General features: G+C 68.3%; 46 protein-coding genes (2 of these 46 running past the window's edge). 11 read left to right on the top strand and 35 right to left on the bottom strand.

The genetic code is table 11. From position 1 onward, the window contains the following. Positions 1 to 457, top strand: partial view of a potassium channel family protein gene (locus DMB37_RS25680; RefSeq protein WP_135234857.1) — the 3' portion only. The gene continues 344 nt to the left of window position 1, outside the view; only the last 457 of its 801 coding nucleotides appear in the window; the start codon falls outside the window, past its left edge; its stop codon occupies positions 455 to 457. Between the two features lie 4 nt (positions 458 to 461). Here DMB37_RS25680 and eccB (DMB37_RS25675) read toward each other — a convergent pair whose 3' ends face one another. Next, positions 462 to 1,949, bottom strand: coding sequence for a type VII secretion protein EccB (gene eccB, locus DMB37_RS25675; protein ID WP_135234856.1), 1,488 nt, complete (start codon positions 1,947 to 1,949; stop codon positions 462 to 464). 111 nt (positions 1,950 to 2,060) lie between these two features. Here eccB (DMB37_RS25675) and eccE (DMB37_RS25670) point away from each other — a divergent pair, with 111 nt between their 5' ends. Beyond that, complete coding sequence (eccE, locus tag DMB37_RS25670) at positions 2,061 to 3,713, top strand: type VII secretion protein EccE (protein WP_135234855.1); 1,653 nt, start codon at positions 2,061 to 2,063, stop codon at positions 3,711 to 3,713. 177 nt (positions 3,714 to 3,890) lie between these two features. On the opposite strand, the gene DMB37_RS25665 is transcribed toward eccE (DMB37_RS25670), so the two are convergent. Next, entirely contained in the window at positions 3,891 to 4,451 is a 561-nt protein-coding gene (locus tag DMB37_RS25665; protein ID WP_135234854.1) for an NADPH-dependent FMN reductase, read from the bottom strand. Positions 4,452 to 4,496: 45 nt separating this feature from the next. Here DMB37_RS25665 and DMB37_RS25660 point away from each other — a divergent pair, with 45 nt between their 5' ends. Next, complete coding sequence (locus DMB37_RS25660) at positions 4,497 to 5,330, top strand: NAD(P)H-binding protein (protein WP_135234853.1); 834 nt, start codon at positions 4,497 to 4,499, stop codon at positions 5,328 to 5,330. Positions 5,331 to 5,455: 125 nt separating this feature from the next. Beyond that, the gene (locus DMB37_RS25655) at positions 5,456 to 6,469 is read left to right on the top strand and encodes a GAF domain-containing protein (RefSeq protein WP_240771654.1); all 1,014 of its coding nucleotides are present in this window, start codon (positions 5,456 to 5,458) and stop codon (positions 6,467 to 6,469) included. 127 nt (positions 6,470 to 6,596) lie between these two features. Here the strand turns inward: DMB37_RS25655 and DMB37_RS25650 are convergent, their stop codons facing one another. Both DMB37_RS25650 and DMB37_RS25645 read right to left on the bottom strand, forming a co-directional pair. Further along, positions 6,597 to 7,610, bottom strand: a complete 1,014-nt coding sequence (locus tag DMB37_RS25650; RefSeq protein WP_135234851.1) for an NAD(P)-dependent oxidoreductase — start codon at positions 7,608 to 7,610, stop codon at positions 6,597 to 6,599. A 33-nt stretch (positions 7,611 to 7,643) separates the two neighbouring features. Next, positions 7,644 to 8,453: an S-methyl-5'-thioadenosine phosphorylase gene (locus DMB37_RS25645; protein WP_135234850.1), complete on the bottom strand. Its 810-nt coding sequence runs from the start codon at positions 8,451 to 8,453 to the stop codon at positions 7,644 to 7,646. 280 nt (positions 8,454 to 8,733) lie between these two features. Here DMB37_RS25645 and DMB37_RS25640 point away from each other — a divergent pair, with 280 nt between their 5' ends. Then, positions 8,734 to 9,060, top strand: coding sequence for a metal-sensitive transcriptional regulator (locus DMB37_RS25640; protein WP_135234849.1), 327 nt, complete (start codon positions 8,734 to 8,736; stop codon positions 9,058 to 9,060). A gap of 174 nt (positions 9,061 to 9,234) precedes the next feature. Here DMB37_RS25640 and DMB37_RS25635 read toward each other — a convergent pair whose 3' ends face one another. From DMB37_RS25635 to DMB37_RS25615, 5 genes are all read right to left on the bottom strand, one after another. Further along, positions 9,235 to 10,152 (bottom strand): TAXI family TRAP transporter solute-binding subunit, encoded by a 918-nt coding sequence (locus tag DMB37_RS25635; RefSeq protein WP_135234848.1) that lies wholly within the window; start codon positions 10,150 to 10,152, stop codon positions 9,235 to 9,237. Positions 10,153 to 10,312: 160 nt separating this feature from the next. Continuing rightward, complete coding sequence (locus tag DMB37_RS25630) at positions 10,313 to 11,740, bottom strand: HAMP domain-containing sensor histidine kinase (protein WP_135234847.1); 1,428 nt, start codon at positions 11,738 to 11,740, stop codon at positions 10,313 to 10,315. Positions 11,741 to 11,753: 13 nt separating this feature from the next. Further along, on the bottom strand, positions 11,754 to 12,413 hold the full coding sequence (locus DMB37_RS25625) for a response regulator transcription factor (RefSeq protein ID WP_135234846.1): 660 nt from the start codon (positions 12,411 to 12,413) through the stop codon (positions 11,754 to 11,756). A 50-nt stretch (positions 12,414 to 12,463) separates the two neighbouring features. Continuing rightward, positions 12,464 to 13,873 carry an MFS transporter gene (locus DMB37_RS25620; protein WP_135234845.1) on the bottom strand — a complete coding sequence of 470 codons (1,410 nt, stop codon included), beginning with the start codon at positions 13,871 to 13,873 and terminating at the stop codon, positions 12,464 to 12,466. Between the two features lie 217 nt (positions 13,874 to 14,090). Continuing rightward, positions 14,091 to 14,921, bottom strand: coding sequence for an LLM class F420-dependent oxidoreductase (locus tag DMB37_RS25615; RefSeq protein WP_135234844.1), 831 nt, complete (start codon positions 14,919 to 14,921; stop codon positions 14,091 to 14,093). Positions 14,922 to 15,091: 170 nt separating this feature from the next. On the opposite strand from DMB37_RS25615, the gene DMB37_RS25610 reads away from it, so the two are divergent. Next, positions 15,092 to 15,538 (top strand): Hsp20/alpha crystallin family protein, encoded by a 447-nt coding sequence (locus tag DMB37_RS25610; RefSeq protein ID WP_135234843.1) that lies wholly within the window; start codon positions 15,092 to 15,094, stop codon positions 15,536 to 15,538. Positions 15,539 to 15,605: 67 nt separating this feature from the next. On the opposite strand, the gene truA is transcribed toward DMB37_RS25610, so the two are convergent. From truA to infA, 8 genes are all read right to left on the bottom strand, one after another. Beyond that, positions 15,606 to 16,472 carry a tRNA pseudouridine(38-40) synthase TruA gene (gene truA / locus DMB37_RS25605; protein WP_135237827.1) on the bottom strand — a complete coding sequence of 289 codons (867 nt, stop codon included), beginning with the start codon at positions 16,470 to 16,472 and terminating at the stop codon, positions 15,606 to 15,608. A 110-nt stretch (positions 16,473 to 16,582) separates the two neighbouring features. Next, the gene (gene rplQ, locus DMB37_RS25600; protein WP_107654204.1) at positions 16,583 to 17,107 is read right to left on the bottom strand and encodes a 50S ribosomal protein L17; all 525 of its coding nucleotides are present in this window, start codon (positions 17,105 to 17,107) and stop codon (positions 16,583 to 16,585) included. A 52-nt stretch (positions 17,108 to 17,159) separates the two neighbouring features. Further along, positions 17,160 to 18,218 (bottom strand): DNA-directed RNA polymerase subunit alpha, encoded by a 1,059-nt coding sequence (locus DMB37_RS25595; protein WP_014981770.1) that lies wholly within the window; start codon positions 18,216 to 18,218, stop codon positions 17,160 to 17,162. Positions 18,219 to 18,320: 102 nt separating this feature from the next. Further along, positions 18,321 to 18,926: a 30S ribosomal protein S4 gene (rpsD, locus tag DMB37_RS25590; protein ID WP_107654203.1), complete on the bottom strand. Its 606-nt coding sequence runs from the start codon at positions 18,924 to 18,926 to the stop codon at positions 18,321 to 18,323. 22 nt (positions 18,927 to 18,948) lie between these two features. Beyond that, the gene (gene rpsK, locus DMB37_RS25585; protein ID WP_040731638.1) at positions 18,949 to 19,362 is read right to left on the bottom strand and encodes a 30S ribosomal protein S11; all 414 of its coding nucleotides are present in this window, start codon (positions 19,360 to 19,362) and stop codon (positions 18,949 to 18,951) included. 10 nt (positions 19,363 to 19,372) lie between these two features. After that, the gene (gene rpsM, locus DMB37_RS25580) at positions 19,373 to 19,747 is read right to left on the bottom strand and encodes a 30S ribosomal protein S13 (protein WP_014981767.1); all 375 of its coding nucleotides are present in this window, start codon (positions 19,745 to 19,747) and stop codon (positions 19,373 to 19,375) included. Positions 19,748 to 19,964: 217 nt separating this feature from the next. Next, complete coding sequence (rpmJ, locus tag DMB37_RS25575; RefSeq protein WP_011207363.1) at positions 19,965 to 20,078, bottom strand: 50S ribosomal protein L36; 114 nt, start codon at positions 20,076 to 20,078, stop codon at positions 19,965 to 19,967. Positions 20,079 to 20,343: 265 nt separating this feature from the next. Beyond that, the gene (gene infA / locus DMB37_RS25570; protein ID WP_003418601.1) at positions 20,344 to 20,565 is read right to left on the bottom strand and encodes a translation initiation factor IF-1; all 222 of its coding nucleotides are present in this window, start codon (positions 20,563 to 20,565) and stop codon (positions 20,344 to 20,346) included. A gap of 318 nt (positions 20,566 to 20,883) precedes the next feature. On the opposite strand from infA, the gene DMB37_RS41425 reads away from it, so the two are divergent. After that, entirely contained in the window at positions 20,884 to 24,075 is a 3,192-nt protein-coding gene (locus DMB37_RS41425; RefSeq protein WP_240771653.1) for a MinD/ParA family protein, read from the top strand. Between the two features lie 242 nt (positions 24,076 to 24,317). Here DMB37_RS41425 and DMB37_RS25560 read toward each other — a convergent pair whose 3' ends face one another. Then, a complete protein-coding gene (locus DMB37_RS25560) occupies positions 24,318 to 24,710 on the bottom strand; it encodes a DUF4254 domain-containing protein (RefSeq protein WP_107654202.1) in 393 nt (130 codons plus the stop codon). A gap of 278 nt (positions 24,711 to 24,988) precedes the next feature. Between DMB37_RS25560 and DMB37_RS25555 the strand changes: the two genes are divergently transcribed. Beyond that, entirely contained in the window at positions 24,989 to 25,798 is an 810-nt protein-coding gene (locus DMB37_RS25555) for a GntR family transcriptional regulator (RefSeq protein ID WP_107654201.1), read from the top strand. Then, positions 25,795 to 26,433 carry a GNAT family N-acetyltransferase gene (locus tag DMB37_RS25550; RefSeq protein WP_135234842.1) on the top strand — a complete coding sequence of 213 codons (639 nt, stop codon included), beginning with the start codon at positions 25,795 to 25,797 and terminating at the stop codon, positions 26,431 to 26,433. The genes DMB37_RS25555 and DMB37_RS25550 overlap by 4 nt, the downstream gene beginning before the upstream one ends. Before the next feature lie 83 nt (positions 26,434 to 26,516). On the opposite strand, the gene eccCa is transcribed toward DMB37_RS25550, so the two are convergent. The 3 genes from eccCa to eccD are packed head-to-tail and all read right to left on the bottom strand — an operon-like array spanning position 26,517 to position 33,565. Continuing rightward, entirely contained in the window at positions 26,517 to 30,593 is a 4,077-nt protein-coding gene (eccCa, locus tag DMB37_RS25545; RefSeq protein WP_135234841.1) for a type VII secretion protein EccCa, read from the bottom strand. 48 nt (positions 30,594 to 30,641) lie between these two features. Further along, positions 30,642 to 32,051, bottom strand: coding sequence for a type VII secretion-associated serine protease mycosin (mycP, locus tag DMB37_RS25540; RefSeq protein ID WP_305036209.1), 1,410 nt, complete (start codon positions 32,049 to 32,051; stop codon positions 30,642 to 30,644). A gap of 38 nt (positions 32,052 to 32,089) precedes the next feature. Further along, positions 32,090 to 33,565: a type VII secretion integral membrane protein EccD gene (eccD, locus tag DMB37_RS25535; RefSeq protein WP_135234840.1), complete on the bottom strand. Its 1,476-nt coding sequence runs from the start codon at positions 33,563 to 33,565 to the stop codon at positions 32,090 to 32,092. A gap of 241 nt (positions 33,566 to 33,806) precedes the next feature. Here eccD and eccA point away from each other — a divergent pair, with 241 nt between their 5' ends. Further along, a complete protein-coding gene (gene eccA, locus DMB37_RS25530) occupies positions 33,807 to 35,639 on the top strand; it encodes a type VII secretion AAA-ATPase EccA (protein ID WP_135234839.1) in 1,833 nt (610 codons plus the stop codon). Between the two features lie 229 nt (positions 35,640 to 35,868). On the opposite strand, the gene eccB (DMB37_RS25525) is transcribed toward eccA, so the two are convergent. Next, complete coding sequence (eccB, locus tag DMB37_RS25525) at positions 35,869 to 37,383, bottom strand: type VII secretion protein EccB (protein WP_135234838.1); 1,515 nt, start codon at positions 37,381 to 37,383, stop codon at positions 35,869 to 35,871. 128 nt (positions 37,384 to 37,511) lie between these two features. Here eccB (DMB37_RS25525) and eccE (DMB37_RS25520) point away from each other — a divergent pair, with 128 nt between their 5' ends. Further along, positions 37,512 to 39,311: a type VII secretion protein EccE gene (gene eccE, locus DMB37_RS25520; RefSeq protein ID WP_240771652.1), complete on the top strand. Its 1,800-nt coding sequence runs from the start codon at positions 37,512 to 37,514 to the stop codon at positions 39,309 to 39,311. Positions 39,312 to 39,374: 63 nt separating this feature from the next. Here the strand turns inward: eccE (DMB37_RS25520) and DMB37_RS25515 are convergent, their stop codons facing one another. From DMB37_RS25515 to DMB37_RS25455, 13 genes are all read right to left on the bottom strand, one after another. Beyond that, positions 39,375 to 39,668: a type VII secretion protein EsxR gene (locus DMB37_RS25515; protein ID WP_135234836.1), complete on the bottom strand. Its 294-nt coding sequence runs from the start codon at positions 39,666 to 39,668 to the stop codon at positions 39,375 to 39,377. Positions 39,669 to 39,718: 50 nt separating this feature from the next. Continuing rightward, entirely contained in the window at positions 39,719 to 40,015 is a 297-nt protein-coding gene (locus DMB37_RS25510) for a WXG100 family type VII secretion target (protein WP_135234835.1), read from the bottom strand. Positions 40,016 to 40,102: 87 nt separating this feature from the next. Then, positions 40,103 to 40,894 carry an ESX secretion-associated protein EspG gene (locus DMB37_RS25505; protein ID WP_135234834.1) on the bottom strand — a complete coding sequence of 264 codons (792 nt, stop codon included), beginning with the start codon at positions 40,892 to 40,894 and terminating at the stop codon, positions 40,103 to 40,105. Further along, positions 40,891 to 41,877, bottom strand: a complete 987-nt coding sequence (locus DMB37_RS25500; protein ID WP_135234833.1) for a PPE domain-containing protein — start codon at positions 41,875 to 41,877, stop codon at positions 40,891 to 40,893. The genes DMB37_RS25505 and DMB37_RS25500 overlap by 4 nt, the downstream gene beginning before the upstream one ends. A 47-nt stretch (positions 41,878 to 41,924) precedes the next feature. Next, positions 41,925 to 42,269 carry a PE domain-containing protein gene (locus tag DMB37_RS25495; RefSeq protein ID WP_135234832.1) on the bottom strand — a complete coding sequence of 115 codons (345 nt, stop codon included), beginning with the start codon at positions 42,267 to 42,269 and terminating at the stop codon, positions 41,925 to 41,927. A gap of 17 nt (positions 42,270 to 42,286) precedes the next feature. Then, on the bottom strand, positions 42,287 to 43,681 hold the full coding sequence (locus DMB37_RS25490) for a hypothetical protein (protein ID WP_135234831.1): 1,395 nt from the start codon (positions 43,679 to 43,681) through the stop codon (positions 42,287 to 42,289). Then, positions 43,678 to 43,995: a type VII secretion target gene (locus DMB37_RS25485; protein ID WP_107654187.1), complete on the bottom strand. Its 318-nt coding sequence runs from the start codon at positions 43,993 to 43,995 to the stop codon at positions 43,678 to 43,680. The genes DMB37_RS25490 and DMB37_RS25485 overlap by 4 nt, the downstream gene beginning before the upstream one ends. Before the next feature lie 93 nt (positions 43,996 to 44,088). Next, positions 44,089 to 44,391: a YbaB/EbfC family nucleoid-associated protein gene (locus DMB37_RS25480; protein WP_135234830.1), complete on the bottom strand. Its 303-nt coding sequence runs from the start codon at positions 44,389 to 44,391 to the stop codon at positions 44,089 to 44,091. Between the two features lie 26 nt (positions 44,392 to 44,417). After that, entirely contained in the window at positions 44,418 to 44,774 is a 357-nt protein-coding gene (locus tag DMB37_RS25475; protein ID WP_135234829.1) for a hypothetical protein, read from the bottom strand. Between the two features lie 56 nt (positions 44,775 to 44,830). Next, positions 44,831 to 45,613 carry an ESX secretion-associated protein EspG gene (locus DMB37_RS25470; RefSeq protein ID WP_135234828.1) on the bottom strand — a complete coding sequence of 261 codons (783 nt, stop codon included), beginning with the start codon at positions 45,611 to 45,613 and terminating at the stop codon, positions 44,831 to 44,833. Then, complete coding sequence (locus tag DMB37_RS25465; protein ID WP_135234827.1) at positions 45,610 to 47,445, bottom strand: hypothetical protein; 1,836 nt, start codon at positions 47,443 to 47,445, stop codon at positions 45,610 to 45,612. Before DMB37_RS25465 ends, DMB37_RS25470 begins: the two co-directional genes overlap by 4 nt. Positions 47,446 to 47,681: 236 nt before the next feature. After that, positions 47,682 to 47,948, bottom strand: coding sequence for a hypothetical protein (locus DMB37_RS25460; RefSeq protein WP_135234826.1), 267 nt, complete (start codon positions 47,946 to 47,948; stop codon positions 47,682 to 47,684). A 15-nt stretch (positions 47,949 to 47,963) separates the two neighbouring features. Beyond that, positions 47,964 to 57,671, bottom strand: partial view of a hypothetical protein gene (locus DMB37_RS25455; RefSeq protein ID WP_135234825.1) — the 3' portion only. It continues 8,715 nt past the right edge of the window; only the last 9,708 of its 18,423 coding nucleotides appear in the window; its start codon lies beyond the right edge, outside the window; its stop codon occupies positions 47,964 to 47,966.

Here is a 57,671-nt window from a genome sequence, read left to right as displayed (position 1 = left end):
GCTCGGCACCCTGAACCGGCAATCGCTGACCCAGCGGTCTCGCCTGTCGGTATTCGTCGGAACCAGTTCGATACTGGTGCTCTTCCTGTGCAGCCTGGCCTTCTTCGACGCCGAATACGGCGCAGAAGGCAGCAAGGTGCTCAGCTTCGGTGACGCGCTGTGGTGGTCGGCGGTCTCGGTGACCACGGTCGGTTACGGCGACGTCTACCCGGTCACCGTGGAAGGCCGGCTGATCTCTCTTGTGCTGATGACCTTCGGCATCGGCCTGATCTCCTTCGCCATCGGCACCACGACCAGCTGGGTGATCGATCAGCTGAAGACGGTCGAGGAGACCGCCGACCGCACGGATCGGGAGATCGGCGTGCTGGTCGAGGAGCTCCGTTCGTTGCGCGCGGAAGTCGCCGCGTTGCAGGACAACTCCGCCGGCTCGAATACCGTTGTCGCGGACGGCCGTTAGCCGACTACTTGGCGGCGACGGGTTGCTTGGCCGGGTTCGGATCAGGGGCGACGCCGTCGTGGGCGACCATCGCTTCCTCGCGACCCATCGTCGGTCCACCGGCGAGTAGACCCACGATCGGCCATGGCGCAGGTTCCGGCGTTACACCCGATTCCGGGTCCATACCAAGCGCTTTCGCCGCATCGTTGTTCTTGATGCCGTAGCGGACGCCGGTGTCGGACACGTAGAACATGCTGTCCCTGCGGCGGCTGTCCGGTTCGATGCCGGTGGTTTGCACGAAGGCGCCCGAGCCGGGCTTGAAGTACACCGAATCGACGTTGTCACCCTTGCCGTCGGCCTGGGCGAGCGACACCAGCTTGGCGCTGCTCGACATCGGCAGGTCGCTGGCGTCGATCACCGACAGGGTCGCGCGTACGGCGACGTCGGCGTTGCCCGCCGCACCAGGGATCGGCTTCCACGACAGGCAACTGACCGGACGTGAATTGGCCTGGACGATCGTCGGCGCGGCAGCCGGGTACGTGTCCACCTTCAGCGCCTTGGAGGTGCGTGCGTGGTTGGCCTCGAAATCACCGATTGTCGTGTTGTGATCGGGGTTGGGCTGTGAACTGCGGACAATTTCGGCGGTCAGCGGATTGATCTGCTGCAGTCCGTCGCGCAGGATCACGTAATTCTGATCAGCTTTACCTGCCAGTTGAACTACGGTGCCGATCTTCAGATTGTTGATCGAGTACCCGTCGGGCTGCCCACCCGGATCATCGATCTTCGGCGGCACGATCGGATTCACTTCGGGAATGGAATTCAGCAGCCCTTCACTGATGGGTCGCGGCGTTGCGCCGCGGATCTTCAGTGGGCCGGTGACGGACGGGTCGTTCATGTCGACCCGGGCACGCGTCTTGTTCCACACGAGGTAGGTCGCGCTCTTGCCCTTGACCAGCAGCGCCTTGTCGTTCCCCATTTCCGCTGCTTTGTCGCCGAGCTCGAGGTCACCGATCAACACCGATGTGCTGCGGTCGTCGCTGCCGTCCGCTTTCAACGAATCACAGACGGTCCAGGCCCGCCCCTTGCCTGCTTTGTCGAAGATCAGCGAACCAGGCGCGCCGGGGATGCCGATGAGCTGGCCGCGCGGCTTCTTGCCCAGCTCGGAATCCTTGACGACCGCAGGCTTGGACGCGTCACCGGCGGCAAGCCGGGCCGAGGCCAGGTTGAGGGTCGGGTGCACGACATCGCCGATCACCACGTAGACGCCGCCGGACTCCTTGGCGATCAGGATCTTGCTGTTGTCGATCTTGGCTTGCGGTCGCAGCAGCGCGAGGACACCGCAACCTGCCAATACCACGATCGCCAAGACGAGCCCTGCCGCATAAGCCCGCGACTGCGAGCGCATCGGGTCGTGCAGCATCCGCACGTCCCGGCGGACCAGCGCATGCTCCATCCGGCGAACCAGAAAGCGGTAGCCGCTCACCTGCCACCGAGTGGTGGGTTTTGAAGGCATTATTCCTCCCCCGAACAGTGCTCACATTCGCGCAACACAGTACAGTTCCCGAGGACTCTTGTTCAGCTCGCCCACTATTATGGGCCGACACCGGGTACTTGGGGGACGACGATGGCGGAACCTGCCGGGGCGGGACCACGGCCGCTCCTTGGCCGAATCTCGCTGCAGAATCTGTTGATTGCGCAGGTGATCGGCTTCATCGCGGGGGCGGTTGCGTTGATTGCCGGCCTGCAACCGCTGATTGCCCTCGGGGTGGGCATCGTCGTCGCACTGATTCCACTGATTCCGATCGCCAAGCGCACCGTGCTCGATTGGATCGCCACCTGGTGGCGCTACCTCACCAAGCGGGATTACACGATCGGCCAGACCGTCGACTTCCGCGGCGCCGACGGACGTTCGCTCGGGCTGTACTGGGACGGCAGCCGAGTTGTGACGGTCGTCGAGGTGCTCGCCCCGCCCGGTGGGCTGACCCGGATCGCCCGCAACACTGTGCACGCCTCGCACCTGCTGCCGCTGCCGGAACTGGCGAAATGCCTGAATCAGCATGACATCCTGCTCAGCGGCATCGACATTGTCAGCCACGGGCACCGCAGCCGATCCGGCACCCCCGCAGGGAAGATCTACGAATCACTGCTCGGTCCGCTGCCCGCCACCGCACATCGCACCGTCTGGCTGGCGATCAGCTTCGACGCGGTCGCGTGCCCGGAGGCTGCGGCCCGGCGCGGCGGCGGCGCGGAGGGCGCGTCGCGCGCGGTCACCATCGCGACCCAGCGCATCATGCGCACGCTCGAAGACGCCGACTGCAACGCCCGCATCCTGACCGCACCGGAAATCCGCAAGGCGGTCCTGCAGATCACCAGCGGTTTCGATCCGCGCACCCTCGAACATCGGTGGCGCTACGCCGAAATCGGCAACAGCGTGAACATCGGCATGGCCGTCGACCCGAAGCGACTCGGCTCGGATCTGCTCGCCCAGCTATGGGTGGCGCCCTCGCGCGGCACCACGGTGGCGGTGCGGCTGCGGCCGGGTAGCTCGGCGGAGTCGGTGAGCATCGGCGCCGCGTGGCGGCTGACCGCGCGCGAACTGCCGGAGCGCCACAAACTCGCGGGCATGGTGTCGATGAACGGTCGGCATCGCGACGGGCTGCTCGCGCACCTGCCGCTCGCCGTGCCCGGCGTGGACGCCACCGTCCCGATGAGCGAATACCCGATCGACGTGATCGATGCGCTGCACCTGCCGTCCTCGGGTTGCGGTCAGCTGATCGGCTCCGACGACGAAGGCAACGGCGTCGCGGTCCGCATTGTCGGCGCGGGTATCTCGACCGTCTATGTGGCCGGGGAGCTTTATCTCGCACAACAATTGGTGTTCCGCGCGCTCGCGGTCGGCGAACGTATTTTGATCCGCACCGACCGGGCGCACGCCTGGGAGAACCTGGTCACCACCATCGGCAACCCGGAACGCCTGACCCTCGCGGTCGAAACCCACCAGTCCGACGCGGGTTTCACCGCGACCGTGGTGGACGGTGTCCTCGCGCCCGCCCCGCACGCGGGTGTCACGACCATCTACGTGACCGGCGACCCGATGGGCTGGCCCGCCACCCGTCCCGACCTGTCCATCCACCAGCCTGCGGCGATAGGCAACCACGTCATCCTGCGCACCGGCACCGCGCAGGTCGACCTCACGCTGGTCTCCATCCCCCGCGAAGCCACCTACATCGGGCACCCGCGCGGCCGTCGCGGCGCACCGGTCGGCGCCACCGGCTGACGCCACTGGTCGGGATTCTCGATCTGCTGCTCGGATCGCGCGTCGTACGACCGCCGCATCTTCGGTTCCGCCCCATACGAAATTGCCAGCGGCCCGCTGATGAATGCCTGGCCGACAACCGCTTACAGCACCGGCGCGCATGTGACAGCCGAACCGATCGGGTGCGGGATGTGGTGGTCAGCCCGGGTAGGGGTCGACGTTCCGCGCTACCCGCAAAGTTCTTGCCCACCAGGACAACTGGCGGAGCATGCGGGCGGCGGCGTCGATGGCGGCGCCGTCCCGTGTTTCTCCGGCGGAATCGAACTGCTTCTTGGCCTGGTGGAAGCTGACGGTTTCGCGGATCGAGACCATGTGGATCTCGGCCACCACCTGACGTAATTGCTCCACCGCGCGCAGGCCGCCGGAGAGCCCGCCGTAGGAGACGAAACCGATCGGCTTGGCGCGCCATTCGTGTTTCGCCGTGTCGAACGCGGTCTTCAGCGAGGCCGGGTACCCGTGGTTGTACTCGGAGGTGATCGCGACGAAGGCGTCCGCGGCAGCCAGCCGGGCCCGGTAGTCGGCGACCTCGGGGGTCTCGGTGAGGTCGGCAGGCAGCGGGGTGTCCGCGAGATCTATGACGCCCGTGTCGAACTCGTCATGCGCGCGTAGTGTGCGCAGGAACCAGTCGGCGACCACCGGAGCGAACCGCTCCGGACGCACGCTGGCCACGATGACCTCGAGCCGCAACGGAGTGTCCATCGCGTGAGCTTAACGCGCGCGGGGCGGGCCGAAAGGAAGAAGAAAATGATCTTGGTAACCGGCGCCACCGGAAACATCGGTGGCGAGGTGGTGACGGCGCTGCGCGAGTCCGGCACGCCGGTGCGCGCGCTGGTGCGCGATCCGGCGACGGCCACACTGCCTGCGGGTGTCGAGGCGGTGACCGGCGATCTGAACCGGCCGGAGACCATGGTCGATGCCCTCGACGAGGTGCGCGCGCTGTTCCTGCTGCCCGGCTACGACAACCAGGCCGACCTGCTGGACCGCGCGAAAAAGGCCGGGGTGCAACGGATCGTGCTGCTGTCGAGCGCCTCGGCGGCACTGCAGGATCTGGACAACGCCGTCTCCCGCTACATGACGCTGTCCGAGCGGGCGGTGCGCGAATCCGAACTGGCGTGGACGTTCCTGCGACCGCGCTCGTTCATGTCGAACGCACTGCGCTGGCTGCCGCAACTCGCGGCCGGTGACGTGGTGCGGGTGCAGTTCCCCGATGTCCGGTTCGGCGCGATCGACCCCGCCGACATCGCCGCCGTCGCCGCCGTGGCGCTCACCGGCGACGACCTCGACGGCCGGGCGCTCGAACTGACCGGCCCGCAGGCCCTGCTGCCCGCCGACCAGATCGCCATCCTCGCCGCGACTTTGGGCCGGCCGCTGGTCGCGCAGGGGCTGAGCACCGAGGAGACCAGGGCGGAACTCAGCGCGGCCATGCCGCAGCACTACGTCGAGGCCTTCCTGAGCTTCTTCGCCGACGGCACCCTGGACGAGGCGACGCTGCACCCCACCGTGCAGGAGGTCACCGGCCGCGCGCCACGCACCTTCGAACAATGGGCGCGGGCGCACGCCGCCGCCTTCACCGGCTGAGGCGGGTAAGCGGACCCTGTGCACGGTCGGCCTCGGCGAGTCAGGCACGATATGCACTGGCTATCAGCCTGACCGTGGCATAGGGTTCGACTCGGGAGGGGGGATTTGTGATACTCGGGCGCTGGTTGCTCATCGAAACGCTCGGACACGTCGACACCTGGTCGCTGCTCGCGGTCGGCACGGCGCCCCGGGAATGGAAGTCGTTCCAGCGCGCCGTTTCCACCCGATTACAGCCCCTCATCGCCACCGCCTACACCACCGGCACGGTCGTCGACCAGCAACTGCCACAGTCCCGGCACGACTGGTCGGGCCAGCGCATCGTGGTGGTGCCCCTGCACGGGCCCGACGACCGGGTACATGCCGTCCGGCTGTGGGTGGGCACCGGCGATCCGCCACCGCCGGTCGGCGTCGCCGCGTTCGGGGTCGACGCGCGAGCCCGGCGGATCGAAGCCCTCCCCTACGACCTCGGACCGCATTTCGAGGACGGCCGCATCGTCTGGATCGGCGCCGAATCCTTCGAGCTGATCGAACGTTTCGACGGCGCACTCGATCTCGTCGCCACCCTGGCCAGATCGACCCCCGGCGATCGGTGGCTCGACACGGCGACCGTACGTGCGCGGACCGGTCCGCGCACGCTGCTGCTCGCCGCGCGCAACCCCGACGAGAACCGGTACCGCTGGCTGGGGCTTGCCGTCGATGTCACCGATAGTGTTGCGCCCCAGCGTAAATCATTCGAGGCAGCGACCTTGGACCTGCTGCGCGGTGCCCAGCCGAACCTTTATCTCGCCATCGTCGACCTGGCCCAGGTACGGCTGATCCGCTGGGTCACCGAGCCGGTACCCGGGTTGCGCTGGGGTCGCGGTACCGACGAGCGCACCGTGCCACACCCCGCCGATCGGGAACGAATAGTCTGCGCCCGCAACGACATCCGCTCCGGTGCCGAGCGAGTCACGCTGGCGGCGGTACGGATGGCCACCGACACCGGGGACTGGCTCGTCGCCGACCTGGAGGCCTCACCGCTGCCCGGCGGAACGACGGGTGCGCCGGCCCCCGAATTCGCCTTGGTTCAGCTGGAAATCATCGAAGACCCGCAACCGGAGGAACCGCCGGCCGCTGATCAACCGCCCGCACCCGAGTGAACCACCGACCATCACCCGCAAACCGGTGAACGGTCGGTCGCCCATTAACCACCCGCCAACCCGAGGGACCGTCGGTCACACACCTGGCGAGCAGTCGGCCGTCGACCGGCTGCAAACCTTGCGGTCGTCAGCCTGCCGCAGCCTTCGCCGGTACAGCCACGAACTCGGCCAAGCCCTGCTGCGGTGCAACTACTGCGGTGAAACCCAATGTGCGCCTGGCCCGTTCGGGATCGGCGACGAAATGGCGGACATCGCCGATCCGGTATTGCCCGGTCACCACCGGCGCGGGACCACCACACGCCTTCGCCATGATCGAGGCGACCTCCCACAACGTGATCGCCCGCCCGGACGCGATATTCAGCGGAACGAACCCGGGCAGCGCCCGCTCGACCGCCGCGAGCACAGCCACCGCGGCGTCGCGCACGTGCACGAAATCGCGGACCTGCCCGCCATCCTCGAACACATGCGGTGCCCGCCCCTCATCCAGCGCGGCCCGCACCTGACCCACCATCCCGGCCCGCGCGCCTACACCGTAGACCTGGTGCATCCGCAGCGCGGTCACCGCGCCGCCGACCTGCAAACCCCAAGCGAAGGCATAGTTTTCCTGCGCCACCTTGCTCGCGCCGTAGCTCCCGCGCGGGCGCAGCGGCGCGTCCTCACCCACCGGCTCCCAGGTCAGCACGTCGCCGGTGCGCGGAGCGCGATGGTCGAACATGCCCCGATCCAGATCCGCGCGTCGGCGCAGCCCGGGGAAGAACGGCCCGCCACGCACGCTGCGGTAGCGGCCCTCGCCGTAGACGCTGACCGATGACGCGAGCACCAGGCGGTGCACCTTCGTCCGCTCCATGGCGCCGAGTAGCGCGGCGGTGCCCAGATCGTTGTGTGTCGCGAAGTCGGCCGGACCGGCGCCCGCGGTGACCGCGGCGAGATGGCAGACGACGTCGATGCCCGCGAGCAGCGGCGCGAGCGCGTCGGCGTCGCGCACATCGACCCGCGAAACACCGTCCGGCGGCTGCGCGTCCGGCCCGTGCACGGTGTCGAGCATCAGATCGATGCCGACTACTTCATGACCCGCGGAAGACACGACCTTGCACACGTGTGTTCCGAGGAACCCGGCCGCGCCGGTGACCAGCACTCTCATTCACCGCACCCTTGTTCGGCACCCCCGCATGGGTCAGGGTAACTCGAACGGGAGCGACACTCCGGTATGAACGCGGCACCGATCGCAGGTGTCGGTCTCGGTGACCGCGGCCACCGAGCGGCGGATCAGGTCCTTGAACGGCACCAGGTTGCGCTTGAACTCGGCGAAGACATCGACCGCGTGCACGCCGGTACCCTCCTCCAGACCCGCATCCAGATCGGTCACCAAAGCGACTGCGGCGTAGCACATCTCGAGTTCCCGGGCGAGCACGGCCTCGGGGTGTCCGGTCATGTTCACCAGGTCCCAGCCCTGCCCGGCGAACCAACGGCTCTCCGCCCTGGTGGAAAACCGGGGGCCTTGGACGACGACCATCGTGCCCGCGCCCTTCATCGGCAGCACATCGTCGGCGGATTTGATCGTCGCGGTACGAAGGTCATCGCAGTACGGGTCGGCGAAGGAAACGTGCACGCCACCGCCGTCGAAATAAGTCTGCGGACGGCCGGAGCTCCGGTCCACCAGCTGGTCCGGGACCGCCACCGTGCCGGGACCCCAGTCCCCGCGCAGGCTGCCGACCGCGCAGGGCGCGAACACCCGCCGCACCCCAAGTGAACGCAACGCCCACATGTTCGCCTGGTACGGCAAAGTGTGCGGAGCGAACTCGTGACTCTTGCCGTGCCGCGGCAGGAAAGCGACCGGGCGCCCCTGCACCTCGCCGACCGCGATCGGCGCACTCGGCGCCCCATACGGGGTCTCTACCTCGACGTGCGTCGCCTCGTTGTCGAAGAAATCGTAGAAGCCGCTGCCGCCGATGACGGCGAGCGCGGGCCTGGCATGCGAACTCATGCCCCGATTCTCCCGTCCCCGGGGCGTCCGCTGATCAACGGGTACCGCAACTCTGAGCGCACGCCAGGTAGAGCCTTGTCGGTGCACTCGGCCATGATGGCGGGCGGGGTGCTCGTGGTCGGCGGCCTCGCGCCGGTTCGCGGCGGTGCCGAACATCGGGCCGCTGCTCGGCCGCCTGGCCCCGTGGAACAGGCGCTAACCTGACAAGTCGGGCGGAAAACTGTACCCTAGGGGGGTATGAATTCCGGTTCGACCGTAGACCGGCAGCCAGCGAGGAGACATGGTGACATCCAGCCCCCAGGACCACGCCGCGCACGATCACGCCGCGCACGGCTACATCACCGCGAAGGACGACTACCTCAAGCGGCTGCGCCGGATCGAAGGGCAGTCGCGCGGACTGCAGCGCATGGTCGAGGAGGAGAAGTACTGCATCGACATCCTCACCCAAGTTTCCGCGATGACCAAGGCGCTGCAGGCGGTGGCGATGGGGTTGCTCGAGGATCACATCAGTCACTGCGTGGTCGACGCGGCGGTGGCGGGCGGGCCGGAGGCGGAAGCCAAGATCAAAGAAGCCACCGACGCCATCGCTCGGCTGGTCCGGTCCTGACCGTCACGCGCTGAGCCGTTGAAACACAGGCCAGCCCTGCACAGCGGCTGCGACCGCGGCATCCCCGCACACAGCCGCACACTCTTCGACAAAACGCACGCGTGTTGGTGCGGCAAGTCGGTGTGCGGGAAAGCAGAAGGTGTGCGGCTGGGTGCTGCAGCAAGCCGCCGGAGGCTAACCGTGCCAGCGGCGATAGACCTCGGCGGCGCCGGGATGCAGTGGCACAGGGGCGGTGCCGATGAGGGAACGACCGTCCAGGAATTGGGTGCCCGCCGCTTCGGTGGGCACCAGCGAATCAGCCTGGTACACCAGGAGTTCGACGATCGCCGCGGCGACGTCCTCGGGCATGGACGCGGCGGCTAGCAGCAGGTTCGCCACGCCGATGGTGTGTACGGCGGCACCACCGGGGTAGGCGTCGGCGGGGATCTCCACTCGGTCGTACACCGGTCCGAAGCGTTCGCGCATCGGCACAGCGAGGTCCCCCATGTCGACAAGTCGCATGCGTGCGGGGATTTCGAGCACGCTCGTCGGCACGCCACCGGCCCACAGCAACGCGTCCACTTCCCCCGCTGCCAGCTCCGCCATCGCTGCCCGTAATGGCCGATGCGAAACCTGCACGTCCACTTCGGGATTCAGCCTGGCCACGCGCAGGATCCGGTCACCGGTCAACGCCGCACCGGACCCGTCGGCACCGAGATTCACCCGGGTGCCGCGCAACTGCGCGACGCTGCCGATCGCACTGTCCGACCGCACCACCAGCTGCAGGTAGTTCTCGTACACCCGACCGAGCGCCAGCACCCGATCGGTGGTATCTCCCACCGAATCCGACAGTGCCAGCGCGGCATCCACCTGCCCGCCCGCCAGCATCGCCAAGTTCTCCTGCGACCCCGACGTGGTGACCCGCTCGATCCGCACCTCACCCTCCTGCGCCGCAGCGGCGGCGAGCAATCCCGTGAACGCGTAATAGAACCCGCCCACCTCGCCCGAAGCCAGCCGTACGACCGGCCCGCCCCCACTCGGCCCACACCCGGCGATGCTCGCCGCAGCCACGCCGGTCAGCGCGAGAAATCCCCGCCGCCCCATCGTCACCATGGCGCCACCGATGTTCGGTACTCGCCCACCGTGCCGAGCATCGGTCGCCGGTTCCGGCGTTCGGTTAGGCGCGCCTCGCCGAAAGCCGCCGAATACGGACTGCGGCACCGAGCCGACAGCGCACTGAATACCGCCCGCATCAACAAGTTCCACTGCACCGTCATGGCCGCTCCGCCGGCAGCCTGATGTGGACGGCCAGGCCGTGTGGGTAGACCGCTTCGACGGTTAGGGTCCCGCCACGGGCTTGCGCGAGGGCGGCGGCGATCGGCAGGCCGAGGCCGGAGCCGCCGCTGACGGCGGTCGAGCCGCGGAAGAAGCGGGTGGTGAGCCGGTCGATCTCGTCGGCGGGCACACCGGCACCGTCGTCGTGGACGGTGAGGGTGACCCAGCCGGGTTCGCCCGCGACGGTGAGCATCGTCCGTGCACCGGATCCCGCGTAGCGGCACGAATTGCTCAGTGGCACATCGAGAATCTGGGCGAGCGCGTCGGCGGAGACCGCAACGTCGGCGTGTTCGAGCGACGGGCCGATCCGCAGTTCCTGCCCCGCCGCGTCGTACGCCGAGCACCACGCGTCGAATCGGTCGGCGACCACCTGGACCGCGTCGCAATGGTTCTCGTCCGCAGCGAGCCTGGCCGCGTCGAAGGCGGCGGGCGTTTCGGCGACGGCGAGGGTGAGCAGGCCGTCGAGCAGCGCGGTCAGCCGCTCGACCTCGGCCGCGGCGCTGCGAAAGGTGTTCGCCGCCTTGTCTGGTATCGCGGGCTCCAGCGAGTCGAGTCGAATCGTCAACGCGGCCAGCGGGTTCCGCATGGCGTGCGCGGTGTCGGCGACCAGCTGGCGTTGCGCGTCCACCGAGTCGGCGACAGCCAGTGCCATAGCGTCGAAAGACTCGGCGACAGCACGCATTTCGGGTGGCCCGCCGTGATGAGTGGCGATCGACGCCGGGCTTTTCGCCGCGACCGTCTCGGCCCGCGGCTTGGGCAGTGTCGCGGTGAGATCGGCGACGGCGTGCGAGAGCGCACCGAGCGGCCGCAGCACCCAGCGGCTCAAAGTCAGTGCGAGCAAGGTGAACAGCGCCATCGCGATCACCCCGCCGAGCACGATCAACGCCCAGGTGCGGGCGATGTCGGCGCGGGCCCGCGCGGTGGACGCCTGGATCACCACGGCGCCGCTCACCTGTACCCCGGTGCCGACGGGGCGCGCGACCAGCATGGTCGGCGCACCCCACGGGGTCAGTTGAGCCACCGCATGCGGGCGTTGATTGCGCCGCGCCGCCGCCACCGCGGCAGCGATCTCCGGGTCGTCGATGCTCGCGCCACCGTTGGCGGTTGTCGCCCCTTTCGCGTCGACCACCAGCACGTTTTCGCCGTACAGCTCGTGATAGCGGCCGACCTCGTCGGACAGCGCCCGGCTATCTCCCGAGGTCGAGGCGGCCGCGGCGAGATTCGCGAACCGGTCGGCGTCGCCGGAGCGGGCGAGCACCAACTGCTGGGTCCGGCTCGTCGCCACCGTCAACGACAGCGGCACGGCGAACGCCAGCACCGCGATCGCGGCGAACACGGTCAGCGCGATGAGTAGGCGGCGCCGCATGGCCTGCCCCCGGTCATTGCCCCCACCGATACCCGTAGCCGCGAATGGTGGTGATCAGTCCCGGCCGATTCAGCTTGGCGCGCAACCCGGTCATGTGCACGTCCAGCGACCGGGACACCGCGACGAACGCGTCGCCCCAGATCCGGTCCATCAGCTGCTGGCGGCTCACCGCGGCGCCCGGCCGCTCCACCAGCGCCTGCACCAGCTCGAATTCCTTCTGCGTCAACGTGATCGGCGCACCGGCCACCTCGACCAGGCGCGCCTGCAGATCCACCCGCACGTCGCCGGTGACCACCACCGCCTGCGCCGGTTGCGCCGCGGCGGCCGCACGCCTGGTGACCGTTTCCAGTCGCGCCATCAATTCCGCGATCCGTGGCGGCTTCACCAGATAGTCGTCGGCGCCGCCACGCAACCCGCGCACGATCGAACGCTCGTCGCTGCGCGCGGTAAGGATGAGCACCGGCACCTGACTCACTTCGCGCAACTGCCGCAGCACCTGCAGCCCGTCCCCGTCGGGCAGCCCGAGATCGAGAATGATCGCGTCGTAACCGCGGTGCGCCATCAGAATGTCCGCGCCGCGCCGTTTGCGCTCCGCCCGGTAACCACGGGCGTTCAGCGCCTCGACCAGCGCGTCACCGACGCCGTCGTCATCTTCGACCACCGCAAGCCGCACGCGCCGATCCTCCCACGATGGGCGAATCGACGCGTGCGCCGGGCCGTCGGTCACGCAGTGGTGAGCCGACGTTCCGGCTCGGCCGTCCCGACACCGGTCCCAGTTCCGGCGTCGGCGGCGGTCTGTTCGGCTTCGATGGTCGAGGAGGCCGAGGTCTCCCGCATGAACAGGTAGGTGAGCAGCGAGATGGCGATGCACCCCGCGACGTACCAGAAGTAGACCGACTCGTGGCCCGCCTTCTTCAGCGTCAAGGCGATCGTTTCGGCGGTGCCGCCGAAGATCGCGACGGTCAGCGCGTACGGCAGGCCGACGCCGAGCGCGCGGATCTTGGTCGGGAACAGCTCTGCCTTCACGATGGCGTTGATGGAGGTGTAGCCGGTGACGATCACCAGCGCGCCCATCATCAGTGCCCACGCGCCGATCGGATTCTTGGTCTGCCCGAGGATCGTCATGATCGGCACGGTGAGCAGCGTGCCCGCGACACCGAAGAAGATGAGCAGCTTGCGCCGCCCGATCCGGTCGGACAACGCGCCCGCCAACGGCTGCAACACCACGAACGCCAGCAGGGCGAAGAAGTTGATCCAGGAGACGGTCTCCTCGGGGATGCCGACGGTCAGCTTCATGTACTTCTGCATGTACGTCGTGTACGTGTAGAAAGCCACGGTGCCGCCGAGCGTCAAGCCGACCACCAGCAGACATTCGCGGGGGTACTGCATCAGCATCCGCAGCGAGCCGCGCGGCGCGGTGCTCGACGCGGTGACCGCGTCGCCCACGCTGTTCACCAGCGGAACCGACTCGGCCGCCGCCGCTTCGAACTGCGCCGACTCGTCCATGCTGCGCCGCAGCCACATCACGATGAGCGCGGCGGCCGCGCCGATGACGAACGGGATGCGCCAGCCCCAGTCGTACATCTGGGCCTTGTCGAGGAATTGCTGCAGGATGATCTGCACGCCCAAGGCGACGAGCTGGCCGGCGACCAGCGTCACGTACTGGAAGCTCGAGTAGAACCCGCGCTTGCCCGCCGAGGCCACCTCGGACAGATACGTTGCGCTGGTGGCGTATTCGCCGCCGACCGACAGGCCCTGCAGCAGTCGCGCCAGCAGCAGCAGGACCGGCGCCGCGATGCCGATCGTCTGGTAGCCGGGGGTCACCGCGATCAGCAGCGAGCCACTCGCCATGACCGTCACCGACAGGGTCAACGCGGAACGCCGCCCATACTTGTCGGCGTAACGGCCGAGCAGCCAGCCACCGAGCGGGCGCATCAGGAAGCCGACGGCGAACACCGCGGCGGTGGACAGCAGTTGCGCGGTCGGATCACCGGACGGGAAGAACGTTTTCGCGAAATAGATGCTGAACGCGGCGTAGACGTACCAGTCGTACCACTCGACGAGGTTGCCGATGGATCCGCGCAGCACGTTCGCGACGACCCGCCGCTCGCCCACGGGCTTTGTCGTAGTCACAAGATCTCCTTCTTCGACGCATCAGCGCGTCAGCCGAGACCGAGTGTGTCTGCTGTCACAGCGGCAAGGGAATGCCCAGAGCCCCTTCCTAACAGTCCCTTAGGAGTGTCACGGCTCTCCCCCGATCCAGGCGCGGTGGAGACCTTTTACCCAAAGCACCTCGCACAAGGTTGCGGCCTTGTGCGAGGTGCGATTCAGCAGTTTGCGGCTGTGCTGCTCAGCCGCGGCCGTTCAACAGCGGCGCCAGCGTGCGCAGGCCGTCGAGGTAGTCCTCGTTCAGCACCTGCAACGCAACGTGGTTGCCACCGGCGTCCAGGTGCGCGGTGAGTTCGGCGGCGACGTGCTCCGGGCTGCCGTGCGCGATGACGGCGTCGAAGACGCGGCTGCCGGGGTCGGCGAGTTCCTCGTCGGTGAAGCCGAGCCTGCGCAGGTTCGAGGCGTAGTTCGTCAGGCCCAGGTAGAACCCGACGGTCCCCTCTGCGACGGCATGGGCCTGCTGCGGGTCGTCGGTCAGTACGACCTTGTGCTCGGTCGCGAGCAACGCGTCCGGGCCGATCTCCGCCCGGGCCTGTGCGGTGTGCGTGGACGGCACGAAGTAGGGCAGCGCGCCCAAGGACCGCTGCGCGGCCAGCTTCAGCACCCGCGGGCCGAGGGCGGCCACGGCGCGGCGCTCGGCAGGCACGTCCAAAGCGTCCAGCGCGTCGAGGTATTCGACCAGCGCGTCGTAGGGCTTGCGGTACTCACCGGTGTGCTCCGGATGCCCCGCACCGATGCCGAGCAGGAAGCGTCCGGGGAAGCGCGCGTCGATCCGGTGGAACGACTCCGCGACCTCCTTGGCGGGTACGGCCCAGATGTTCACGATGCTGGTGGCCACCTTGATCGTCTCCGTCGCCGCCAGCAACGGCTCGACGGTCGACAGGTCGGCGGGCGGCGATGCGCCGAGCCAGAGCGTCCCATAGCCGGATTTCTCCAGCTCCTGCGCGTCTTCCGGGCTGAAGAGGTTATACGCCCGCCATACACCGAATCGTCCGAGGCCCTCGATTGTCATGCTTTGCGGAACCACCGTGCCGCCCTTCCTATTCCGGCCGGAGATCGACAAAAATTCCTGCCCCGAATCGTTAGCACTCTCTGGTCGAGAGTGCTAACTTTGGTGGTGCACAGCTACCGGCGCCTACCGCGGTGGCAGGCGTCGCCACAGGTGAAATGGAGGTGATTGCTGTGCTGAGGTTCGATCCATTCCATGACATGGACACCGTCGCGCGCCAGCTGCTCGGTGAGACCGCGGGTTCCTCCCGCGCCCCGCGCTTCATGCCGATGGATCTGTTCAAAGCGGGTGACCACTACGTCCTGCACGCCGACCTGCCCGGGGTCGATCCCGGCTCGGTGGATGTGAGCGTGGACAACGGCACCCTGACCCTGCGTGCGCAGCGCAGCGCACCCAGCGAGGAAGGCGTCCAGTGGATCGCCTCCGAGCGCTTCGCGGGCAATTTCATGCGCCAGATCAGCCTCGGAGACAACGTCGACGCCGACAAGATCAGCGCCACATACAACAACGGCGTGCTGTCGGTGACCATTCCGATCGCCGAACGGGCCAAGCCGCGCCGCATCGAGGTCGCCAGCGGATCGTCGCAGCAGAAGACGATCGAAGCCGGATCGTCCAACTGAACGACTCGGCGCCCGCGCCGCAGCCGGCTGCCGGTTATGCGGCGCGGGCGCAGTGTCGGCTGGGAATTCAGCCCCCGCAACAACTTTCGCCCGACGGCACGGTACGCACTTCCCTGGTCTGCGCGTTGCGCGCGGCCAGATCCGCGTCGGCAGGATAGTCGACGGCGATCAGGCTCAGACCGTGCGCGGGAGCCACGGTGACCGAGCTGGAGCGCTCGGTCTCGTTCAGCAGCCCGCCGACCCAGTCCGGCGTGCGGCGTCCCTCACCCACCGCAAGCACGGCACCGACCAGGCTGCGAACCATGGACCAGCAGAAGGCATCCGCGCTGACATACGCGGTGAGCAAATCGCCGTCGCGTTCCCAGTCGAAGCGCTGGAGTTCCCGCACGGTCGTCGCACCCTCGCGGCGGCGACAGAAGGCCGCGAAATTATGCAGGCCCAACAGCTTTCGAGAGGCCGCGCGCATCGCCTCGATATCGACGTCGTGGCGGCAGCCCACGATGCTGCGCGCCTGCAGCGGTTCGGCGCCGTAGGGGGCGGTGGTCAGCCGGTACGCGTAGTGCCTGCGGATCGCCGAGAAGCGGGCGTCGAATTCGGCCGGGACGAGGCGAACATCCTTGATCCGCACATCCTTCGGCAGGAAGCGCGCCAGCCGGTGCACCAGCTTGGCCGGGTCGAGCTCGGCGGTCGTATCGAAGTGTGCGACTTGACCTTCGGCGTGCACGCCGGCGTCGGTGCGACCCGCGACGGTCAGCTGCACCGTTTCACGGAACACCTTGCTCAGCGACTCCTCCAGCACGCCCTGCACGGTGCGCAGGCCGGGCTGGCGCGCCCAGCCGGTGAAATCCGTTCCGTCGTAACTGATGTCGAGGCGGAACCGGGCCGAAACCTGCGCCGGCTCAGCCGAGTCCGACGACGAGCTAGCCGACAGCATCGAGTCCTCCGCGCTCACTTCGATCTCCTGGTCAACGAACGAACCCGCCGACCCGCGGAAAGCGGGCGGCGGGCTCGATCAGAAAACTCCGACGCGAACGTCGGGCATCCTCAGGCCTTGTCTTCGGTGGCCTTTTCGTCGGCAGCCGGGGCCTCGACCTCAGCGGTCTCGGCAACAGCGTCGTCGGCCTTGTCCTCGACAACCTCAGCGGCCGGGGCCTCTTCGGTCTTCTTGGACGAGGCGACACGGCGAGCGCGGTCGGCCTCGTTGGTCACGGTCTTCTCCCGGACCAGCTCGATGATGGCCATCGGCGCATTGTCACCCTTACGCGGCAGCGTCTTGGTGATGCGCGTGTAGCCGCCCTCGCGACCCTCGAACGAGGGGCCGATCGTGGCGAAGAGCTCGTGCACGACGTCCTTGTTGCGGATCACCTTGAGCACCTCGCGACGGTCGGCAAGGGTGCCTGCCTTCGCCTTGGTGACAAGCTTCTCGGCGTAGGGACGCAGTGCCTTGGCCTTGGACTCGGTGGTCGAAATTCGACCGTGCTCGAAGAGCGCCGTCGCCAGATTGGCGAAGATCGCCTTCTGGTGCGACGCCGACCCGCCGAAGCGAGCACCCTTCTTGGGCTTGGGCATTGTTGGTTCTCCTTGTGTGAGGCCGGGCCGGGGTGCCTACCCCGCGTCTGGCCTAGAGCTGTTCGGTCTCGGCGTAGTCCTGCTCGCCACCGTCGGTGTCACTGAACGTGCCGCTGTCGCTCCACGTTCCGGTGCTCGCGTCGTAACCCACTACAGACGAAGGATCGAACGACGCCGGGCTGTCCTTGAGCGAGAGGCCGAGCGCGTGCAGCTTGACCTTGACCTCGTCGATGGACTTCTGGCCGAAGTTGCGGATGTCCAGCAGGTCCGACTCGGTGCGGGCGACGAGCTCGCCCACGGTGTGCACACCCTCGCGCTTGAGGCAGTTGTAGGACCGGACGGTGAGGTCCAGGTCCTCGATCGGCAGACCGAACGAGGCGATGTGGTCCGCCTCGGCCGGCGAAGGGCCGATTTCGATGCCTTCGGCTTCGACGTTGAGCTCACGGGCCAGGCCGAAGAGCTCGACCAGGGTCTTGCCCGCCGAGGCGAGCGCGTCCCGTGCGCTGATGGAGTTCTTGGTCTCCACGTCCAGGATCAGACGGTCGAAGTCGGTGCGCTGTTCGACACGGGTGGCCTCGACCTTGTAGGTCACCTTGAGCACCGGCGAGTAGATCGAGTCCACCGGGATCCGGCCGATTTCCGCACCGGACGCCTTGTTCTGCACGGCGGGGACGTAGCCGCGACCGCGCTCGACAACGAGCTCGATCTCCAGCTTGCCCTTGTCGTTCAGGGTGGCGATGTGCATGTCCGGGTTGTGCACGACGACGCCGGTCGGCGGCACGATGTCACCGGCGGTGACGGTGCCGGGGCCCTGCTTGCGCACGTACATCGTGACCGGCTCGTCCTCCTCCGAGGACACGACCAGACCCTTGAGGTTCAGGATGATGTCGGTGACATCTTCCTTAACGCCCGGGACGGTGGTGAACTCGTGCAGCACGCCGTCGATACGAATGCTCGTGACCGCGGCCCCCGGAATCGAGGACAGCAGGGTACGCCGCAGCGAATTGCCCAGGGTGTAACCGAAACCCGGCTCGAGCGGTTCGATGGTGAACTTCGAGCGGTTCTCGGCAACGACCTCTTCGGTCAGTGTCGGACGCTGTGAAATCAGCATTTAGGATCATCCTCCTGTTTGGGCGCCCGCTATTTGACGCCTCGTTTTAGGGGTTGTGCATGATCTGCCGGTATCAGCAGATCACGCACCGTGTAGCAGCGTTTACTTCGAGTAGTACTCGACGATGAGCTGTTCCGAGAGCGGCACATCGATCTGGGCGCGCTCGGGCTGCTGGTGCACCAGGATCCGCAGACGGCCCGGGATGACCTGCAGCCAGCCGGGAACCGGCCGGTCGCCGACGGTCTCGCGCGCAACCTGGAACGGCAGCGTGCCCAGCGACTTCTCCTTGACATCGATGATGTCGTACTGGGTCACCTGGAAGCTCGGAACGTTGACGCTCCGGTTGTTCACCAGGAAGTGGCCGTGGCTGACGAGCTGGCGAGCCTGACGACGGGTACGGGCCAGACCGGCGCGGTACACGACGTTGTCCAGGCGGCACTCGAGCAGACGCAGCAGGTTGTCACCGGTCTTGCCCTTGAGGCGGTTGGCCTCTTCGTAGTACCGACGGAACTGCTTCTCCATGACGCCGTAGGAGAAGCGAGCCTTCTGCTTCTCCTGCAGCTGGAGCAGGTACTCGCTCTCCTTGATCCGCGCGCGGCCGTGCTGGCCGGGCGGGTACGGACGACGCTCGAACGCCTGGTCGCCGCCGACGAGGTCGACGCGCAGACGACGCGACTTGCGGGTGATGGGGCCTGTATAACGAGCCATTTTTTATCTCTTTCCTTTCCCGCTAGACGCGACGACGCTTGGGCGGACGGCAGCCGTTGTGCGGCTGGGGGGTGACGTCGGAGATCGTGCCGACTTCCAAGCCCGCGGCCTGCAGCGAACGGATCGCGGTCTCGCGGCCCGAACCCGGGCCCTTCACGAAGACGTCGACCTTCTTGACGCCGTTCTCCTGCGCCTTGCGGGCAGCGTTCTCGGCGGCGAGCTGCGCGGCGAACGGGGTCGACTTGCGCGAACCCTTGAAGCCGACGTGGCCCGAGGACGCCCACGAGATGACGTTTCCGGCCGGGTCGGTGATCGACACGATGGTGTTGTTGAACGTGCTCTTGATGTGTGCGTGGCCGTGCGGGACGTTCTTCTTTTCCCGGCGACGCGACTTCTGGGTCTTCTTGGGGCCGGAGGCCCTGGACTTCGGAGGCATCGGTTATCCCCTACTTCTTCTTGCCGGCGACGGTGCGCTTCGGGCCCTTGCGGGTGCGCGCGTTGGTCTTGGTGCGCTGACCACGCACGGGCAGCCCACGACGGTGGCGCAGACCCTGGTAGCAGCCGATCTCGATCTTGCGACGGATGTCGGCCTGCACCTCGCGGCGCAGGTCACCTTCGACCTTGAGCTCGGGCGAGCTCTCGATGTAGTCACGCAGTTGCGTCACCTGATCGTCGCTGAGGTCCTTGCTGCGCAGGTCCGGGCTGACGCCGGTGGCCGCGAGGATCTCCTTGGAGCGGGTACGGCCGATGCCGTAGATGTAAGTCAGCGCGATCTCCATGCGCTTTTCACGCGGGAGATCAACGCCCATGAGACGTGCCATGTGGCAGGTTCCTTAGCTGTTGCGGAGGTCTGCTCCCTGTCCGTCCCCTCGTCTTGGTGGGGCACCGGCCTCCGTACCGGTGGTTGGCACACACGCCTTCCGAGCGAACCCGGAATACCGCAGCGTGCGGCTGGAGCTGGGAGTTCTTCTTTAGTTGGCCAAGCCGATCAGTGATCGGTGCCCGGCTGGTGATCGACGGAGCGCTAGCCCCGCTTGATCAGCCCTGGCGCTGCTTGTGGCGCAGGTTGTCGCAGATCACCATGACCCGACCGTGACGGCGGATCACCTTGCACTTCTCGCAGATCTTCTTGACGCTCGGCTGAACCTTCACGTCCGTCCAATCTTGTTGTGGTTCACACGGGTGTGAACACAGTTTTTCCCCAGCTTTTCGCTGGGGAAGTCTGTTGTGCCGCTCTGTCGAGCGACGGCTCTTCGCTCCCGCCTCAACTGGCGAGATCCCGCCCTACCGGGCCCCGTGCGGGGGTCCGGTAGGGCGAAGCCCGCCGGGCGGGGTGTGGGGGTTGCACCCCCACAAAACACCAAGTCAATCGACCACCGGCAAGCGCTCTCCGCGAGCAGAGATCGCCCGATTCGATTTACTTGTAGCGGTAGACGATCCGGCCGCGCGACAGGTCGTATGGGGAAAGCTCGACGACCACGCGGTCCTCGGGGAGGATACGAATGTAGTGCTGCCGCATCTTCCCGCTGATGTGCGCGAGAACCTTGTGACCGTTCTCGAGCTCGATCCGGAACATCGCATTGGGCAGCGGCTCGACAACTCGACCCTCGACCTCGATGGCCCCGTCTTTCTTCGCCATGTCCTCCGCGATCCCGGTTACGCTCAACCTGGTTTGTTTGGCTTGTTTCTGCTTACATGGATCAATCGGCCGAAACTGACCGACGACATGCAAACAGTCGGCGCATAGGTGCACCGCCGCTCCAGCTTACCGGTACCGGATGGTTCCGGCAAAAATGGGTGTCGGTGGTAGCTCCCGCCGGTACTCTTTCCGCCCCGATCAGAGCATGAAATCGAGGGCCGCAGCGCCCTGGCCTCCTGCCCCTCTGCGGTGTCCGGACGTCGCGTAAACTGACCGCTGTCCAGGTATTAGAGGGTCGAGCAGATCTAGGGGGATGTGTTGAGCCGCAATAATGACGGCCTCCCCATGCTGCCGCCGTGGCTATCCGAGAGTGATGTCACACAGGTCGGCTACGAAGCGCCGGTGCAGAACCTTCCCTCGGACGACGTGATCGACGAGAGACCCAGCCGCCGACGTCAAGACAAGAAGCGCAAGGGTTGGCGCCGGGACAAGAACGACAGCCCGGCCACCGAAGAGCAGCAGCCCGAGGCCGGCCCGCACGGTCGCACACCCGATGCCGGTTCCCGCTCGCCGGAGCCACCGCAGCCCGATACCCCGCGCGCGGACCCGTGGCGTCAGCCTGGACTGGATGCCTACGTCCAACCGCGCACGGATGACGTGTGGCAGGCCGGTCCGCCGCAACGTACCGAAACACCGCCGCAGCGTCCGGAGGCACCGGCTGCGCGTACCGAGGCACCGCCGCAGCGCACCAGCGGACCCGCACAGGGACTGCCCACCCGGAACCCCGGCCCGCCGCCCCCGGCCTTCCAACCGCTGGGCAGCCGCGCCGGAACCGAGCCGCCCGTCTCGAACGACCCGACCATCCGGCACCAGCCCGCCCGGCCCGATCTGCCGCCGCCACCGGCACTCCCGGATCCGCCGCCGCAGGCGTCCACCGCCATTCCGGACGCGCCGCCGCAAGCCTCGACCAATGCGCCACAGGCACCCGCGGAGCGTTACGCGCAGCCCGATGGCCCGCCGCCGTGGCTGGCCGGACCGCGGCCCGAGCAGGCGACGACCGCACCGCCACGTCGGCCACCGCTGCCGGATCCTCCGCCGTTGCCCGATCCTCCACCGGCGCAAGGCGGCTCGTCGACGGCTCCGTCCGCAGAACAGACACCGCAGCCACGACCGGACGCACCGGCACGCGGACAAGAACCGCCTGCCGCGAGCCGGGTATCGCGGCCACCGGGCGACAACGCCGCCGAACGACCGGGCGCGCCGACGCCTTCGGCGCCACCCGCCCGTCCCGGGCCGCAGGATCAAGGCCGCGCGCCCGGTGACAGCGCCGTTCCCCCGGCGGCGGCCGTAACCGGTCCGCAGGGACGTGCGCCGCAAGCAACCCCTCGTGAGCAGCCGGGCGCGGAGCACGTTGCCGGTGCAACGACACCTCCGGCCGCCCAGCCGGGTCAGGAACTGCCGAGTCGTGCGCCGGCCGCGGGTTCGGCACCGTCGAGCCCGACCTCGGCAGCGGGACAGTCGGCACCCGGCGATACCGTCGGCGGGCCTGAGCGCGGCCCGGGTGCCGTTCAACCAGGTGCGAACGGTACCGCGGTACCGCCGCTGCCCGCCCGACCGGCCGAACCTGCCACACCGGGCACCGAACGCCCGGAATCCGGTCAGCCACAACGCGACAACTCGCTGCAGGCACCCGGTTGGGTGCCCTCTTCCAACACCGGAGCAACCCGGTCGTCCGCCAGCGGGCGACACCGCTTGCCCGCCGAGATCGACGGACTTCCGGGTGTGCCCGAGGAGTCTGCGCAGCGGCCCGGCGCGCAGCCGCAACCCCGGAATGACCTCCCGCAGCCGCCGGTTGGGCCGTACGCACCGGTGAATCAGAGCGGACCTGGCGGCCCGACCGGATACCCGCCGCAGGCGACCGGCGGTCAGACCCCGACCGGCGGTCAGGCCCCGAGCAGTGAGCAGCCCGCACCACCCGCGCCGAGCGAGCCGTGGCGCAACGCTGCGGCACCGGTGTGGGCAGACGAATCCGTCAGTCGGCCACCGTCGGTCGGCGGGCAGGCACCCGGCAGCGAACAGCCAGGACCGCCCGCACCTAACGTCCCGTGGCTCAACCAGGCAACACCGGCAGCCCAAACCCCGGGCCGCACAGCACCATCCGCCGGTGGGCAAGCACCGGTCAGCGAGCAGCCCGGCCCGCCGGCACCCGGCGTTCCATGGCACAACCAAGCTGCACCAGCAGGCCACACAGCACCATCTGCTGGCGGACAAGCACCTGGCAACGAGCAGCCCGGCCCGCCCGCACCCGGCGTTCCATGGCACAACCAAGCTGCACCAGCAGCCCACACCCCAGCCCACACAGCACCGTCCGCGGGCGGACAAGCACCAGGCAACGAACAGCCGGGACCACAGGCGCCCGAGGGTGCTTCGCGTGCGCCAGGCGGGTTCGCCGGACCGCAGGTAGGTGGCCAGGCGCCGGGTGGGACACCGCCCGCACCGCCGCAGCCGCCGGGCCAGTGGGGTCGTCCGCCGGGACCGGTCGGTGGTCAGTACCAGCCGGGCGTGCAATACCAGTCGGGGCCGCCGCCATCACTGGACGATGTGCCGATGCGCCGGGCCAAGAAGTCGCCCGGCAGCGGCTGGCGTAAGGCCGTGCATCACGTGTCCGGTGGCGCGATCAATCCTGGGTTGTCCGCGGAGGAACTGCGGTTGCAGGAGCTGGTCGCCCGGATCCGCCAGCCCGTGCGCGGCGACTACCGGATCGCGACACTGTCCCTGAAGGGTGGTGTCGGAAAGACCACCACCACAATGGGTATCGGCTCGATCTTCGCGTCGATCCGCGGCGACCGGGTGATCGCGGTGGACGCCAACCCCGACTTCGGCACGCTGTCGCAGCGGGTGCCGCTGCAGACCAGGTCCACCGTGCGCGACCTGCTGCTCGACCCGTCGATCCAGCGCTACTCCGATGTCCGCAGGCACACCTCGCAGGCCACCAGTCGCCTGGAAGTGCTTGCCAGCGAACGCGATCCGGCGGCGTCGGAGGCGTTCAGCGAGGAGGAGTACCGTGCGGTCGCGCGGATCCTGCAGCGCTTCTACAACATCATCCTGACCGACTGCGGTACGGGACTGATGCATTCGGCGATGTCGGGCGTGCTGGATCTGGCCCACTCACTGGTGCTCATCTCCTCCCCCGCGATCGACGGCGCCCGCAGTGCCGCAGCGACTTTGGACTGGCTGTCGCTGCACGGACACGATCACCTGGTCCGTAACGCGGTGGTGGTGATCAACTCGCCGCGCGCCGGATCACCGAATGTCGGCATCCAACAGCTGCGGGAGTACTTCCTGTCCCGTTGCCGCGCCGTGCACATCATCCCGTTCGATGCGCACATGTCCGAGGGCGCCGAGATCGATCTGCACCGCCTGCACAAACACACCAAGCGCGCCTACGTCGAACTCGCCGCCACCATCGCCGACGATTTCGCCACCGATCACCGCCGCTACCAACCTTGAAACACCCCCGTGTCACACCGTCACGTGACAACTGAGTTGCCAGGCCTTGGGCTGCTGATCGAGCAGAGTCATATGGTCGCCAAGAAATCTTCAGCAGCGACCATATGACTCTGCTCGGCTCGAAATGCCCGACAACGCAACCACAACCAGATGACCACATAGCCGGCGCCTGACTACTCGGCCTCCCCCGACGCGACCGCGAAAACCGTTCGCGGGCTAGCGGTCTGGCGACTGGTGCGGAGTTACCACTCCGGGAGACGACGCCGACCCGCGAGAATGTCGCGGACGAGATCGTCGTAGGCATCGGCGAGTTCGGCAAGGTGATGCCAAGCGCCGTGCAGTCTTTCGTCGTGTGCGTCCAGGGTCATCAGCGCGTGGTGCGCGCGCACCGAGGACTCGGCGAGGCGGTCGATGACCGCGCCGACGGTCTCGGTGTGCAGGGTCGCACCGAGCCGGTGCTGGGGCACACTGCGTGCGACCCAGTCATCGATGGCCATGACCAATTCGACTCTGCGGCGCTCGATTTCGAGGACCACCGTCGGGTCGGTGTCCACCGAACCACCGCGGCCGACCAGTCGCCGCTCGTGCAGCACCGCGAGATCGCGGGCGAACCAGAGCAACGGACCGCCGACCACGCGGTGTCCACGACACGCCCGAACAAGTAGATCCGAGGTGGGAAGCAGTCCAGGAGCATGTGACTGCACCACCGAATCGGCACACCGCAAAGTGCCGGGAAGCGCCATTACGACTGTTGTATCCGAACCTGCCACGTTGCCTCGCCGTCATCGCCGCACAACACCGGATCAGGACGTTCATTACAATAAACCTCTGAAGGCACCTGTCAAGCGTTACCGGGCCGTAGGAAGTCACGAAGAGTACACTTCGTTACCTGCACGACCAACCGAGGAGCAAGATGGCGGACGGTCCGACGTACCACCGGATCGCAGACCTCCTCCGCGAGGAGATCCGCGCAGGCAAGTGGAAACCGGGTGATCGGTTGCCCAGCCACACGGAGCTGGCCGAGCACATGCAGGTCTCGCTTACCACCGCTCGCAACGCGATTCAGGTGCTGGTCACCGAAAATCTCGTCTACACAGCGACTTCCCGCGGCACCATCGTGCGAAACCAGGAAGTTCTGGAATCAGTTGTCACCGACCATATCCGACACGACCGGCCGAAGTCGCCGCACGATATCTTCGAGGAGATCGCGCGCGCCGCGCACCGGACGCCGTCCAAGGAGTTCAGCGCGAAGATGGAGCCTGCGGGTCCTTCGGTCGCGCTGTGGCTCGGCGTGCCCGAAGACTCCTGGGTGCTGGCCAGGACGGTCGTCCAGTATCTGGACAACGAGCCGTGGTCCTGGGAGGTCAGCTTCTATCCACGAGACCTGGCCGAGGCCACCGGAATCGACTCGCCGCACGACATTCCGGAGGGCACCACCCGCCGACTGGCCGTCAGCGGGCACGCCGAGACCGCCCATCGCGACACGCTGACGGCGCGGCCCGCCACCGCCGAAGAGGCCACCGTGCTGGGCGTGGCGGCGGGCACGATCCTGCTGGACCATCTGCGGATCGGCGCCAACCACGAGCGGGTCACCAGGGCCACCCGGCACCGCTCCATCGCCGCGAGTAACCGGCTGGCCTACCAGCTCGGCGACGCCGAAGGACTGGCCGTCATCGGGCGCACCCTGGGCGTGCCGTACGGACCGGGCATCGCGACGGCATGAGTATCATGCTCCGCCAGGCGACAATTGGTGATCTGGGCGTGATCTGCCGTCTGCGCCTGCAGCGCACCGCATGGCTCACCACGCGCGGCTCCGATCAGTGGACGGTCGCGGGTCGTGGCCTGCCCATCGAGATCTTCGCACGCTCGGTCGGCCGGTCGATGGACGCCGGCGAGACCTGGATCGCGGAGGTTGCGGGCGAGCCCGCGGGCACGATCACCGTCAACCGCCATGCCGACCCGGGGCTGTGGTCGCCGTGGGAATTATCCGACGCGGTCATCGTCCACTACATGATCGTCGACCTCCGCTTCGCCGGGCAGCGCATCGGCCAACGACTGCTCGCCCACGCGGGATGGCTTGCGCGCCAACAGGAGCGCGACTGGGTCCGCCTCGACGCCTGGACCACCAACACCGAACTGCACGACTACTACCGCAGAGCGGGCTTCCACTTCGCGCGCATCGCAGGCCCGATAGCGACCGGTCCGTCCCGCGCCCTGTTCGAACGTCGCGCCGACAGCTGGGATTTCGACGCCGCGGTCACGGTCCCCGCCGCCCGCGTCACCGGGACCACCCCGAACCTCGGCTTGGTCCCACCCAATCCCACTGCTAATTTCGCTGCGGGCCAACCCAACAACTGACCCGTACCGCGCGTGATCGCCAGCCGAGCCACCACCGCGTCGGCAGCTCGCCACGGCGAACCGACTCGGCGGCGGCCCCACTCTTACTGCGTAGGCGGCATATACGCGATCTGCACCATCTCCTGGCCCTTGCTGCGCGAGGCCAAGGTGCCGCGGCCCGGCGGGAGCTTGCTGGGCCGGATCTCACCGATGATCTTGCCCTCGTCCCGGGAGCCGCTCATGACCAGCGTGTCCACCGACAGGTTCTTCAGGCCACCGATGATCGGGTCGTAGAGGGCGCGCGACACGCCACCCATGCGGCGGGTGACGACGAAGTGCATGCCGATATCGCGGGCCTGCGGCAGGTATTCGATCAGCGCGGCGAACGGGTTGATGCCGCCGGTGGCCACCATGTCGTAGTCGTCGACCACGATGTAGATCTCCGGGCCTTCCCACCAACTGCGCTCGCGCAGCTGCTGAGGGGTGATGTCGGAACCCGGGATCCGCTTGGACAGGAACTCCGCGACCTCGGCGATCATCGGCCCGCAGGTCTGCGACGAGGTGGAGTACCCGGCGAGGTGTTCGCCCTCGACCACGCCGAGCATGGTGCGGCGGTAGTCGATCATGATGATCTTCGCCTGATCCGGCGTCGAATTCTCCACCACGCCCGTCACGATGTTGCGCAGCAGCGTGGTCTTGCCGGATTCGACGTCGGCGAAGGCCATGAAGTGCGGATCCGACCCGAAATCCAGGACCAGCGGCTGCAATTCGGATTCGCCGAGACCGACGACCACCCTGGTCGGGCTGAGCTCGATGCCCTGTTCCCTGGTGATGGCCAGCAGGTCGTCGCGGTTGAACTGCAGCGGCAGCATGCGCACCTCCGGCGCCCGCCTGCCCGCGTGCAACTCCGCGAGTTCCTGACGCGCCAGGGTGACGCCGTCGGCCAGCGATTCCGGATCGGAGTTGGAGTCCAACCGCGGCAAGGCGACCAGCATATGCAGCTGTTCCGGAGTGAGACCGCGGCCCGGACGACCCACCGGAACCTGGAAGGCGGTGCGCCGCCCCATCTCCGAGTCGGTCGGATCACCGAGGCGCAGCTCGAGCCTGGTGCCGATCTGGTCCTTGACCACCGGCCGGATCTCGGCCCACCGGGACGCGCCGATGATGAGGTGGATGCCGTACGACAAGCCCTGTGCCGCAATGGCGGTGATCTGCGGCTCCAGCACGTCGAACTCTTCGCGGATCACCGCCCAGCCGTCGATCACCAGGAACACGTCACCGAATCGGTCGTCGGCCAACGGATTACCCGCCGACGCGGCGCCGTCGGGCACATGCGCCGCCGCGGCGAACTTGCGCCGCCGGAACTCCGCCATCGACTCGATACCGAGTTCGGCGAACCGTTCCTCGCGCTGCCGCATCAGCGAGGTGAGCTCGGCGATGGTGCGCCGGACCCGGTCGCTGTCGAGCCGGCCTGCCACCGAGCCGACGTGCGGCAGGCCGACCAGGCCCGCCATACTGCCGCCACCGAAGTCGAGGCAGTAGAACTGCACGTGCTGCGGGGTGTGGGTCGCCGCCGCGGCCATGATGATGGTGCGCAGGGTCGTCGACTTGCCCGACTGCGGACCACCGACGACCGCCACATTGCCTTGGGCGCCGGCCAGACTGATGGTCAGCACGTCACGACGCTGCTCGTACGGCTTGTCGATCACGCCGATCGGCATCCACAGCTGACCGTGCCGGTTGACCGGCGAGCGCCAGTCCGGGTCGGGCAGCAGCATGTCGACCGTCGGGGACTCCTCGAGCGGCGGCAGCCACACCTCGTGCGCCGGGCGGCCGTGCCCGGTCAGGCGTTTGACGACCACGTCGAGCAGCGAGTCCGGGATGCCTTCGTCCGGACCGGGCGCGTTGAGCGCCGACGGCGGCGGCGGGAGTTCGAGCAGCGGGTTCGACGGCGACGGCGGCAGATCCAGTGCGGAATCTTCCTCCACCGGTTCCGGCAGCTCGACCGGCGCGGCGGTGAACACTGCGGGCCGCTGGCCGCCGACCGGACTACCGTCCTCGCCGGTCACCGTGCCCACCGGCGCCACATAGGGACCGGACACGTAACTCGCGTTGAACCGCAACGGATCTGAGGCGTCGCTCTTCAGATAGCCTGCGCCAGGCACACTCGGCAGGTGGTAGGCGTCGGTGATGCCGAGGACCGCGCGCGATTCGTTGGCGGAGAAGGTGCGCAGACCGATTCGGTAGGACAGGTGCGACTCGAGGCCGCGCAGCTTGTTCTCCTCCAGCCGCTGCGAGGCGAGCAGCAGGTGCACGTGCAGCGAGCGGCCGAGGCGGCCGATCATCACGAACAACTCGGCGAAATCCGGCTTCTGCGACAACAGTTCGGAGAACTCGTCGACCACGACGAACAACGCCGGTAGCGGATCGAGCGGCACGCCCGCGGCACGCGCCTTCTCGTAGTCGGTGACGTTGGCGTAGTTGCCCGCCGACCGCAGCAGTTCCTGGCGCCGGTTCATCTCACCGGCGAGCGCGTCTTTCATGCGGTCTACCAGGGACAGTTCCTCTTCCAGGTTGGTGATCACCGCGGCGACGTGCGGCAGTGAATCCAGCCCGAGGAACGTGGCGCCACCCTTGAAGTCGACCAGCACCAGGTTCAGCGCGTCCGGCGAGTGCGTGGTGACCAGCGAAAGCACAAGCGTGCGCAGGAACTCCGATTTACCCGAGCCGGTCGCGCCGATGCACAGTCCGTGCGGGCCCATGCCGTTCTCGGCCGACTCCTTGATGTCGATCTCCACCGGCGTGCCGTCGGGGGTGATGCCGATCGGCACGCGCAGCCGTTCGCGCGCGGTGCGCGGCCGCCATACCCTGGCGGGATCGATCTGCGCCGCGTCCGGGATCTTCAGCAACGCCATCAGGCCCGGGTCGGCCGTCGAACCCTCACCGAGACTGACGATCTGGGCCGCCGTGGCCAGCCGGTACCGCGACAGTGCCCGGGAAAACGCCTCGGCCTCCGCCGAACTCACCACGTCGGCGGTGGCGAACTTCTCCACGCCCGCCGCGCTGCGGGCGGACACGTCGCCGTCCGCGGCGACCAGCTGGAGGCCGCGGCGCGCCGCGAGACCACCCTCCGGTGCGGTGAGGTCGAGCACGGTCACCGAATCCAGTCCGGACTCGCTGATCAGTCGTTCGTTGCCGTTGACGTACCCGTCATCGATGATCACCACCAGGTGCAGCCGCCCCTGGGTGGGTTGCGGGTTGCGCATGAACCGGCCGCGCTCCATCAGCTCGGCCGACAGCGCGGTCTCCAGCTCGCCCAGCGAGGTGTACATCATCCTGGCCGAGCCCATGCCGTCGCGCAGGGTCGGATGCTGCAGGTGCGGAAGCCATTTCGCCCAGCCCCAGGCCCCGTCCGGGTCCGCGCAGACGATGGCGACCGCGAGATGGTCCGGCCCGTGGAAGGTGACCAGCTCCATCAGCATCGAACGCGTCAGCATGCGCGCGTCCTCGGCCGGGCCGCCGATATTGATCGCGGGGAAGGCGCGCAGCGACACCGCGGTCGGCAAGCTGTGCACCACCGAATGGGTACGCACGAAGCGACGCAGCGCGACGGTGGATACCGGCTCCAGGTCCTCCAGCGGACCGGTCTCCGGCCTGGCCAGCTTCGTGGCCAGCCGGTGGCTGCCGATGCCGACGCGGACGTGGCCGAAGTCCGGATCGTTGGGCCTGCGCTCCCACATCCGCCGGGTGCCGATCAGCGAGGGCAGGTCGGCCGGGTCCGGATGGCTCCAGGCCAGCGTCTCCAGCTGCTTGCTGCCGGTGCGCCGCACGTCTTTACGGATCTGATCGAGGTAGCGGAAGTAGTCCTTGCGCTCCTCGTTGAGCTCGACGGCGCGCTTGCCCGTGCCGCCGCGGAAGCCCGCCATCATGCCGACCATCGACATCAGCATCATCATCGGGAACATCATCGACAGCGGATTGGCCAGCAGATTGCGGCCCATCATCGCCATCATCGCGATCATGCCGATCACCGCGACCACCATGACGACCGGCATCAGCTTCATCATCAGCGGGGCAGGCAGCGCGCGCGGAATCTCCGGCGGCGCGGTCAACGCCACCTCACCACCGGGTGCCCGGGGCGGCGCTATCCGGGGGCGTCGTACGAAACCTTCGGTAGCCATGAGTCCTTCGATCGGTCGAGCTGTCTGCGGTCGGCGCGGAGCCTGCCGCTAGGGGTCGTATTCGGCGTCGATCTCCCTGCGTCTGCGGCGGAACGGGATCGCCACCGCGATACCGATGGCCAGGGCGGTCAGGCAGGTCAGTGAGCCGATCACCGCGATCCGGCGCGGCCGAGGGTCGGGACCGGGCGGGATGACCGGCGCGGCGATCACCCGCCCGACATCGGCGCCGGCGTTCACCGGACGATCGGGCAGTTGCGCGGTCAGCGCGGCCAGCGGATCGATCAGGCCCGCGCCGATCGCGTCGTCGTGGCCGGTGCCCGGCGCCTGCGCGGTGCGCACGATGCGGTCGATCACCTGCTGGGCATCGAGATGCGGGAAACGCGAGCGCACCAGGGCCGCCAGCCCGGCGACGTACGGCGCCGCGAAACTGGTGCCGTCCACCGGACGGATGCCCTCGGTGGTCTGCACGCCGTTGACCAGGCCGACGCCGCCCGGCTTGCTGTCCAGCGACACGATATTGCGGCCGATCGCGCTGACCCCGATCCACGGTCCGTGCAGCGACAGGTCCGACGGCTTACCGTCGGCGTCCACCGAGCCCACCGCGAGCACATACGGCGAGAACCAGGCCGGGCTGGCGACGGTGGTGACCGCGCCCCATCCGGTGCCCTCGTTCTGGTTCTTGCACGGCCCATCGGTCTCGACGTTGCCCGCGGCGGCCACCACGACGACATTGCGGTCGTAGGCGTACTTCACGGCGGCACCGAGCGAAGAGTCGGCGGTATCGGAACCGGCTGGGCTGCAGGCTACTTCGGAGATGTTGATGACGGTGGCGCCGAGGTCGACCGCGCGCACCACGGCCGCAGCCAGGGTGAGCACGCTGCCGTAGCCGTCGGCGCGGATGGCGCCGGGCGCGCGGTCACCCGCGCGATCCTTCTTCTCGTAGGCGAGGCTCAGCTGCCGGATGGTGAGGATCTCGGCCTCGGGCGCCACACCGGCGAACGCGTCGCCCGGACTCGGCTGGGCCGCGATGATGCCCGCCACCAGCGTGCCGTGCCCGTCGCAGTCGACGCTGCCGTCGGTGTCGGAGACATAGTCGCCACCGGTCTGCAGGAACGGCAATCGCGGATGCCGGTTCACTCCGGTATCGATCACCGCGACCTTCTGCCCGGCGCCCCTGCTGAACTGCCAGGCAGAGGGCAGCTCGAGGACCCGCTGCGCGATCGGCGGCTCGTTCGGCGGGGGGCCGGTGAGCGCGGGCTCGGCGCACAGGTCGCGCTGTTCGGTCGGCTCCAACGGCGCGGGGCGGCCGCTCAGCGCCTGGGCGATGGCGAGCGCACCCGGATCGATGACGGGCCGTGAGATCGCGGAGGCGGGCGGCGCCGGCGCACCCACCAGGCCGATCACCGCGGCGACGCAGGCCATCCGCAACAGGCTGCGACGGAAGGCGCTAGGTCTCATCGCTCGCTGCGCTCACGAGGTCTCATGGCTGCCCGCGCTCATATGTTCCTGGCCATCGAGTAGACGTTCATGATCCAGAGCACCAGCGGAATCAGCGCGATGATCAGCAGATATTCGAAGATCTCGATCATCCGCCTTGTCACCGGGGTGACCTCGATGTGCGGTCCGATCACGCCGAAGCCGACCGTGCCCGCCGCGAAGGCGACCAGCAGGCCGACGCCGAACATCTCGAAGTCCGTGTCGCCCATGGCCGTACCGAGGATCAGCGCCACGAAGATGACGATGCCGCCTGCGATCAGCGTCGCGGCCTGGGTGAGATCGGCGAAGGATCGGCCGCGCAGGCACAGGATGATTCCGGTGACGACGGCCAGCGTGAGGCCCTGCCAGCGGGCGGCGCCCAGCGGGTCGGCCGCGCCGAACGCGCCGATCACCGCGCTCAACGTGCACGCGATGATCAGGCCGGATTGGTACTGGTTGGCCGCACGGGCCCGCTCGCCGAGGCCGGCCGCCGACGGCAGTGCGGTGGCGCCGATCGCGCCGATGCCCTCGATGGTCGGGCGCTGTTCGTGATCGGCCGGGTCGATCGCCGCACCCGCGGTGGGCACCGGCGGGATCGGCAGCCGGGCGAGGCCGGCGGCCATGCGCGGCACCATCGACAGCATCGCGACGCCGACGACCACCAGGGCGGCGGACAGCTTCGGCAGGCCGGGATGCCAGACGAGATACACCGCAGCGGAGATACCACCGATCACGCTGGCCGCGGCCGCGGCTGAGAACAGGGTGGCGCCGCTACCGATGAGCCGATAGCCGAGCACCGCGGCCACCAGTGTGACCGAACAGGCGAGCAGCAGATGCGCGCTGCCGAGCGCGCCGGGCACGAAAAGCGCGGCACCGCCGAACAAGAGCAGCAGACCGTCCAGCGACAACCAGGTGGCGGTCGTCGGATCCAGGTATTTGCGGGCGGCGAAGCCCGCGGCCACGAAGGCGCCGATACCGGCGGCCGACAGTACGAACGCGGGGGCGAGCGGATCGCCGTGCCCGCGCGAGATCACCAGCAGGGTCAGTGCGGTGAGCACCGTCAGCACGGAGGTGACCAGGCCCATCCAGCGCGCGGAGTTACCGGTCCAGCTGCGGAACTCCTCGGCGGTGAGCCGGGATACCGCGTCGATCACGTCGTCGAAGAGCGCGGGCGCTTCCTTCGCGGTGACCGAACGGAGCACGAGCAGTTCGCCGTCGTGCACGTCCGCGTCGGTGAGTGTGCGGCTCGGTGCGAAGGCCTCTTGACCGACGCGTGCCAGGGTCCAGTGCTGGGCCTGCAGCGGCACCGAGTCGTCCTCGGCGTCGACCTGCTCGGGATTGCGCGACTCGATCAACGCCACCAGATCGCCGATGAAGCTGGCGATCGGGACGGTTGCGGGCAGCCCGACATCGAGCTGAGTGTTGCCGCCGATGACGGATACTCGACTCAGCTCGGGCTCAGCGGCACGTGTGCCACTGGTTGGTGACTCGATCAACGACCCCGGACCCCCGGCCTCTCCACTGGCGATTGTTCACGCCCCAATTGCACTGCATGGAACGTCTTCTGAGCGAACGACTCAGACACAGTCAGACTCTCATGTAGACAACACTTGCGTTGCAACCTCCCGGCAGCTGAACCTAATGTAACGGACAGACCAGGCACTGCGCGATCGGTAGTCTGGGGGGCATAAAGAACTTATCCGCTACTACGAACGAAGACTTCGGGGTCCGACAGCCATGACCGGCAATCGCCAAGCACAACGCGCCTTCGACGCCGGAATTCTGTCGCTCGGATTGTCCATCGAAGGGCAGGAATCCGCGCGCGACCTCGAGTACGCGAAGCTGGCCTTCCAGCGCGCCACCGAGTGGGACCCCACCATGTGCGACGCGTGGCTCGGCCGCGCGGCCGCCGGTGAGCTCACCAAGGACGTCTTGTTCAACATGCACAAGACCAGCACCAGCACGCTGTACCGGGAGCAGCGCAGGCTCGGACTGCGGCCGCGTGAGCTCGCGGGCCGGTTCCTGCCCGGCCTCTACATCGACTACCCGCTGGCCAGTTACACCGAGATCTGGCTCGCCTGGGCCGCGCAACTCATCGCGGACAAGGAGTACGACGAGGCCGAGCGGGTGCTCAACGATCTCGACGCGCACCGCAGGTCCCAGCTGAGCGACCCGGATCGCGAGATCGACAACCGCATCTGCGCCTACGTCCGCGGCGTGCTGCACTACAACACCCAGCGCTGGCCCGATGTGATGACCGTGCTGGCCGGGTCCGCCGAGTGGGACGATCCGTATCTCGCGGCCGGTGCGAACGTCATGGTCGGCACCGCGTGCGCGCAGCTCGGCTTGTTCGGCGAGGCGATCCGCCGGATGGAACAGGCCGAGGCGGGCCCGATTCCGGCGGCCCGGTCCACCGCCATGTTCTGCCGCGGCCTGTGCCTGCGCGAATCCGGCAACGAAGAAGTAGCGCAGGGCCTGTTCGAGAAGGTGTACTCGCAGGCACCGGATTTCGAGGCGAACACCACCGCGATGCGCGACCGCACCTACCGGATCAGCGTCACCTCCCGGGAAACGATCGACGCCCGCACCGACAAGTGGGATCCGGCCTCCGCGCCATCGTTGAAGCAGCTCGAGCAGGCCGAGACCGAGGACCGGGCCAAGAAGATCCTCGCCGAGGCCCGCGCCGAACTGGACTCCCAGATCGGTTTGACCTCGGTGAAGACCCAGGTGGCCAAGCTGCAGTCGAGCGCGCAGATGGCGAAGATCCGGGCCGAGAAGGGCCTGGCCGCCGGGGCGCGCGGTCAGCACCTGGCCTTCACCGGACCGCCCGGCACCGGTAAGACCACCATTGCCCGCGTGGTCGCCAAGATCTATTGCGGCGTCGGCATCTTGAAGACCGACAAGGTGGTCGAGGCCAAGCGCGTCGACTTCGTCGCCCAGCACCTCGGCGGCACCGCGGTGAAGTCGGAGGCGCTGATCGACAGCGCGATGGACGGCGTGCTGTTCATCGACGAGGCCTACACCCTGATCCAAACCGGTCTGCAAGGCGGCGACTCGTTCGGCCGTGAGGCCGTCGACACCCTGCTGGCCCGGATGGAGAACGACCGCGATCGGCTGGTGGTGATCATCGCCGGATACGACGGCGAGATCGATCGCCTGCTCGCCGCCAACGACGGTCTGGCCTCCCGGTTCTCCAAGCGGGTGCAGTTCCCGTCCTACACACCCGACGAGCTCGGCGAGATCGGCAAGGTGATCGCGCACAAGCGGGACTCGGAGCTGTCCGACGAGGCGCACGAGCTGCTCGTCAAGGCCTGCACCCAGCTCTACTCGATGCAGAGCACCGACCAGAGCGGTCAACCGCGCCGCGGCGTCGACCTCGCGGGTAACGGCCGGTTCATCCGCAACGTCATCGAGGCCGCCGAGGAAGAGCGCGAGTTCCGCCTGGCCAACGACGAGACGCTGGACCTGGCCAATATCGACGAGTCGATGCTGATGCGCATCGAGGCGCCGGATATGCACACCGCACTCACGGGCATTCTCGCCTCGCTGAACGTCGGCTTCACCGGCTGAACCGCGGGTAAGGCCGAGCGCCGCACAGGCTGAGCGTTCCGTCTGACGGCTGCACGGCCGGATTCTCCACGAGCCCGCGCGCTCAGCCGTTACCCACCGAGCACTACGGAGCCCGGCTGCTCCACGGACTTGCGCTGAGCGCTTGTTCTCCTGGCGCACAACGGGACTCAGCTGCGCCACCGGATCCAGCGCCCGATGAGCTGAGCGCTGGCCCTGCTGACCGTGCCGACTATTGCGGCGGCTCCAGCGGCAGCTGATCGCGTGCCGTGAGCGCTTCTTTCGCGGACAGGGTCGCGCCGGGCACCATCTGGCCGATGATGGCCCACGGCGCGAGGCGCGGGGTGTCCCCCAGGCCGAGCACACCGGCGGTCTCCATATCCGGAACGCCGTAGCGGACACCGTTGTCGGCGACGTAGAACAGACTGCCGCGCCGCGGGCTGCCGGGGCCCATGCCGGTCACCTGAACGAACTCGCCGCTGCCCGGCGGGACGTACACCGCGTCCACCCGGTCGCCGGTGCCGTCGGAGGTGGCCAGTGCAACGGTCTTCGCCTTTTCCGCGATCGGCACGCGCACGCCGGCCAGCAGGGTGATCGAGGCGCGTTCGGCCGGGCCGTCACCCGCGTCGGCCTTGCGGTTGGCCGGGGCGGTGCCGGGCGTCTTGGACCACGCCACACAGGCCACCGGGGCGTCTTCGGCGTTCAGGATCTTCGGGGTCTCGACCGGAAAGTCGTTGACCGGCAACACATGCACCACCGGCACCCGATCGAGCACGTCCGGCGGCATGGTCGGGATCTCGCTCATCCCGTGCGAGTCGGCGAACCGGATCACCTGCGCGGTGAACGGGCTCACCGGCTGCAGCCCGTCGGCGAGCACGGCGTACAGCTGCGGCTTGCCGTCGCCGACATCGCGCACCGAAATAACGCCGCCCACCGGGATTTTCGACAACGGACCCGGCCCGGGCTGGCCCGCCTGCGGGATCTGCGGGGCCGTGAGCGCGGGGACTTCCGTGGTGGCGCCGAGCATTCCGGTGCCGATCGGGCGCGGGCGGTGCATTGTCAGGTTCAGCGCACGGATCAGCACCGAGTTGGCGGGGTCGACCTCGGCCCGCTTGCCGTCGTAGACCAGGTAGGTCTTGTCGCTGCGCTTCACCAGCAGCGCCTCGTCCTTGGTGACCGTGCGGATCCGATCGCCGAGGGCGGGGCGGCCCGCGATGACGGTGGTGGTGCCGCCGGTGGCCGAGGCCGCGCTGCCGCCCTGCGACAGCGGGATCGTCTCGCACAGCGACCATTCCGAGCGAGAGCCCTGCGATGACCCGGGCAGCGCGCTGGGCGCACCGGGGATACCGACCATCGGGCCGCGCGGCATGCTGTTGAGCTTGCTGTCCTTGACGCCGTGCGGCTCGGCATTGCTGCCGGTGATCAGGCGGGCGGAGGCGAGGTTCAGGACGGGGTGCAGTGTCTTGTTGCCGTTGTCGGACTCCACGACCACATACAGTGCGCCGCTCTGCTTACCCGACACGATCAGCGCGTCACCGATGGCGCCCTGTGGCCGCAGGAAGCTCAGAATGGCCGCACCGGCGATAATAAGTATCCCCAGCACCGCGCCGACCCACAGCGAGCGCACCTGGGACCGCATCGGATCGTGCAGCATCCGCACATCGCGCCGTACCAGCGCGTGATCCAGTCGGCGCAACAGGAATCGGTACCCGTTGACCTGGGCTCGGGTAGTCAGCTGTGCCGGCACAAGGTCTCCATCGAACTGTCGAGAACCATCTTCATCGACACGGTACCGTAATTCCAGGACGGCCCTGAACCGATGAATTCATGGCCCATCGGCGGTGGCCGAACAGGTGGCAGACAGGGACTTACGCGGTGACGACAAGTGTGAACGAGACCAGGCCCGCCGGGGCGACCGAAGCGGAAGGCACCGGCGCCTCGACGCGGAATGCCGACCGGCCCTCGGCCTACGACACCCTGCGTGACCCTGAGTTCTGGCTCTTCCGTATCTATCCGCTGCGGGTGCTCGTTCCGGTGGTGGTGCTGGCCGCGACGCTGGCCTGGATCATCCTCGCCACCACCGAGTCGCTGTGGGGCGCGATCGGCGCCGGCGCCGCGCTCGCGGTGCTGCTGCTGATCCCGATGCGGGGCCGCACCCCGGCGGCGCGGATCGGCGGCGCACTGGCCAGGCGGCGCAGCGGGCTGCGCCCCGCCGACCAGCTGGCCCAGGCGCCCGCCTTCGATGTGCCGTTCAGCGAGGGCGGCGGTTACGGGGTGCGCTGGGACGGCGAGCTGCTGCTCACCATGCTGCGGATCGACCCGCCGCCGGACGCGCTGACGCTGCTTCGCCGCGGTTCGCTCAGCACCGACCAACTGCTGCCGCTCACCGAGATCGCCCGCTGCCTCGATCAATTCGATCTGACGCTGGCCGGGGTCGACATCGTGAGCACGGGCGCGCGCACGGCGGGCACCGGCATCATCTCGCACCTGTACGACCGCATTCTCGGCCCGCTGCCCGCCATCGCGCACCGCACCCTCTGGCTGGTGCTGCGGCTGGATCCGCTGGCCAATGCCGAGGCGGTGGACAAGCGCGGGGGCGGCGGCACCGGCGCCCTGCGCACCGCGATGATCGCGACCCGCCGGGTGGCGAACCGGCTGGCCGCCCACGACATCGCCACCTCGGTGCTGACCGCCGCCGAAATGAACAGCGCCGTCCGCGAACTCACGCACGGCTTCGAGCTCGACCAGCTCACCGAATCGCCCGGCTCACTGGAGTATCAGGGCCGCTACCTCACCCACTATCAAATCGGCGCGGACATGGTCGGCCCGCGCGGCCTGGCCGATATCTGGACGGTGCAGAGCCTGTCCACCACGGTGACCCTGCGGCTGCGGCCCGGCGCGCACCGGCACGACACCCGGGCCGATCATGCGGGCACCGTGGTGCTCAATGCCGTGGTCCGGTTCGACACCACCTTCGAGCCGGAGGAGCCGCCGCTGCCCGGCCTGCGTGAGCTGCCGGGCAATCAGATGCGAATCCTGTTGGACACCTTGCCGATCGGGGCGGCGGGCCGCTGGGGCTCGGACACCGGGTACCGGGGCACCATCACCGCGCTCACCGATATCGCGGTGCCGACGGCGGGCTGCGGACAGCTGATCGGCGCCGACGAGCTCGGCCAAGGCATCGCGGTGCCGCTGGTCGGCGAGGGCACCCGGCATCTGGAGGTGATCGGCAACCTGGATCTGGCCCAGCAGGTGATCCTGCGGGCGACCGCGCTCGGCGCGCACGCCATCGTGCATACCGCCCGGCCCGACGCTTGGCACACCATGGTGACCAATCTCGATGCACCGCAGGTGATCTCGATCGCACCACGGTCGGCGGGCGCCAGCTATCACGCGCCCGCCGCGCCACCCTTGCCCGCCGCGCCCTACCCGAGCACCACGGTCGTCGTCTTCGACGGCATCGCGCCGACCGCGCACGCCGGTGGCGCCACCATCGTGCACGTGCGTACCCCGGACCAGCCGCCTGCACCGATCGACGCCGACGTCACGCTGATCCAGGATCCGGACGCGCCGAACCGGATCACCGTGCGCACCGCCACGGCCAGCGCGACCGTGTTCATGGTGACCACGCCGGACGAGATGCACTACATCGGCGAATCGCTCGCCGCGCGCTGACCCGAAAACCGAAACGGCCGACCGGAACTGGATGCTCCGGTCGGCCGTCAGGTGACGGACATGTCAGAAAGCGGCGAAACCGTCGCCGACCTTGCCATCGGCCTCGAGCGCACGCTGCAGCGCGTTCTCCACCTGGGCGCCGAGGGCGTCCAGCTTCGTCAGGGTGTCTTCGAGCCCCTCGAGCAGGTTCTTGTTCTGCGCGTCGAAACCCGCCTTGGCCTGCTCACCGGCCAGGTTGGCGTGGAAGTTGCTGGCAGCCTGCGTGAACGAGTCGATCTCGCCCTTCATCTTGCCGCCGTAGGTCTGCAGGTCGTCGTACAGCGCGTTCATGGCTACGGGATCGTAAAGGATGGTCATTTTTCAGTTCCTTCGAACGATGGATGGTGAAACAGAGCGGAGCAGACCGATCAGGCCTGGTCCATGGCCTGCAGCTTGCTCTTGCCCTCATTGACGGCCTGGGTGAACAGGTCGAAGCGCTTGTTCAGGTCCTCGGCCTCGTCGTGCCAGTCCTGCGCTACCTGGACGAACTTGGAGGACGCGTCGCCCTTCCAGCCCTTCAGCACATCCTGCGCGGCCTGGTCGATTTCCTTGACCGAGGTGCGGAGGTTGTTGATGGCGGTCTCCAGATCGCTGACGACCGAGTCGATACCGCCGGCCTCGACACCAACAGCCTTATCCGAGCCACCGAGAGAGGTGAGTGACATTTCTTTGACCTTTCGTCATATGTGAGGACCGTTCCTAGACGAACGGTCTCGTTGATATCCGAGACAACCGAAGTTGCCACCCGAGTACTACTGAGGCAGCCACCTCCCCCCGGGCAGTCCCTCGATCAACGTGGCGACTGCTTGCGCAACCCGGTGGTCGGTACCTGGCGTGACCGTGGACCAGACCTGCTGATCCGGGGAGACCGTTGGCGCGGCGACGATCCGCCCGCGGGCGGTGTCGTACACGGCGACTGCGCCGGGTGCCCTTCTGGTCACGCCGTCCTCATGGGTGCACGCCACGATTTCGGCGTAGGCGTGCGTTGCGCCGAAGGCGAGCCCCAACTTGGTGGCGTCGCGATCGGGGGCACCCAGGGCATAGAGAGCGTCGGTGAGCTCACTGGCCGTCGCGGCCGAGTCGAGCCGCTCGGCCAGCTCCGCGGCGGGGACGCTGAAATTGGGAATGTCGGCGGCGGGACACGGATCCATGGCGGCGAGCAGCGGCCGCACCAGATCGGTCGCCGAGCCGTCGGTCCACACCTGGCGCACATCGAAGTCGTCGCCGGAGCGGACGGCGACCGCGTGCGTATGCCCGCGGCGCACCACACAGACTCGGCGCGAACCGTGCTCGGTGTAGATGCGCGCTACCAGTTCCTGCTCCGGCAGCGCCAGCGTGAACAGCGTGAGCGCCAGCTCCGCGTCTACTTCACCGTGCGCGTCGATCAGGCCGTCGTCGGTCAGCGTGGCCACCGCGTGTTCCTGCGCCCGCTGCCATTCCTCGTACGAATCCTGCTGCGGCCCCACCGATAAGGCCAGCGGCAGGGTCTGCACGCCGATCCGGTCGGCGACGGCGAGCAGCGCGTCGTTGGTCAGCGTGGTCACGGCGCACCGCCGGACTCGGTCCGAGTCTCGGTGGGCGCCTTGGCCACCGGCTCGGTACCGCCGAGCACCGCTGGGGCAGCTTGGATTTCGCCTTCGAGCCCGATCTGGTCGGCCTCACCAGCGAGGCTGGCCCGCGGGAACCTGGTCGAATCCTGGGACGCGCCTGCCGCACCCATCGCACCGGGGGCCACCGGCGCGGACTGGCCGGTCGCGCTCGTCGTGCCGACCTGGCTGCTGCGGGCCACCGGCTCGGCGGTTGTGGTGGATTGCGAATACACCGGCGCGCGGTAGGCGGACAGCTCCCGCGGCGGCAAGGCGGGCATCGCGAACGACCCGACCGGCACGCCCGCGAAACCCGGCATGGATTTCGGCGCGGCAGCCGCTGCCGCGGCGGCGGACTGCTCGGCGATCCACGCCTGCTCCGGCGCGATCTTCGGCGGTTCCTGGTGCTGCCACGGCGTCGCCAGCGGCTCGGCGGCCGTTTCGTAGCTGCGCATCACCCGCGACGCAACGGCTTTCGCGACGTCTGCTTCCGCTTCGTTGTCCGCGGCGACCGCCCGAATCGGTGCGCCGAGCATCGCGCCCACGCTTTCCACCGCCTGCTGCACCTGCTTGATCTTCTCGATCTCGGCGGTGTTCGGCATGGCCAGCCTGGCCACCTCGTACGCGGTGACCTGCGCCTGCAGGCGCGCGGCGTTCGAGCTGGCGGTCGCGGCCGCGTCCACCAGCCACTGGCGCAGGGTGGACACCTTCTCCATGACCTCGCCGCTACGCCCGGACTGCCATGCGCCGCGCAGCGCAGCAAGGACCTGCTCGTACTCGAGCACCGCCGCACCGAAAACCGTGGCGAGCCGCGCCCATTCGGCGGCTGCCTCAGCCATCGGCAAGGAGCCCGGTCCCGTGGTGAGATCCTGCGCGAGCCGCTCCGGCGGCCGAGCCTCCCACACCACGCCGGTGAACCCAGGCTTCGGTGGTTCGATCATTGCTGCGCTGTGCCCTTCCAAGACAGGCCTTTCCAGTGGACTTCGCCTCAGGCGGTTCTGCCGCCCGCGGCGTCGAAGTCCGCGACACTGTCACTTTCGATCTGGCTGAACTCCTTGGTGTGCATCCGCAACGTGGCCGCCAGCTTTCGCATCTCCTGCACGCTGGCCTGCGCGCTCGCCAGGTACGAGGTGGCGACCTCGTTCCCGGTTTGCGCGGCCCGGCCGGAGACTTCGTCGGCTCCAGCAGGCTGGATCGTCAACGCCTCCTCGGCGGCCTGCAGATCCGCGGCCAGTCGATCGGCGAGGACGTCCAGGCCATTCGATGCCTTCCCCGCCGCGGCAGGGTCGAACTGGACGCTCGCGAATGCGTCCCCTATCCCGTCAGCACCCATGAGATTCTCCTAATCGGTCAGAGCGTGAGTTCTTTGTCCGGCGGCGGTTCCGAAGTGCTGTCGGCCGCGCCGACCACCGGCAACGAGACCCCCTCGATACGGCCGACCACTTCGTCGCCGTGCTGGCTGGTCACCATCTGGCCGCGCAGCGAATCGCTGGTCGACTCGCCGTCCCTGGCCATTCCGGCACCCGCGGCACCAGCACCGGCCATCGGCATCATTCCGCCGCTGCCACCGGTGGTACCGCCGGTCGACATCGACGCGGGCGCAACCGAACTCGACCCGAGACCGGTCAGCCCGCTCATCGAGCCGACCGAGCCGCTGGCGACCCGGGTGCCCTGCCATGGGTTCAACGGAGCGGCAGGTGCGGCGGCAACGCCGGGGCCGGGTCCGGCGAAGGCGCCGGGGCCGCCGACACCGGCTGCGCTCGCAGCCGCCGCGTTGGCCTTCTCCTCATCGGAAAGTCCCACGCCCTCATGGACTTTCGAGTCGACCGTCTTCGGCGCGCTGAGCGCCGAGCTCGCCTGGGCGAGCTGACCGAGCGACTGTGCGGCGGTGGTCGCGGTGCCGATCAGCGGTGTGACCATGCTCATCAGCTGACTGAGCTGGTCGGCACCGCCGGCACCCGCGACGCCCTTGGGCGCGTTGGTGATCGGGACCTTGGTCCCGGCCTTGGTCATGGTGCCGCTGTGGCCGAGCAGTTCACCCTTGGTCTTGACGGTGATGCCGATCGCCTCGGCCATCGCCTCGACCGCGGACGCGGCCAGAAACACCTGTCCTGCAGGGGTTGCGGCGTACAGCGGTGCCGCGGCCAGGGTGGCGGAGAACTTCGCCACCACCGCGGACATCAGACCGGCGCCGGTGAAGACGCTGCTCGCCGCTTCGGTGAGCACGACCTTCTCTTCCGTGCTCTGCGCCTCCAGCTTGCCTGCGTCCGCCTGGGCCTCGCCTGCCTTCTTCGCCGCCTCCATCGCCGCCATGCCCTGCCACACCGACATCGCGGTCTGGATCGCGGATGTGCCGACCTGCATGACGGTTTGCATGACGGTCGAGATGCCGGACAACAGCTGGGTCGGGTCCGGCGCGGGCGCCCCCGCGTTCTGCGGCGAGCCTGCGGCATTCGCGGGCGCGGGCGCCGGTGCGGGCGCGCCCAGCTGTCCGGTGCCGAACGCCGCGGCCAGGTCGGTCAACGGCCGCATCAGCGCGGTGAAATCCAGCGGCGGCAGCGGCGGCATCTCCGGCAGCTGGATGAACGACGGCATCTCCGGCAGGTTCGGCAGCCCCATGTTGTGCAGGATGTCGTTCACCGGCTGATCGAGCATCGGGGCAAGGGCACTGCCGCGCAACAGATCCAGCACGGTCGGATCCAGTGGCTCCGCCCCCGGCGGTGGGATGGCCCCGGGCGTCGTCATGACTGCGAGCTGACCGATCCGATGGCCGCGCCCGACGCGCTATCGGTGACCTCGTAGGTGCTCGCCGCCTGATGCGCGGTCAGCGCGGTGCCCGCGTGCACCGCGGCCAGCTCGGCCACCGAGCTCAGGTGGTTCGCCTGCGCGAAGGCGAATGAGGCGAGGAACTCCTGGCCGATCAGGCCGAACACCGGCACGACCGTGGCGATGGTCGCCGCCTGGTCCACCGCGCCCGCCGAGGCGACTCCCGCGGCCATCGCGGCCGAGGCAGAGCCGTAGGCCCGAACCGCATCCGGAACAACTTCAATGTGATTCATGACTGACGTCCAATCCCGTAACCCCACATGGGGTTTCGACAAACCTTACCTATCGGAGCAACACTTCGCTGTCACGGTGTGCGCATCATCCGGTCACGTCACCGCGCTTTCCTCGTTGTACGCCGTGACCAGCTCGGCGCGCTCGGCGAAGGCCCGATATGCCGCCGCCTGTGCGGTGTCGACCAGTGTCTTCTGGAAGTCGGCCGGCGACAGTTTGGCTATCGCACCGCCGAGGCTGAGCCCGACCAGCGCACCGTTGCCGTCCACCGAGGCGGTGACCGCCCCGTCCGGTGACGTCTCGGTCGCCAGGATCCCGGCGGTCGCGTCGTTGAGGTCGCGCAGCCGGTACATCTGCTTCTGCACCCGCGCGAGCAACTCGTCCATCGTCTCGACCATGACTACCTCCCGAATCCCCGTCCCAGTCAGACTGATCGAAGCCAGCTCTGCGGCTCGGTCTCGTACTCCTGCTCTTCGATGATCTCTTGTCTGGCGACTTCCTGCTCGGTGGGCAGGCCGGTCATCGACAACATCTCGGGAGTGAATCCCGCTTCCTTCAACTGCGCGCGGCGCGCCATCCCGGCCCGGTTCGCCGACTGCTTGCACAGCCGCAGGATCTCGGCTGCCAGGGCTTCCGGCGCGCGTCGCAATTGGTCCTGGTCGAGTTTGATGCCCAACGGCAGGCCCTGTTCGGTGGTGCGCACCGCGATAGAGCCGGTGAGCGAGGTCACCGTGAATTCCGTCGGAAACTCCTGTGGCGTATCGCCTTCAGGTGTCGTCATACCCGTCCCCTCCCCTCAGATGGGATCAGTAACAGCTTCTCACGCATGTCAACTCCTTATGCACGATCGTCTTTGATGGCCTTGACCACCTCGGCGATGTGAGAGTTGATCAACGCTCCCAACCGTTTGGTGTCCGCGGCAACCACCATGGTCGGATTGCCGGGCATAATGACGTATCTTCCGTCGTCGACCAGATCCCGCCACCGCATATACATGTTGGTGATACCGCGGGGGCCGAATCGGGAATGGCCCTGCTGCACCACAATGGTGCCGTCCAACGTCGCGTCCGCCTTATTGAACGCCTCGCTGCGGCTGTCCACCGCGTCCTCGAAATCCTGGATCCTGGAGCGCCCATAGGAATAGTCGAACTCGTCCGCGGCGCGTGGCTCGACCAGCACGAAATCGGACTGCTTTCCCGCCGGAACTTTCGGCAGCGCGGCGGCCACGGTATCGCCGAGCGAGAGCACCTCGTGTTCGGTCAGTGTGAAACCTTCGGCGTGCCAGAATGTCCGGCCCGGCTTCTGGGTGATCACGTAGGCGAAGTCACCCTTACGGGCGGCGAGCATTCTGACCACCCCCTTCGGGTTCCGTGGATCCTGCCCGTCGAGGCCGCGCACGATCAACCGGATGTCCGGACGAGCGATCGCGCCCAGGATCTCTTCCAACTCGTGACCCCAGCGCGCCCGCACGCGCCCCCACGCCTCGTGCATCGCCGCGCGAGCGTCGTCGTAGAACTCGGTCGAACTGGTGTACACGAGCGGTTCCGGCACAAGGTCCGCCTGCGTCGCGTCCCATGCCGCGGCGAACTCGAGGTCGGTGAAATCCCAGGTACGGTTCATTGCTCCACAACAGGTTTGACCACGACCGGCGCCTCACCGATCGCTTCTTCCAGATGCTCGGTGGAATCGAGGTAGTCGGCGCGCTTGTGCTCCTTCGTGTTTCCTGCGGCACCGGGGCCGGGACCGGGACCCATGCCCATGCCCGCGTTCGACGCGAGACCCGCCCGTGCGCCGGTCGCGGTACCGGTGGTCGTCGCCTCGGCCCGCGGGAACAGCTTGGAGGCCTTGTCCAGGTTCTCGCCGACACCGGCACCCTTCGGTATACCGGGGCCGGGTCCGCCACCAGCGCCTTTCGCCGAGGCCGCGCCCATCGCCTTTTTGGCCTGCTCCTCCAGGTCCTTCAGGCTCGGAATGCCTGGCAATCCGGCCTGGGCAGCCTGCTGCGCCGCCTGCTGCATCGCACCGGCCAGCTGCTGACCCATCTGCTGGGCCGCTTGCGCGAGCTGCTGGCCGATCTGCTGCGCCTGCTGCGCGGCTTGTTGCGCGGCCTGCTGAGCGGCTTGTTGCGCGGCCTGGCGTTGCTGCTCTTGGGCGCGGCGCTGTTGCTCCTCGCGCGCCTGCTGCATCTGCGCTTCCATGGCCTTGCGCTGCGCTTCGAGCTGCTGGCGCTGCTGCTCCAGCTGACGCTGCTGGTCCTGGGTCTGCTTCTGGGAGGGGACCCCGGGCGGCCCGGGAGGTCCGGGGGGTCCTGGCGGGCCGGGAGGACCGCCGGGTACCTGGGCCTTCACCGGCGGAATGGGATCGGGCAGCGTCGCGATCACCTGGTCGGCGTGCTCGACGCCCGGCACATACGCGCCGTTCATCGCCCGGATGTAGCCCTGGCGGCGTACCTCTTCCGCGCGAGTTTTGTGCGCTGCCACCGACTCCGGCGGCTTCAGCGGGACTTCGGTCGCGCTGGCCTGCGACAGACCGACATAGGTGGTGTACAACCATTCCGAAACGTACTCGAGATTGTCACCGACCAGGCGCATATTCGTCATCAGCGAATCGGCGCCGTTGCCATACGCGGTCATCGCTTTACGCGCACGGTTCGCGGCACCGTCGTCACCGGAGCTGCCGGGACTGCTCCACGACTGCGACGAGGCCGTCATCTTGTTCGACAGCGTGGTGAACGTCGACTTCAATTCCCCCGCCAGCCAACGCCAATCGGCCGCCGCCTGCGCCAAGACGATGGGGTGGTTGGCCATGGAGGTGATGATTTTTTGATAGTCGTCGTAGGTGAAGCTATTGGGATCGTCGGCGCGCACACCCTTGGGCTCGAATGTCACGTCTTTCGGGTTCGCCAAACTGTCCGGCAGACCCCATTTTTCCTCGGGCTTCCGATTCCCGGCTTCATTCCAGTCGGGTTGCTTCGTTTTCGGATTTCCGCTCGCCGTCAGGCGGTCGTTGTTCTCACTCAAACCCGCGGGGCCGGGGCGTGGTGAAAGAGTGTCGTGCAGCTTCGGATTCTTGTGGTCTTTGATCCACTTCTGGAGCTTGTCGAAATCGGCTTTGCCGCCCTCGTCCGCGCCGCTGTAAGCCTTGGCCGCCGCGACGAAGGTGTCGTTGAGGTCGTCGAGGATCCTGATGTGGTCATCGAGAATCTGCCCGAGCTCCACACCCTTTTGCGAAAAGCGTTTGGCCAGGGCTTCAGCCGAAGTCAACAGGTCTGCGAACGGTTTGATGCTGTCGACTCGCGCCACTTCCGCGCGGACCGTCGCCACGCGCACTCGGGCACCGTTCGCCGCGTTCACCAGACCTTCGAGGGCACCCGGCTGCAGCTCCAGCACGCCGTTGCGCGCCTCACGGACGAAACCGGCCCAAGGGGACGGTGGGGGTTTTTCCTCAGCCACAGGTCACGCTCCTGGCTAATGCCTGACCACTCATCCGCTTACCGGCCCTCCTCGTAGCCGCGACAGCCGACGTTTCGAGCACACGTCGGCATCGCAGCCAGTTCCTCTAGCGTGCCAATTCTATGGGTACTAGTGTCGCCCCTGCATGTACAGACCCGAATCCTGGTGGCACGCTTGCGTAGAACGCGCCGTGACCAGCAGGAATGTCCGGTGCGGGCGACGGCGCTCGATCTTGATCACCCGTCCTGCTCGAACGCGCGCTCGATCGCGGCCTGCCGTGCCGCCGCGTTGGAGCCGTCCAGCTGACCCGCGAACGCGGCGCGGGCGGCGGCGACCAGTTGCTCGGGAATGCTGGGATAGGCCTCGGCTATCTCCCACAGTGCTGCCACGGTAGGCACATCGAGACCGGTGTCCGTGGCGACGCCTTCCCCGCCGCGGACCGCATCGAGCGCCTCGTCGAAACTGTGCCGCAGTTCGTCCTCGGTCGGGTGGTCCAACAGCATGATTCCTCCTCACGGTCAGTGGAAGACACCGGCATATTGTCGCGGGTCGGCCAATACGTCACGGATCAGCAGGCCGAGGTCGGTGCCGCCGCCGTTGATCGGATAGGGGAAATCGACGATGAGCTCGCCCTCGACGTGCACCAGGAACCGCGCCTGCTGCGGGCCGAGATGCGCCCAGCCGACGGTGACGGCCGGGGCATCGAGGTCGAACTCGTTGGGGCCCAGGCGCAATGTCAGGCGACCCGCCTTGCGGTAGAACACGGCCAGGACCTCGCCGAAGTAGCCGAGGACGCCGCCCACCGGACCGGTGGCTCCTGCTGCGGCGCGCAAGGATCCCGTTTCCGGATCGAACGTCGCCAGGCGACCGCCGTCGAGTGGCTGGATGACGATTTGGGTACTGCGCACCGGGTTCTCGTCGTTCCAGCGGCGACGCTCACCCTCGCGCGGACCCGCGCTACCCGCCGACGGGCCCGCCATCGGCGGCATCATCGGCGGGGCCATCGGGGGCAGCATCGGCTGCTGCTCCGGGTCGCCGGTGGGAGAACCGTTGGCCTGCGCCAAGTGCATCGGGCGGCCGTTCTGCCCGGGGTGTGCGGGCTGACCGGGTTGCCCCGAATCCGACGGCTGGCCGGGGAGTCGTGAGCTCCCGGGCTCACCCGGGTATGGGGAAAGGTTCGCCTGCAACGGAGATGGGGACGCAGTTGGGCCCGGTTGCGACGGAGATTGTGTGGGCGTCGGTGACTGCGATGGGTCCGGAGACGTCGGGGGTGTGGTGGGAGGCGTGGTCGGCGGTGTTGTCGGCGGCGTGGTGGGAGGCGTCGTCGGCGGAGTCGTCGGGGGTGTCGTGGGAGGCGTCGTCGGCGGAGTCGTCGGCGGCGTGGTGGGAGGCGTCGTCGGCGGAGTCGTCGGCGGCGTGGTAGGAGGCGTCGTCGGCGGCGTGGTGGGAGGCGTCGTCGGCGGAGTCGTCGGCGGCGTGGTAGGAGGCGTCGTCGGCGGAGTCGTCGGCGGTACCGGATTGTGCGGCGGAGCCGGTGGGGTCGGCGGAACCGGCGGTTGCGGCGGCACGGGGGGCCGCGAAGGCTCCTCGGGCTCAGGCAGATCCGGCATCGGCACCGGAATGGCGGCGGTGGGTCCGAGCTCCGGCGGGAACTCGAACTCGTATTCGTGTGGTGGATGCGGAATATGGGAACGGAAGATCGTCGGTTCCGGCAAGCCACCGCGGGAGCGGTCCGGATCCCCGTCGTCGTTGTTCCCGTCATCGGACCCGCGATCTCGGCCCGACCCCGAACCGCCAGACGGCGCAGCCTCATCAGAATCTTCGTCGGCACGGTCGCGATCGGCGTTCCCGCGATCCCGGCCACCGTCGGATTCCGACTCCGCCGTCCGCCCGCGTTCGCCGTCCTCATCCGGCGTCGGTTCGACGAGCCCGCGTTCGCGATCCAGCGCCGAGTCCGGATCACTCAGCGGTTCCTGCTGATTCGCGTTTTCCTCGGCCGGGCGGGTCCGTTCCGCAGCGCTCGTCTCGGGGGACGACAAGGCTTCGACTCGGGACTCGGCACGCGCCAGTTCCTCCTCGATACGCGCGACTTCCGCTTCGGCGGCCAGGTAGTCGCGGGCCGCCTGTTCCAGTTCGGCGACCTTGGCCAGGCGTGCTTGCTGCTGGGACACGTCCAGGGTGCGTGCCCGCAGATCCTCGGCGCGCGAGGCGATTTCGCTCTCGGAGTTCAGCTCGTTCGGCTCGATCGACAGGCGCAGGCCCTCGGCGGCGTCGGCCCGCGCGGTTTCGGCACGGTCGAGCTCCCGCTGCGCCTGCGTCAACGCCAGTTCGAGGTGCTCACGCTGGTCCTCGACGATGCGCAGTTCGTCGGCATTGCGCCGGGCATCGGCATCGCGTTGCGCGTCGGCGTCCCGTTGCGTATCGGCGTCGGGCAGCCCTGCCTGCGGCGGTTCCCCCTCGGTGCCGAGCAGCTGTGGCCGTTCGCTGCGCGCCTGCGCACGTGCTTGCGCGAGCTCGGTGTCGTGACGTTCGACGTGCTGCTCGAGCACCCGCACCACGTCGGCGGCGTCCTCGAAGTCCCGGAAGGCGCGCCCGAGGTCGTCCACTCGCTGCTGCCCGGCCGCATCCGGCTGCTCCGCCCGCAGCTCCGCCAGGCGCGCGTCGATGGGCTCGGTGGAGCCGAACAGCCAGGCCGGGTCGATCCCCAGGCTCTGTTCCAGCGCAAGCAGCGCGTCGGTGCGCGCATCCAAAGTAGCTCGCGCCTTGGACAATTCGAGCTCGTAACGGTCGCGCGGCAGGAAGGGCTCCGGCTCGCGCAACGGTGCGACCGCGTACGGAATGTCCTTGCGCCAGCCGGTCAACGGCGGGCGGTCCGCGTCCCAGTGGAAGCCGAGACCGACCGCGTGGGTGTTCGCGTCGTGCCAGGTCCGCTTCTTCACGTTCTCGGGATCGCGCAGGAACTCCGATTCGGCCAGCGCGTCGTACAGCAGCACGATGTCCTGCTTCAGCGGCTTGCCCGCGAGCAGTCGGTTGATCGCCTCGGCGACATCGGCAAGCTGATCCATCCGCTTCAACACCAGTCGACCGTTGGGGTCGGTGTAGTCGGTGACCAGATGCTCGTCGTTCATCAGGTGATCGATGATCTGCTGGATCTGTTCGGTGGTGAATTGCGGTGGCGGCAACGCACCTTCGGCGGTGGTGTCGTGCCACATGCGCGGCGCCAGTTCGTCAGCGATCCGCGTGATCTCCGCATCGCTGACGCGACCGGTCTGCTGCGCGTCGATCAGCAGATTACGAATGTCGGCGATGGTGTCGCGCACCGCGATTCGATCGTTGCCGTCGAACATGCCGAGCGTGCGACCGGCCAGCTCATCGATCTGCTGGTCGACCCATTTCAACTGCTCGGCGACGTCGGGCCGGGTCGGGTCGATACCGCGATGGGTATCCACCAGTTCCTTGCGAACCAGGTCGATCAGCTTGCGCGCGGCAACCGTCTGCTGGTCTTCGCCGTAGCGCGCCAGTTGCTGGGCGATCTTGTCGGCGAGCTGGTCGTCGGCGCGGAACTTGTTGTATTGACGGTCGGCCCAATCCTGGACCCGCTGCCAATCGGCGATCTCCCGATCGAAGGTCTGCTGCAACCAGGCCGGGATTTCGACGTGGTTGTAGAAGTGTGTGTGTTCGTCCGCGTCCCAACTGCGGAACATCGGCTGAATATTGGTCTCCGGGGGCTTGTGCCAGTCGAATCCGGACCACACCGTCGCGAACGGCGGCAGCTTCTGCAGCCACGGCCGCGCCTTGATCCAATCCCCGATCGCCGGGTGCCGCTGGATCCACCGCTTCACCATCGGGACATCGATCGCCGCCAGCAGCGTACGGATATCTCGTTGAATGGCATAGAAATCCGAGCCGACGTGCACTTCGACCAGCGCGTCGTCCGGGACACCGGTCTGGAAGTACTTCGCCGGAATGTTCATCGGATTCATCGGCAGCATGTTCTTCGCCATATGCCCCGGCGGGATATCGCTGAACGGCGTTGCCAGGTCATTGATGTAGTCGGCGAGACCAGCCCACCAGTCCGGGTCGCCCGGGTCGTAGCCCTCCAGGTTGTCGCCCCGGCGCAGCTTGCCGTCTTCACCCACATTGACCGACCAGTCGGGCCTGCTCGGATTGACGGTATGCCACTCGCCTGCGCTGTCGCGCCAGCGGACCACCAGCATGCCTGGCTCGCCCCGGAACCAGGGCGTCTCCGTGCGCTCCAGCGACGGGCCAGGACGAACGACGGCGTCCCGGCCGGGCTCGGTCTGCCGGTACTCGATCTGCGGTCGACGCAACATCGCCTGTGCGACCGCGGCATTCGTGCGAATGGCGTGCTCGAGCGCGGCATCGTGCAGGGCCCGCGGATGCCCCGAGGCCGGCGGTTGACCGAACACCACGATTCGGGGCCGCTCGCCGTCGATGATGCCGACCCGGTCGGTCGCCATCCAGCCGCCCTCCTCCTTGAGGGTGTCGCGCCACTCGGTGATCTCGTGCCAGCGGTCGGTGACCTGGGTCATCTGATCCTGCACCCGGCGCATCGAGTTGTCGGCCCTGATCACGTCGGCCGCGGCGTCGGCGAGCACGCGCAGCATCGCGGGCCGGTCGGCATCGGTGCCGTCGTCGGTGCGCAGCTGGTGCTGGATCGTCTCGGCCAACCGGCCCGGATCCGGGCCGAGGTCCGAGAGCGGAATGTCCAGACGCTCCGCGAGATCTTCCATGACCGCGCGGCGCGGCCTGCTCTCCTGGAAGATGGCGGCTCGCCGGGCCGCCAGCCGATCCAGTGCTGCGACAACATCGTCGGCCAGCGGACGGTCCCGGTTCACGCCTTCGCGCTGTAGCTCGGCGAGCCTGCTGTCGATCCGGTCGACCACCTGATCCAGCCGGTTGAACTCTTCGACAGCATGGACGAGTTTGCGGATGGCGCGGTCACGCATCTCGCGCTCCGGCCCGGCCACCGGCTCGTGCACGACCCGGGCGGGACTGTCGAGGTTGGCGGGCACCTGCACCGTCCTGGTGCGCGACTCCTGGTGCAGCTCGAGCACCTTCCGGGCGAACGCATCGCCGGTCAGACCGGTAGTCCCGAGTTGCCTGGCGAGTTCGTCCCGTGCCGCGCGCGCGGATTCGCGTTCCCGCGCACGCTCACCACGCTCATCGAGCAGGCGGTCGTATTCGGCCTCCGCGGTTTCCAGGCGGATCGACGCGTGCTCGGTATCCAGCCGGGCCAGTTCGGCATCCAATCGCACGATCTTTTCCTCGGCCTCGGGCACCCGATTGGCCAGTCGCTCCAGCTCGCCTGCCCGAATCACGTCGTACGGCAACTGCTCCGGACCGCCGACCCGCTGGGCACGCAACTCTCGCAGCGTCTCGTCGAGATTGTCGCCAGGCCGCAGGGCCGCCCAGTCATCGGCCGGATCCACGCCGAGGAGCGTGGCCAGCTCGTCGCGCCTACGGATCGCGGCGTCGCGTTCTTCGATGGCGAGATCGCGTGCCTCGGTCAGTTCGGCGCGGCGCTGGGCAATGTCGGCCTCGCGCGTCGCTGGGTCGGGTGGTGGGCCTTCTGGTCGTGCAGCACCGTCGGCCGGTGACGGGCCTTCCTGTCGCGAAGCGCCGTTGGATTGCGGCGGACCCTCGGGCTGCGGTGCGCTGCTTCGGTTTTCGGGGGCGCCGGGACGCTCGGGGCCACCGGGGCGCTGCGGGCCCGCACCGCCCGGCTGCTCGGGGCCTTCGGCCGGGGGCGGATCGTTGTCCGGCCGCACGTTCTGCTCGATGAGTGCCAACCGGTCGAGGACGGACCGATGCCAGTCGGGGTGATCGGCGAACGCCGGCGCCAGCGCCTCGATCCGGCGGCGCATCTCGGCGACATCGGCCGCGCTCAGTTCGTGCTGGCGCCAATGCCACTCGCCATCGGCACCGCGCTCGAGGAAGTGATAGGCGAACCCACTGGAGGTTTCGCCGTCCGAGCGACGCCCGTTGCCGAACGCCAGGCTGTGGTCGATGGCGCTGATGAGTCCGTCCGGGGTGACCAGCCAGTTCGTCATGCCGCGGTCCGGCATGCGGATCAGCACGTCCAGCAGGCCGAGGCGAACACCGGCCGGGGTGTCGGTCAATCCGGTCTGCTGTGGGCTCCACGCCCCCGGATGCAGTGCGCTGGCCCAGTCGCCGGGCATCACCTGCATGTAGATCACGTTGTCGCTGACCCGCACGATGTGCGGCACGTTCGCGCCGACCGCGCGACCGACCAGTGCCGCAAGCACTTCCGCGTCGGCGTGCAGCACATTGTTGAGCGTCTTGCGAATCAGCTGAGTGCCGTCGGACAGCGTGATCAGCTCGACCCGCTCCGCGCCCTGCAGCGCGCCCTCGCTGAGCACTTGGACCTGCAGCGTCTCGCCCGAGGTCGGCGCGGCCTCGACCCGCGCGACCGCACGGGCGATCGCCGCCGCGTCGGGGCTGGATTCGCTCGGCCGGTCTGCGGAACCACGATCCGGCGGACGGTGCGCTCCGTCGTCACCCGGGTCGCCGACCGGCGGCGCCGTCGGCGGTTGCGGCGGCTTCTTTCCGCCGCCCGCACCGTCGGCCACCGGCTGGGCCGGCTCCTCCGGGGTGGCGGCTTTGACCTCGCCAGGGGTCGCTGCTTTGTCCGTGTGCGATCCCTCGCCCGGTTTGTTCGCTCCCGCAACGTCTTTCGGGTCGGCGGTGGGTGGCGGTGCTTCGCCGCCAGGCCGCTTCGGCGTGCCGCCGGGCTGTTCCGGAGCGTCGCCGCCGGGCCGTGCCGGTGCACCGGGCTGACCCGGTGTGCCGCCGGGCTGACCCGGTGCGTCAACGTCTTTCGGCTCGGCGGTGCGTGGCGGTGCTTCGCCGCCGGGCCGCGCCGGTGTGCCGCCGGGCTGACCCGGCGTGCCACTGCCAGGGCGTGCGGGGGCGCCGACGGGCTGACCCGGTGTGCCGCTACCGGGAGCGGGTGGGGGTGTCTGCGGGGTAATTCCGCCCTGTGGGTCCGGGCCACTCGGCGGCACCAGGTCGACGATGGACACTTGCCCCTGGTCGTCGACCAGCACTTGCCGGTAGATGACCTCGACACCCTGCTGTGCCAGCCTCTCGCGGAGGTCGGCGCCGATCACGCGGTCCGGCGCCCGGAACGGCGAGGCTACGAGTATCCGCTGCGGATCGCCCGGAAGTATGGCGACACCGTCCGAATCCTGGACCGGCTGCCCCTCCGCGGCGAGCACGTCCCGTGCGATCACGGCCGCCGCCTCGGCCCGTAGGGTGTGCGTGGCCCGCACCGACTCGTGGTACTGGTTGAGCGCCCTCGACACCTCCACGGTGGCCCGCGCGACGTCGGCGTAGTGCCGCTGAGCCGCGTGCAGATCGTCGAAGTACTGCACCATCTCTTCGCTCGGCACGTGGGCGCGGCTCTGCAGTTCCTCGGCCCGAGACTTGGCGCTGTTCAACAGATCTCGAGCCTGCTGCTCCAGCTCGTGCGGGTTCAGCCCGTCCGGATCCGCGCCGAGCGTGCGCAGCATCGTGCGCGCCTGGTCGAGCAGCTGCCGGCCGGCGTCGGCGGACGCGGTGATCCGATCGACCAATCCCTCGAACTCCGGTGTCCGGGTAGTCGGGTCGTAGGGTCGTGGATCGCCGATCGTCGACCACTGGCCAGGCTGGGCGCCTGCGGGCGGAGGGTTGCCATTCGGATCACCGGGCTGCACCGGGGCCTCGGGTGGACGGTTATGGCCTGCGTTGCCTTCGTCGCCTGACGCAAGGGGCTGCGGCGACCTTTTCGCTCCGCCGTCGGCGCCCGACTCGGGCGCCTCTGCGACAGGTCTCGCGGCTTCGGTTGCGGGCTTACCCGCTGTACCGACAGGCTTATTCGCCTCGCCCGCAGGTTCGTTCGGCTCGCTGACGGGCCTGTTCGGCTCGCCCAAAGGCTTCTTCGGCTCGCCCGCAGGCTCGTTCGGCTCGCTGACGGGCTTCTTCGTCTCGCCCGCGGGCTCATTCACTGCACCGACAGGCTTGTTCGCTTCTCCCGCAGGCTTATCCGCTTCGCCAACAGGCTTCTGGGCCTGAGCACCGGGCCCTTCGCCCGACTTACTCGGGGCCGCAGTATCTTTCGGCGCCGGAGTGTTCGGCACGTTGCCCGGCTCGGGTGCCTCGCCGGTCGGCGGCTTCTTCGCGGCACCGCCGTCGCTGGGCGCGTCGGGTTCCGGGCGGGACGCGGGCAGCGGGGGTGCGTCCGGTGGATCTGTCCGGTGCACCTGGGTGCGGCCGTCTTCGCCGGGGACGAGGCGGAAGACGATGGCGTTGTCGCGGTTCGGTCCGACGAGGTCGGCGAGGTCCGGGTGTAGTGCGACGGCGCGACCGATAAGCGTTGTCGGGTCGGCGGATTCACCGCGCACCACCACGGCGACCTGCCGCGGGTCGCCGGGGACGACGCCGACCTGCGGCACCTCGGCGATCGGCCGCGCGCCCGCTTCGAGCAAGGCACCGTCTCTGAGCTGCTCGGTGAGCAACCGGTCCAGCTCGGCCGCGTCGCGCACGGCGTGGCGTTGCCGATCGAAAGCGTCCTCGGCTTCGGCCTGGTCCTGCGCCTGCCGCAGCTGCTCCTCGGCCTCGTCCCGGACGCGCAGCACCTCGGCCTTTTCGCGCTCCAGGCGATCGATCTCATCGCGCCGCTGCTGGGCATCGGCCTCGGCGGCCCGCTGCTGCTGCTGCGAGGTCGCCTCCTGCGGCGCGGACGCTTCGGGCAGCGCGTTCGATTCCGCTTGTACGGCAGGCAGTTCCGGAACTTCGCCGCGAACCACCGCGCGGGCCCGTGCCCTTTCGGCCTCGTGCTGTTCGAGGCGCTGTTCGAGGCGCGTCACCTCGGCACCGGCCGCATCGAACGCTTCGAGCGCGCCGGCCAGCTCATCGATGCGCCGCTGGCCGTCGGCGTCCGGCTGCTGCGTCCGCAGTTCGGCCAAGTGGGCGGCGGGATCGTCGGCGCCGAACAGTATGTCCGGATCGGCCCTGGCGGCCTGCGCGGCAGCGAGCAGCGCGGTGGTGGTCGCCTCCCAATGAACCCGTGCCTTGGACAATTCCAATTCGTAGCGGTCCCGCGGCAAGAACGGGTCCGGGGAGGTGAGCGATTCCGGCGTGCTGAGCGGTTGCGGTGCGTACGGAATATTCGCGCGGTCGCCGGTCAGCGGCGGCCGGTTCGCATCCCAGTGGAAGCCCTCGGCGACCGCGTACGCGTTCGCCTCGTGCCAGGTCGCGTCCCTGTTCGCGGGATCGCGCAGAAAATTCGACTCGGCGAGCGCGTCGAGCATGAGGACGACGTCCTCCGGTCGCGGATTGCCGTCCACGATCCGGTGGATCGCCTCCGCCACATCGGCGAGCTGATCCATCCGCACCCACACCAGTCCGGCGTCCGGATCGGTGTAGTCGCGGGCCAGATGCTCGTCGTGCATCAGGTGATTGATGATCTGCTGCAGCTGGTCCCTGGTGAACTCCGGGTAGGCCTGCCGGGGCGGAGTCTGCTCGCCTTCGACGGTGGAGCCGCGCGGGAAGGGATCCGGCTTCGCGTGGTCTTCGATCTTCGGCAGCAGCGGGCGCATGCCGGGGGTCAGTTCGTCGACGATCCGGGTGATGTCCGCATCGGTGAGGGGGCGCTCGTTCCTGATCTCCAGCAGTCGCTGCCGGATGTCGGCAACCGTGTTCCTGACCTCGGCCGGATCGTCGGTCGGGAAGTTGTCGAAGACGTCTCTGGCAATCAGATCGATGGCCTGGTCGATCATCGCCAACTGCCGGTCGACATCGGGACGGCCCAGGTCGACACCCTCGTGCGGGTCGACCAGTTCCTTCCGGATGCGATCGACCAAATCTTGCGCACCGACGCGCCGCTGCTGTTCCCGGTACTCGTTCAGTGGCTCGACCATGCGGTCCGCGAGCTGATCGTCGCGGCGGAACTTGTCGTACTCGGCGTCGGCCCAGTCCTGCACCCGCTGCCAGTTCGCGACATCCCGGTCGATCGAGCGCTGCAGCCACTCCGCGATCTCGGTCCGCTGCGGGTTGTTCGAGTGCTCGTCGGCGTCCCATCGGCGGACCATCGGCTGAATGTTGGTCTCCGGCGGGCGATGCCACTGAACCGCCGACCACTGGGTGGCGAACGGTGGAAGTCGCTGCAACCATGGCCGCGCCTTGATCCAGTCGCCGATCTC

It is taken from the genome of Nocardia sp. CS682 (assembly GCF_004634405.1).
In the GTDB taxonomy this organism is placed as follows: domain Bacteria; phylum Actinomycetota; class Actinomycetes; order Mycobacteriales; family Mycobacteriaceae; genus Nocardia; species Nocardia ninae.
This window is presented reverse-complemented; position numbering and strand designations above follow the sequence as displayed.

Coding starts and splice junctions, on each gene's coding strand:
- DMB37_RS25485 (WP_107654187.1), bottom strand. CDS start 43,995: ATGAATCACATTGAAGTTGTTCCGGATGCGGTTCGGGCCTACGGCTCT.
- DMB37_RS25470 (WP_135234828.1), bottom strand. CDS start 45,613: ATGAACCGTACCTGGGATTTCACCGACCTCGAGTTCGCCGCGGCATGG.
- DMB37_RS25480 (WP_135234830.1), bottom strand. CDS start 44,391: ATGGTCGAGACGATGGACGAGTTGCTCGCGCGGGTGCAGAAGCAGATG.
- DMB37_RS25515 (WP_135234836.1), bottom strand. CDS start 39,668: ATGACCATCCTTTACGATCCCGTAGCCATGAACGCGCTGTACGACGAC.
- rpsM (WP_014981767.1), bottom strand. CDS start 19,747: ATGGCACGTCTCATGGGCGTTGATCTCCCGCGTGAAAAGCGCATGGAG.
- DMB37_RS25510 (WP_135234835.1), bottom strand. CDS start 40,015: ATGTCACTCACCTCTCTCGGTGGCTCGGATAAGGCTGTTGGTGTCGAG.
- eccCa (WP_135234841.1), bottom strand. CDS start 30,593: ATGGCTACCGAAGGTTTCGTACGACGCCCCCGGATAGCGCCGCCCCGG.
- eccB (WP_135234856.1), bottom strand. CDS start 1,949: ATGCCTTCAAAACCCACCACTCGGTGGCAGGTGAGCGGCTACCGCTTT.
- DMB37_RS25640 (WP_135234849.1), top strand. CDS start 8,734: ATGGTGACATCCAGCCCCCAGGACCACGCCGCGCACGATCACGCCGCG.
- DMB37_RS25550 (WP_135234842.1), top strand. CDS start 25,795: ATGAGTATCATGCTCCGCCAGGCGACAATTGGTGATCTGGGCGTGATC.
- rpsK (WP_040731638.1), bottom strand. CDS start 19,362: ATGCCTCCGAAGTCCAGGGCCTCCGGCCCCAAGAAGACCCAGAAGTCG.
- DMB37_RS25635 (WP_135234848.1), bottom strand. CDS start 10,152: ATGGTGACGATGGGGCGGCGGGGATTTCTCGCGCTGACCGGCGTGGCT.
- DMB37_RS25555 (WP_107654201.1), top strand. CDS start 24,989: ATGGCGGACGGTCCGACGTACCACCGGATCGCAGACCTCCTCCGCGAG.
- DMB37_RS25500 (WP_135234833.1), bottom strand. CDS start 41,877: ATGATCGAACCACCGAAGCCTGGGTTCACCGGCGTGGTGTGGGAGGCT.
- DMB37_RS25490 (WP_135234831.1), bottom strand. CDS start 43,681: ATGACGACGCCCGGGGCCATCCCACCGCCGGGGGCGGAGCCACTGGAT.
- DMB37_RS25630 (WP_135234847.1), bottom strand. CDS start 11,740: ATGCGGCGCCGCCTACTCATCGCGCTGACCGTGTTCGCCGCGATCGCG.
- DMB37_RS25460 (WP_135234826.1), bottom strand. CDS start 47,948: ATGCTGTTGGACCACCCGACCGAGGACGAACTGCGGCACAGTTTCGAC.
- DMB37_RS25645 (WP_135234850.1), bottom strand. CDS start 8,453: ATGAGTTCGCATGCCAGGCCCGCGCTCGCCGTCATCGGCGGCAGCGGC.
- DMB37_RS25665 (WP_135234854.1), bottom strand. CDS start 4,451: ATGGACACTCCGTTGCGGCTCGAGGTCATCGTGGCCAGCGTGCGTCCG.
- DMB37_RS25495 (WP_135234832.1), bottom strand. CDS start 42,269: ATGGGTGCTGACGGGATAGGGGACGCATTCGCGAGCGTCCAGTTCGAC.
- eccA (WP_135234839.1), top strand. CDS start 33,807: ATGACCGGCAATCGCCAAGCACAACGCGCCTTCGACGCCGGAATTCTG.
- rplQ (WP_107654204.1), bottom strand. CDS start 17,107: ATGCCCAAGCCCAAGAAGGGTGCTCGCTTCGGCGGGTCGGCGTCGCAC.
- rpsD (WP_107654203.1), bottom strand. CDS start 18,926: ATGGCTCGTTATACAGGCCCCATCACCCGCAAGTCGCGTCGTCTGCGC.
- infA (WP_003418601.1), bottom strand. CDS start 20,565: ATGGCGAAGAAAGACGGGGCCATCGAGGTCGAGGGTCGAGTTGTCGAG.
- mycP (WP_305036209.1), bottom strand. CDS start 32,051: ATGAGACCTAGCGCCTTCCGTCGCAGCCTGTTGCGGATGGCCTGCGTC.
- DMB37_RS25650 (WP_135234851.1), bottom strand. CDS start 7,610: ATGAGAGTGCTGGTCACCGGCGCGGCCGGGTTCCTCGGAACACACGTG.
- DMB37_RS25615 (WP_135234844.1), bottom strand. CDS start 14,921: ATGACAATCGAGGGCCTCGGACGATTCGGTGTATGGCGGGCGTATAAC.
- DMB37_RS25475 (WP_135234829.1), bottom strand. CDS start 44,774: ATGACGACACCTGAAGGCGATACGCCACAGGAGTTTCCGACGGAATTC.
- eccE (WP_135234855.1), top strand. CDS start 2,061: ATGGCGGAACCTGCCGGGGCGGGACCACGGCCGCTCCTTGGCCGAATC.
- truA (WP_135237827.1), bottom strand. CDS start 16,472: ATGCTGTCGGCTAGCTCGTCGTCGGACTCGGCTGAGCCGGCGCAGGTT.
- DMB37_RS25595 (WP_014981770.1), bottom strand. CDS start 18,218: ATGCTGATTTCACAGCGTCCGACACTGACCGAAGAGGTCGTTGCCGAG.
- DMB37_RS25660 (WP_135234853.1), top strand. CDS start 4,497: ATGATCTTGGTAACCGGCGCCACCGGAAACATCGGTGGCGAGGTGGTG.